At 47.0% G+C, this 57,671-nt stretch carries 53 protein-coding genes and 2 pseudogenes (1 of these 55 running past the window's edge); 41 read left to right on the forward strand and 14 right to left on the reverse strand.

The window, feature by feature from the left end; translation table 11 throughout:
• Positions 1–185 precede the first annotated feature (185 nt).
• Positions 186–1,091, reverse strand: a complete 906-nt coding sequence (locus tag KGF70_RS06900; RefSeq protein ID WP_216768129.1) for a proline iminopeptidase-family hydrolase — start codon at positions 1,089–1,091, stop codon at positions 186–188.
• 358 nt (positions 1,092–1,449) lie between these two features.
• Here KGF70_RS06900 and KGF70_RS06905 point away from each other — a divergent pair, with 358 nt between their 5' ends.
• Positions 1,450–2,751, forward strand: coding sequence for an ATP/GTP-binding protein (locus KGF70_RS06905; protein ID WP_050340401.1), 1,302 nt, complete (start codon positions 1,450–1,452; stop codon positions 2,749–2,751).
• Between the two features lie 2 nt (positions 2,752–2,753).
• The gene (locus KGF70_RS06910; RefSeq protein WP_050340403.1) at positions 2,754–3,362 is read left to right on the forward strand and encodes an RloB family protein; all 609 of its coding nucleotides are present in this window, start codon (positions 2,754–2,756) and stop codon (positions 3,360–3,362) included.
• 156 nt (positions 3,363–3,518) lie between these two features.
• On the opposite strand, the gene KGF70_RS06915 is transcribed toward KGF70_RS06910, so the two are convergent.
• The gene (locus tag KGF70_RS06915; protein ID WP_122211072.1) at positions 3,519–4,415 is read right to left on the reverse strand and encodes a helix-turn-helix domain-containing protein; all 897 of its coding nucleotides are present in this window, start codon (positions 4,413–4,415) and stop codon (positions 3,519–3,521) included.
• A 99-nt stretch (positions 4,416–4,514) separates the two neighbouring features.
• Between KGF70_RS06915 and KGF70_RS06920 the strand changes: the two genes are divergently transcribed.
• Positions 4,515–5,738 carry an MFS transporter gene (locus KGF70_RS06920; RefSeq protein ID WP_216786425.1) on the forward strand — a complete coding sequence of 408 codons (1,224 nt, stop codon included), beginning with the start codon at positions 4,515–4,517 and terminating at the stop codon, positions 5,736–5,738.
• Between the two features lie 224 nt (positions 5,739–5,962).
• Here KGF70_RS06920 and KGF70_RS06925 read toward each other — a convergent pair whose 3' ends face one another.
• On the reverse strand, positions 5,963–8,470 hold the full coding sequence (locus KGF70_RS06925; protein WP_216768127.1) for an excinuclease ABC subunit UvrA: 2,508 nt from the start codon (positions 8,468–8,470) through the stop codon (positions 5,963–5,965).
• Positions 8,471–8,617: 147 nt separating this feature from the next.
• Between KGF70_RS06925 and KGF70_RS06930 the strand changes: the two genes are divergently transcribed.
• The 14 genes and pseudogenes from KGF70_RS06930 to KGF70_RS06990 all read left to right on the forward strand — a co-directional run bounded on the left by KGF70_RS06930 (position 8,618) and on the right by KGF70_RS06990 (position 26,138).
• Positions 8,618–10,063, forward strand: a complete 1,446-nt coding sequence (locus KGF70_RS06930; RefSeq protein ID WP_253954760.1) for a DUF2207 domain-containing protein — start codon at positions 8,618–8,620, stop codon at positions 10,061–10,063.
• Positions 10,053–10,451 (forward strand): hypothetical protein, encoded by a 399-nt coding sequence (locus KGF70_RS17225; protein WP_367889991.1) that lies wholly within the window; start codon positions 10,053–10,055, stop codon positions 10,449–10,451. The genes KGF70_RS06930 and KGF70_RS17225 overlap by 11 nt, the downstream gene beginning before the upstream one ends.
• A 79-nt stretch (positions 10,452–10,530) precedes the next feature.
• Positions 10,531–11,325, forward strand: coding sequence for a Cof-type HAD-IIB family hydrolase (locus KGF70_RS06935; protein WP_216768126.1), 795 nt, complete (start codon positions 10,531–10,533; stop codon positions 11,323–11,325).
• A 329-nt stretch (positions 11,326–11,654) separates the two neighbouring features.
• Positions 11,655–13,277, forward strand: a complete 1,623-nt coding sequence (locus KGF70_RS06940) for an ABC-F family ATP-binding cassette domain-containing protein (protein ID WP_216768125.1) — start codon at positions 11,655–11,657, stop codon at positions 13,275–13,277.
• Positions 13,278–13,490: 213 nt separating this feature from the next.
• A pseudogene (locus tag KGF70_RS17755) lies at positions 13,491–14,691 on the forward strand (CPBP family intramembrane glutamic endopeptidase).
• Positions 14,692–15,167: 476 nt separating this feature from the next.
• Positions 15,168–15,998 (forward strand): phosphotransferase, encoded by an 831-nt coding sequence (locus KGF70_RS06950; protein ID WP_216768124.1) that lies wholly within the window; start codon positions 15,168–15,170, stop codon positions 15,996–15,998.
• A 76-nt stretch (positions 15,999–16,074) separates the two neighbouring features.
• On the forward strand, positions 16,075–16,602 hold the full coding sequence (locus tag KGF70_RS06955; protein WP_105961592.1) for a GNAT family N-acetyltransferase: 528 nt from the start codon (positions 16,075–16,077) through the stop codon (positions 16,600–16,602).
• A gap of 226 nt (positions 16,603–16,828) precedes the next feature.
• Positions 16,829–17,368 carry a GNAT family N-acetyltransferase gene (locus tag KGF70_RS06960; protein ID WP_216768123.1) on the forward strand — a complete coding sequence of 180 codons (540 nt, stop codon included), beginning with the start codon at positions 16,829–16,831 and terminating at the stop codon, positions 17,366–17,368.
• Positions 17,369–17,448: 80 nt separating this feature from the next.
• On the forward strand, positions 17,449–18,378 hold the full coding sequence (locus KGF70_RS06965) for a DNA/RNA non-specific endonuclease (RefSeq protein ID WP_003639595.1): 930 nt from the start codon (positions 17,449–17,451) through the stop codon (positions 18,376–18,378).
• Positions 18,379–18,973: 595 nt separating this feature from the next.
• Positions 18,974–19,303, forward strand: a complete 330-nt coding sequence (locus tag KGF70_RS06970) for a helix-turn-helix transcriptional regulator (RefSeq protein ID WP_003639594.1) — start codon at positions 18,974–18,976, stop codon at positions 19,301–19,303.
• Positions 19,304–19,401: 98 nt separating this feature from the next.
• Positions 19,402–19,956, forward strand: a complete 555-nt coding sequence (locus KGF70_RS06975; RefSeq protein WP_050340275.1) for a TetR/AcrR family transcriptional regulator — start codon at positions 19,402–19,404, stop codon at positions 19,954–19,956.
• Positions 19,957–19,986: 30 nt separating this feature from the next.
• The gene (locus tag KGF70_RS06980) at positions 19,987–24,318 is read left to right on the forward strand and encodes a YhgE/Pip family protein (RefSeq protein WP_253954766.1); all 4,332 of its coding nucleotides are present in this window, start codon (positions 19,987–19,989) and stop codon (positions 24,316–24,318) included.
• Between the two features lie 342 nt (positions 24,319–24,660).
• Positions 24,661–25,449, forward strand: coding sequence for an alpha/beta fold hydrolase (locus KGF70_RS06985; protein ID WP_216768121.1), 789 nt, complete (start codon positions 24,661–24,663; stop codon positions 25,447–25,449).
• Between the two features lie 362 nt (positions 25,450–25,811).
• Positions 25,812–26,138, forward strand: a complete 327-nt coding sequence (locus KGF70_RS06990; RefSeq protein WP_216768120.1) for a bacteriocin immunity protein — start codon at positions 25,812–25,814, stop codon at positions 26,136–26,138.
• 112 nt (positions 26,139–26,250) lie between these two features.
• On the opposite strand, the gene KGF70_RS06995 is transcribed toward KGF70_RS06990, so the two are convergent.
• Positions 26,251–27,645: an MFS transporter gene (locus KGF70_RS06995; protein ID WP_216768119.1), complete on the reverse strand. Its 1,395-nt coding sequence runs from the start codon at positions 27,643–27,645 to the stop codon at positions 26,251–26,253.
• Between the two features lie 419 nt (positions 27,646–28,064).
• Here KGF70_RS06995 and KGF70_RS07000 point away from each other — a divergent pair.
• From KGF70_RS07000 to KGF70_RS07020, 5 genes and pseudogenes are all read left to right on the forward strand, one after another.
• Positions 28,065–29,447 (forward strand): annotated as a pseudogene (locus KGF70_RS07000) (ABC transporter ATP-binding protein); the annotation flags it as partial.
• A 430-nt stretch (positions 29,448–29,877) separates the two neighbouring features.
• Complete coding sequence (locus tag KGF70_RS07005; protein ID WP_216768118.1) at positions 29,878–30,906, forward strand: aldo/keto reductase; 1,029 nt, start codon at positions 29,878–29,880, stop codon at positions 30,904–30,906.
• A gap of 275 nt (positions 30,907–31,181) precedes the next feature.
• Positions 31,182–32,048 carry a DUF3737 family protein gene (locus KGF70_RS07010; RefSeq protein WP_216768117.1) on the forward strand — a complete coding sequence of 289 codons (867 nt, stop codon included), beginning with the start codon at positions 31,182–31,184 and terminating at the stop codon, positions 32,046–32,048.
• Positions 32,038–33,210: a MalY/PatB family protein gene (locus tag KGF70_RS07015; RefSeq protein ID WP_216768130.1), complete on the forward strand. Its 1,173-nt coding sequence runs from the start codon at positions 32,038–32,040 to the stop codon at positions 33,208–33,210. Before KGF70_RS07010 ends, KGF70_RS07015 begins: the two co-directional genes overlap by 11 nt.
• A 139-nt stretch (positions 33,211–33,349) precedes the next feature.
• On the forward strand, positions 33,350–33,943 hold the full coding sequence (locus KGF70_RS07020; protein WP_216768116.1) for an NADPH-dependent F420 reductase: 594 nt from the start codon (positions 33,350–33,352) through the stop codon (positions 33,941–33,943).
• Between the two features lie 268 nt (positions 33,944–34,211).
• Here KGF70_RS07020 and KGF70_RS07025 read toward each other — a convergent pair whose 3' ends face one another.
• Positions 34,212–34,889 (reverse strand): Rgg/GadR/MutR family transcriptional regulator, encoded by a 678-nt coding sequence (locus KGF70_RS07025; RefSeq protein WP_216768115.1) that lies wholly within the window; start codon positions 34,887–34,889, stop codon positions 34,212–34,214.
• Between the two features lie 744 nt (positions 34,890–35,633).
• On the opposite strand from KGF70_RS07025, the gene KGF70_RS07030 reads away from it, so the two are divergent.
• Both KGF70_RS07030 and KGF70_RS07035 read left to right on the forward strand, forming a co-directional pair.
• The gene (locus tag KGF70_RS07030; RefSeq protein ID WP_216768114.1) at positions 35,634–36,524 is read left to right on the forward strand and encodes an ABC transporter ATP-binding protein; all 891 of its coding nucleotides are present in this window, start codon (positions 35,634–35,636) and stop codon (positions 36,522–36,524) included.
• Positions 36,521–37,267: a hypothetical protein gene (locus tag KGF70_RS07035; RefSeq protein ID WP_216768113.1), complete on the forward strand. Its 747-nt coding sequence runs from the start codon at positions 36,521–36,523 to the stop codon at positions 37,265–37,267. Before KGF70_RS07030 ends, KGF70_RS07035 begins: the two co-directional genes overlap by 4 nt.
• A gap of 207 nt (positions 37,268–37,474) precedes the next feature.
• Here the strand turns inward: KGF70_RS07035 and KGF70_RS07040 are convergent, their stop codons facing one another.
• A complete protein-coding gene (locus KGF70_RS07040) occupies positions 37,475–38,158 on the reverse strand; it encodes a YjjG family noncanonical pyrimidine nucleotidase (protein ID WP_216768112.1) in 684 nt (227 codons plus the stop codon).
• A gap of 96 nt (positions 38,159–38,254) precedes the next feature.
• On the opposite strand from KGF70_RS07040, the gene KGF70_RS07045 reads away from it, so the two are divergent.
• From KGF70_RS07045 to KGF70_RS07080, 8 genes are all read left to right on the forward strand, one after another.
• Positions 38,255–38,824: a sugar O-acetyltransferase gene (locus tag KGF70_RS07045; protein WP_101872965.1), complete on the forward strand. Its 570-nt coding sequence runs from the start codon at positions 38,255–38,257 to the stop codon at positions 38,822–38,824.
• Between the two features lie 71 nt (positions 38,825–38,895).
• The gene (locus KGF70_RS07050) at positions 38,896–39,339 is read left to right on the forward strand and encodes a universal stress protein (RefSeq protein WP_216768111.1); all 444 of its coding nucleotides are present in this window, start codon (positions 38,896–38,898) and stop codon (positions 39,337–39,339) included.
• 133 nt (positions 39,340–39,472) lie between these two features.
• Positions 39,473–39,691: an antitoxin MazE gene (locus KGF70_RS07055; protein WP_216768110.1), complete on the forward strand. Its 219-nt coding sequence runs from the start codon at positions 39,473–39,475 to the stop codon at positions 39,689–39,691.
• Positions 39,692–39,898: 207 nt separating this feature from the next.
• Complete coding sequence (locus tag KGF70_RS07060) at positions 39,899–40,537, forward strand: histidine phosphatase family protein (RefSeq protein ID WP_050340294.1); 639 nt, start codon at positions 39,899–39,901, stop codon at positions 40,535–40,537.
• A 94-nt stretch (positions 40,538–40,631) separates the two neighbouring features.
• Entirely contained in the window at positions 40,632–40,940 is a 309-nt protein-coding gene (locus KGF70_RS07065) for a hypothetical protein (RefSeq protein ID WP_021337502.1), read from the forward strand.
• A 22-nt stretch (positions 40,941–40,962) separates the two neighbouring features.
• Positions 40,963–41,217, forward strand: a complete 255-nt coding sequence (locus KGF70_RS07070) for a hypothetical protein (RefSeq protein WP_088770823.1) — start codon at positions 40,963–40,965, stop codon at positions 41,215–41,217.
• Positions 41,214–41,699 carry a GNAT family N-acetyltransferase gene (locus KGF70_RS07075; protein WP_216768109.1) on the forward strand — a complete coding sequence of 162 codons (486 nt, stop codon included), beginning with the start codon at positions 41,214–41,216 and terminating at the stop codon, positions 41,697–41,699. Before KGF70_RS07070 ends, KGF70_RS07075 begins: the two co-directional genes overlap by 4 nt.
• Positions 41,683–42,153, forward strand: a complete 471-nt coding sequence (locus KGF70_RS07080; RefSeq protein ID WP_216768108.1) for a hypothetical protein — start codon at positions 41,683–41,685, stop codon at positions 42,151–42,153. The genes KGF70_RS07075 and KGF70_RS07080 overlap by 17 nt, the downstream gene beginning before the upstream one ends.
• Positions 42,154–42,381: 228 nt before the next feature.
• Here the strand turns inward: KGF70_RS07080 and lepB (KGF70_RS07085) are convergent, their stop codons facing one another.
• Positions 42,382–43,005, reverse strand: coding sequence for a signal peptidase I (lepB, locus tag KGF70_RS07085; RefSeq protein WP_159256566.1), 624 nt, complete (start codon positions 43,003–43,005; stop codon positions 42,382–42,384).
• An 84-nt stretch (positions 43,006–43,089) separates the two neighbouring features.
• Positions 43,090–43,707, reverse strand: a complete 618-nt coding sequence (gene lepB / locus KGF70_RS07090; protein ID WP_216768107.1) for a signal peptidase I — start codon at positions 43,705–43,707, stop codon at positions 43,090–43,092.
• A 199-nt stretch (positions 43,708–43,906) separates the two neighbouring features.
• On the opposite strand from lepB (KGF70_RS07090), the gene KGF70_RS07095 reads away from it, so the two are divergent.
• Positions 43,907–44,530 (forward strand): sugar O-acetyltransferase, encoded by a 624-nt coding sequence (locus KGF70_RS07095; protein WP_050340299.1) that lies wholly within the window; start codon positions 43,907–43,909, stop codon positions 44,528–44,530.
• 92 nt (positions 44,531–44,622) lie between these two features.
• Here the strand turns inward: KGF70_RS07095 and KGF70_RS07100 are convergent, their stop codons facing one another.
• Entirely contained in the window at positions 44,623–44,916 is a 294-nt protein-coding gene (locus KGF70_RS07100; protein WP_216768106.1) for a type II toxin-antitoxin system prevent-host-death family antitoxin, read from the reverse strand.
• A 316-nt stretch (positions 44,917–45,232) separates the two neighbouring features.
• Here KGF70_RS07100 and nth point away from each other — a divergent pair, with 316 nt between their 5' ends.
• Complete coding sequence (gene nth / locus KGF70_RS07105; protein WP_050340301.1) at positions 45,233–45,883, forward strand: endonuclease III; 651 nt, start codon at positions 45,233–45,235, stop codon at positions 45,881–45,883.
• Positions 45,884–46,156: 273 nt separating this feature from the next.
• Here nth and KGF70_RS07110 read toward each other — a convergent pair whose 3' ends face one another.
• Complete coding sequence (locus KGF70_RS07110) at positions 46,157–46,297, reverse strand: hypothetical protein (protein WP_162937037.1); 141 nt, start codon at positions 46,295–46,297, stop codon at positions 46,157–46,159.
• 365 nt (positions 46,298–46,662) lie between these two features.
• On the opposite strand from KGF70_RS07110, the gene KGF70_RS07115 reads away from it, so the two are divergent.
• The 4 genes from KGF70_RS07115 (at position 46,663) to KGF70_RS07130 (ending at position 51,684) form a co-directional block, all read left to right on the forward strand.
• A complete protein-coding gene (locus KGF70_RS07115) occupies positions 46,663–47,364 on the forward strand; it encodes an ABC transporter ATP-binding protein (protein ID WP_216768105.1) in 702 nt (233 codons plus the stop codon).
• A gap of 9 nt (positions 47,365–47,373) precedes the next feature.
• Positions 47,374–49,950: an ABC transporter permease gene (locus KGF70_RS07120; protein ID WP_216768104.1), complete on the forward strand. Its 2,577-nt coding sequence runs from the start codon at positions 47,374–47,376 to the stop codon at positions 49,948–49,950.
• A gap of 81 nt (positions 49,951–50,031) precedes the next feature.
• Positions 50,032–51,294, forward strand: coding sequence for an ArgE/DapE family deacylase (locus KGF70_RS07125; RefSeq protein WP_216768103.1), 1,263 nt, complete (start codon positions 50,032–50,034; stop codon positions 51,292–51,294).
• A 201-nt stretch (positions 51,295–51,495) separates the two neighbouring features.
• Positions 51,496–51,684 carry a hypothetical protein gene (locus KGF70_RS07130; RefSeq protein ID WP_003639551.1) on the forward strand — a complete coding sequence of 63 codons (189 nt, stop codon included), beginning with the start codon at positions 51,496–51,498 and terminating at the stop codon, positions 51,682–51,684.
• A gap of 224 nt (positions 51,685–51,908) precedes the next feature.
• Here the strand turns inward: KGF70_RS07130 and KGF70_RS07135 are convergent, their stop codons facing one another.
• Positions 51,909–52,343 (reverse strand): MerR family transcriptional regulator, encoded by a 435-nt coding sequence (locus KGF70_RS07135; protein ID WP_021337521.1) that lies wholly within the window; start codon positions 52,341–52,343, stop codon positions 51,909–51,911.
• A 181-nt stretch (positions 52,344–52,524) separates the two neighbouring features.
• Here KGF70_RS07135 and KGF70_RS07140 point away from each other — a divergent pair, with 181 nt between their 5' ends.
• From KGF70_RS07140 to KGF70_RS07150, 3 genes are all read left to right on the forward strand, one after another.
• Positions 52,525–52,926 (forward strand): cupin domain-containing protein, encoded by a 402-nt coding sequence (locus KGF70_RS07140; RefSeq protein ID WP_216768102.1) that lies wholly within the window; start codon positions 52,525–52,527, stop codon positions 52,924–52,926.
• A gap of 64 nt (positions 52,927–52,990) precedes the next feature.
• Positions 52,991–53,311 (forward strand): carboxymuconolactone decarboxylase family protein, encoded by a 321-nt coding sequence (locus KGF70_RS07145; RefSeq protein ID WP_216768101.1) that lies wholly within the window; start codon positions 52,991–52,993, stop codon positions 53,309–53,311.
• Between the two features lie 12 nt (positions 53,312–53,323).
• Positions 53,324–54,067 (forward strand): SDR family oxidoreductase, encoded by a 744-nt coding sequence (locus tag KGF70_RS07150; RefSeq protein WP_216768100.1) that lies wholly within the window; start codon positions 53,324–53,326, stop codon positions 54,065–54,067.
• A gap of 275 nt (positions 54,068–54,342) precedes the next feature.
• Here KGF70_RS07150 and KGF70_RS07155 read toward each other — a convergent pair whose 3' ends face one another.
• The 3 genes from KGF70_RS07155 to KGF70_RS07165 all read right to left on the reverse strand — a co-directional run.
• Positions 54,343–54,855, reverse strand: coding sequence for a hypothetical protein (locus tag KGF70_RS07155; protein WP_216768099.1), 513 nt, complete (start codon positions 54,853–54,855; stop codon positions 54,343–54,345).
• A gap of 661 nt (positions 54,856–55,516) precedes the next feature.
• The gene (locus KGF70_RS07160; RefSeq protein WP_216768098.1) at positions 55,517–56,038 is read right to left on the reverse strand and encodes a hypothetical protein; all 522 of its coding nucleotides are present in this window, start codon (positions 56,036–56,038) and stop codon (positions 55,517–55,519) included.
• 456 nt (positions 56,039–56,494) lie between these two features.
• Positions 56,495–57,671, reverse strand: partial view of an ABC transporter permease gene (locus KGF70_RS07165; protein WP_216768097.1) — the 3' portion only. Its footprint extends 41 nt past the window's final position; 1,177 of the gene's 1,218 nt are visible here — the last part of the coding sequence; its start codon lies off the right edge, out of view — the gene reads right to left on this strand; it ends in the stop codon at positions 56,495–56,497.

The following is a 57,671-nucleotide window of genomic DNA, read 5'->3' on the forward strand; positions in this document are numbered from 1 at the left end:
CCATAAAAATCAGACCGTAGATGACTAAGTCTTTAACGGAGAGTGTGCGCTTTAACTCCTGTGTGTAGCCAAAGTCATCGAGATTGGTATGACGTTTAGATGTTGATTTTGAAACGTGTTTTAGTTCCATAGGCAGGTACTCCTTTGAATAACGAGTAATCAGAAACTATTTTTAATAGCTGTGTTTAGTGTGTAGAATCTGTCAGTTGGTCTGAAAAGTAGTTTCGTAAATAGGTGAAAAAGACGTCGGGATTATCGACCATATGATTGTGCCCACTGTCGGGTGTTACGACTAACTTGGCATTTGGCATCCGTCGTTGCATTCGTTCGGCAGTCGCTAATGGCATCGTCTCGTGGTCCGCAAACATTAATAATGTGGGTAGTTGAATTGTTGCCAATTGTTCGGAAAAGTCCCAGTCATCAAGAACACCATAGACGACAAACTCATTATCACCCTGAAAATGGTTATAAACTGGTTTAGCCTGAATATCGACCTGATGTTGCATTGGACTGGGTTGGCGGCGATTGATGTATTGGTGGTAGAGATGAGTGATTAATTGACGATAATGGGGATTATCCCATTCTTGCCGTTTCTCAACGGTTAGCATAAATGCATTTTCGGCTGGAGAGAATTCGGCTTCTCGGATCGCCTTCATGCGCTTCAAATAATCAGCGATATTATCAATCATGCTGATTATGATCAGCCCGTCGAGATTAGCTTGGTGACTAGCGGCGTATGTCATTGCTAACATACCACCCCACGAGTGACCGGCAAGATAGCAATGGTCATACCCGAGTAGTTGACGGACTTCATCAACCTCACTTAGGTAATAGTCCTCGTTAAGAAACTTGTTACGGATAGCTGAATCTTCCCAGTCAGGCGTATCAGAATACCAAGAACCTAGTTGGTCGTACATGGTGACTTCAATATCTAATGCGGCTAATTCAGGACCAAAACGTTCGAAAACTTCATGGGTATCACCGGGACCGCCATGTAAGCAGAGTAATTTAGTCTTGCCGCCTAGATTACTAGTATGGGTCCAAATGTGATAACCGTTACTGAGCGTTAAAATCCGTGTCATGTTTTTCATGCGAGAACCTCCTGAGATAATTGGTTAGCGTCTACAATACACTGGAATTTAACTATTTTCAAATCATTTTTTAATCTAAGCAATCTATTTAATCGTAATTTTCACTGAGCGTTTGATTCAGCGATAATGATGGTTACTGTAGGCCTGCAGCTCGGTGTTGTGTTGGAATCGACAGTTAACGAACTGATTTAAGTGTGAAAACTAATGTTAATCACGATAAATTGTGATTAGAACTGATTTTTGTTTTTTGTTAAGAGGTTTAAACCATTTTATTCACGTAAAAACGACATAATGTGGTATGGTGTTAGTTATAAACGACTGATTGTGCAACCAAGACTAGGAAAAGGAGGCGGATTTGATGTTAATCGATTTTAGCATGCAGAATTATAAATCATTTAAAGCCGAAACCGTGTTGTCAGCCGAAGCAGGCGAGCGATTACGCAAATTTCAAGCAACGCATACGGTCGTCATGAACGGTAAACGGCTCTTGAAGAATTTGTTGATTTTTGGTCCCAACGGTTCAGGAAAATCCAATTTGCTGGCTGGCTTGAAGCAAATGCAGACCATCGTCTTGAATGATCCAGGTAAGGTGACTGACTTACTAACGGCTGACCGGTTTGTGCTTGCACCGGAGACACAACTGTCTGATACAACGTTTTCCGTGACCTTTTCGGTGGGTCAGCGGATTTATGGTTATCAGTTCTCGTATAATGCCAAACAAATTAGCTATGAATGTCTGACAATCACTGAAAAACGACGTCCCAAAGTTTATTTTGAGCGTTCGGCGCAAGGGTTCAAGACTAGCGTGCCAGCGCTAAATGAAGTTGCAAAGCGCACTAAAAAGAACAGCCTGGTCTTATATACCGCAATGCAAAACAACGATTGTGTCGCGACCGAAGTATTTACCTGGTTTGCTGAAGACTTATTGTTTGTCGGTGACTATCAGCCCACACCCGTCGTTAGTGAACTAGTCGGTCTAGCCAAGAATGAACAGGTTAAAAACCAGTTGCTTAATTTTCTGCATTTTGCCGATTTCAATATCGTTGATTTAGAAGTTAATGAGCAGCCGACGATGCCTGACAGTCATTTGGCGGCCTTTTCCGCTAACCCGTCGTATCCATCATATTCTTCATATCAAATGATGAATAAATTATTCGCGGTGCATAAAGTTTATGATGAAGCTGGCAACATGATTGGGACCAAAAGTTTGGCGATGGAAAGCGAGTCTCGTGGCACGCAAAAAATCTTGATGATTGCGTTAGCTTTTATCAACGCCGAGTTGAATGGTAATCATAAAACATTGTTGTTTGATGAATTTGATGATTCGTTACATTTAGAATTATCACAAGCCATGATTCGGATATTCAATTCGGCCGCCAGTCAGAACCAATTCATCTTGACCACCCATGAACTCCAATTACTTGATTCTGAATTACGCACTGACCAAATCTATTTAGTTGAAAAGGACTTTAAGGGTGAAAGTCAGCTGACATCACTTTTTGATTTTAAAGATACTCGGCATACGACTCGTGGTGGTATTAGCTATATGAAACGTTATGTCGAGGGGCGGTTTGGGGCAACACCAATCATTGAACCTGATAAAATGCTGGACGCACTGATTGATACTGAACAAAATATGACGAAATTGAGTGGTCATTAGTTATGGGGAGAAAGCGGCAGAACAAGCCATTAAAAGAAATTATCGGTATTTATTGTGAAGGGACATCAGAAGTTGAATATTTTAAAATGCTTCGACGTAAGTATCGCGGTTCCAATGTGCAGGCACATCAGGTCGGTTTAAAAATCGAATCTATGGATAGCATGAAAGGAACTAAGCTAATTACTGAAATTGTTGATAAAACGAGGCCACTAAAGAAAAAGAGACAAGTTAATGCTGTCTTTGCGGTTTTTGACCGGGATGATCTGACACATACTGATATTCAACGTGCACAAAAACTAGCGCGTGCCAATGAAATTGAAATCATTTTCTCTAGTACAAACTTTGAAGCATGGATTTTATTACATTTTATCTATTTCAGCAAAGCCTACACTAAACTTGAACTGAATCGTAAACTATCAGCACCCGGTCGGTTTAATCAAGATTATGCGCGTTTTAAGGGTGCTGAATACGATAAATTCCTCGTAGATCGCGTTTCTACTGCCATTAGTAATGCTAGGCGTCTTGCAATTACCCAGACGAATTTGGTGACTGATGACCCTTTTGTTAATATTCAGGAACATATCAAAAGAATTTTTGGGCGAGAAGATTGATGGTATTGAACTAATTTTTGATGGGACTTTAGTGATTATGGGGAAATTTGTAAGAAAATATTTTAATAGACAACTGATCAATCTAAATAACGACGTCCCGCCAACACTACGAACAGCAGTGTTAGTGAGACGTCGTTTTGATTATTCATCTCTATTTTAAGTGTGTTCCTCGCGATAGGCCCGTGCCTGTTGTGTTCGGACACGCCGAATTGCGAATATAGTGTTGTCGATTCGCGGCTGGTGACGCGCTTCGAGGGCAAAGATTTCATCTAGTAGCGTATTACCGGCCTGCCAGTCGCCAAAGTATAACGCCCAAATTCCGAGCCAAAATTGCTGGTCGAGACGGCCATCCCAATTGAGTTGCTGGCTGGAAATGGCCGTGAGCTTGGCTCGTAGTTCACGGGCTGCGTCAAAATCATGAAAGTTCAGTTGGACTTGAAAGCAGGCGCCATAATAGGCAATTAAATCATTTAGAACGTGGAATGGGTCACCCCAAGTCGTTTGATAGCGAGTGCAATTAGTCACCATTTTAGTGGTGAGTGGTGTTAATGCCGGCAGCCCTTCGACAGTGGCGACGATTGGTACCAGTAACTGGATTAATTTCAATTCCTGACGGGTCCAAGTCTTAGCTTGCCGCAAATGGTCAAACGCTGGGCGAGTGGCCGAAGTGAGGGGAATTGAGCGATGATCATAGGTCTGTAATAGAATGCTGGCGTAACTCGCGACTAGCTGTTCGTAAGCGCGGTCGCTATGTTGATGGTCACGTATCCAGTCGGCCATCGCAGGAAAGTTTTGGGCGCGATAGGCCTGCTGAATCGTCGCCAAAGCCTGTTCATAAGGCGACAGCTGATAATTCTGGTGAATAAACCGTAACTCGTCAGCTGAGATGGCCAGGTTATCTAAAATCGCAAATAACTTGCTAGCACCGATGTCATTTGCACCGGATTCAAACCGGGAGGCAAACGAACGTGAGATGATGCCGCTATAGACTTCCTGCTGTGTAAGACCCTTTGTTAACCGAATCTGATGAATCGTTTCGCCAATTGTCGCCATCGCAATCTCCTTTATGTGGCATATATGCAACCTACTTGTTGATTGTACCATGCTGCAGCAGGGTAAGCTAAGGCTATTAATTTAATGGCGGTGATCAACATGCTTCAATTATTACGAAATCGGACGTTGCAAACAATTCTGAGCGCCAATTTTTTCACGACGCTGGGCGTGAGCCTGTTCAATATTATCCTGCTGACCTATGCGAAAGGATTCTCAAATCCTCACTGGTTCGTCTCCGTCGTCTCGGTCGCAACGGTGGTGCCATATGTCTTCGGTGGACTGACGGGGCGGTTTGCTGACCAGACGCAAAAGAAAACGAATTGGCTGATCAGCACCAAACTGGTTCAAGCGGGGCTGTACTTGATTTTGGCACGTATCATCAATCAGGAGACGGCTTGGGTATTTTACATCGTAGTCGTGATTAATTTTGTTTCCGACGTGCTCGGTCGCTATGGTGGTAATCTACTGACAATTGTGATTCAAGCGCGCATTGCGCCTGCCAGCCGGCAACAAGTGATGGGCGTTAATTCCAGTGTGGGGACGCTAATTGAACCCTTGGGGCAGACGCTGGGGGTCCTGATTATTGCCCAAAGCCACAACTATGCACTTGCTGGGATAATCAATGCGCTGACTTTCATTCTGGCAGCAGGCTGTTTATTGATTGGTCGCACGACGATCAAAACGACCGAAACGATGGTCACGTCACCGCAGCAGTTGCCCGTCTGGCCGGTAATCCAGCGTGTCATGCGCAACGTGACTGGGATGGACGCGGTGAGTTATCTCGCTAATTTAATGATTTTAAACGTGGCCACGATGAGTCTCGATGCCATTTTGAATTTGAAATTCATCAGTCTAGCACCCCAACTGCACGTCAGCTATTCGGTGGCGATTCTGTTAGTCAACATCGTGTTGATTGCCGGCAACGTGCTGGGCGGTGTGACCAAAACGACCTGGTTTGACCGTTGCTCATTATATCAATTGTTGTTGGTCGCAATCCTGGCGCCAGCGCTGACTTATACCATTTTGTTGTGGTGGCCGCGGCTCACTTTGATTTTAGTCGGAATGTTTGCGGTGGGCTTTATTAGTGGCAAACTAGACCCGAAGATGTTTGCGATTATGATGCGGGAGGTTGAACCGGAATTGACCGGATCATTTTTCGGCACAATTAGTTCGATCGTTACGCTGGCGGCACCGGTTGGCAGTGTCGGAATCGTCTTGTTATACAACTTGGTTGGGACCAACGCCCCCTGTCTGCTGGCGATTGGTCTGTGCTTGGTAGCATTCGTTTGGGCGATTTATGCACATCGATCCGCGTCAATTTAGGTTTATTCAGTTCAACTGAATAATTGCCCGGTAAAGTCAATAAGCGTGCCATCTCGAACTTATGACAATTTTCGAGATGGCACGCTTATTATTATTGAACTGCTTTTTCAGTATTAAATTGTCGTTAATTGCCAGTATAGCCTAACCGCGACAACAATCGTGAAACCAATTGAGCTGCCAGGCAGGGGCATCACTTCAATGCCCGCTACATCCACGCCGTTAAGTTACTTCCGAAACAACGCCAGATGGGCCTTCAAGTATTTTCCAGTCACACTATCGGAATTTTCACTGACTGCAACTGGTGTCCCAGTGGCGACAATGTTTCCGCCATTGATACCACCAGCGGGGCCCATGTCGATCACGTAATCGGCGTTGGCGATGACGTCCAGGTCATGCTCGATGGCAATGACCGTGGCGCCCTGTTGAATCAGTTGGTCGAAGACTTTGACCAGTTGTTGAATATCCAAGGGGTGCAGGCCCACGGAAGGTTCGTCGAAGACAAACAGAGTTCCTGCCTGACGTTTGCCAATCCTGGAGGTCAGCTTAAGTCGCTGAGCTTCACCACCAGAGAGTGCTGGCGTACTTTCACCTAACAACAGGTAGCCGAGTCCCATGTCATGCAGAATCTGGAGCGTGTTTTCGATGGCGGTCTGGTTTTCAAAGACGGGGAGCGCTTCGTCCACGGACATATCGAGGATGTCGGCAATCGAATAGTCATGCCATTTTACCGTCAACGTTTGCTTATTGTAGCGTTTGCCGTGACATTGTGGACAAACTTCGGTGATGTCTGGCAAGTACTGGACGTCGAGCGAAATCTGGCCGGTTCCGCCACAGGTTGGGCAAGCGCCGGCAGCCACGTTGTAGGAGAATTGACTGGCCGTCCAGCCGTGGTCTTGCGCTGCCGGGGTGGCCGCAAATAGCTTGCGTAACTGGTCCAAAATATTGGTATACGTCGCAACGGTTGAGCGGACGTTTTTCCCAACCGGGACCGAGTCGACCGTGACAACGTGGCGAATATGATTGGCATCAAACGCCTTGACGTGCGCGGGTAAGGGGCGCTTCTGCGCGCTGGCAGTCAATGCAGGAATCAAACTATCCAAGACCAGCGTGGTTTTGCCGGCACCACTCATCCCCGTGACAGTCGTGAAACGGTTCTTAGGAATCCGCGCCGTGATGTCCTGGATGTTAAAGTGATGGGCGACCTCAATTGAAAGCGCGCCTTTTTGCCAGAGGGCCTCGTCCGTAAGTACCGGCCGCTCGCGCAGTTGCACGCTACCATTGAGGAATGGCGCGATCAAGGAATTCGAATCTTGTTTGATAGCGGCCACGGTACCCTGACCAACAACCGTACCACCGTGTTTGCCGGCGCCTGGACCGATTTCGATGACATCGTCGGCCGCACTAATAATACTGGTGTCATGGTCCACGACAACGACTGAGTTACCTTGGGCGACTAAGCCGCGGAATGCTTTGATCAAGCCGTCGACGTTGGCGGGATGCAGCCCGACGGAAGGCTCATCGAGGACGTACAAAACGCCGGTTGTCGCACTTCGCAAGGTCCGCCCGAGCTGAATCCGTTGCAATTCACCAGTTGAGAGGGTCGCGCCGGGCCGACTGAGTGTCAGGTAATCCAGACCCAGTTCTTCCATCGGCTGCAGACTCAGCAGCAATTCATCGACTAGCGATTGCCCCAGATGGTGCATTTTAGCGGGTAGCCAGGGGACGATCGTGCCTGCGAACTGGTGCAGGTCAGCAACGGTCATGTCGCTGACTGTTGCGATATTTTCACCATTCAATTCTTGCTTCAGGAGTTGGGGATTGAACCGGGAGCCGTGGCAGTCCGGACAGGTATCGAACTTGTAGAAACGATTCAGTCGGGTGATGGCGCGTTCGTTTTTGGTCGTTGCCATACTGTCTTCGACGGCGGCAAAGGCGTTCTCATACACCGCGTTGTCCATATGAAAAATTTTCCCCTTAGAACTCGGGATATTAATGGCGACCGTTTGCTTCGGGCCGTGTAAGACGCGTTCCTTATCGCTGGCACTGAGGTCCTTGTAGGGGATATCGATGGGAATCCCAATCTCGCGGGCAACGATCGGCATAAAATTACGGCCGGGGAGGTGCCATGAAGCGACGGCGCCTTCCTCAATCGTCTGGTTCTCATCAGCGATAATCAGCGATGGATCGATTTGACGCACTTGGCCTAAGCCACCGCACGTTGGGCAGGCCCCCGCTGAATTAAAGGCAAAGTCTTCAGCGCCCGGTGCGCGAAATTCAACGCCACAGGTCGGACAGGTGACATAGCCGTCATTTTCGGCGACATCCAGCGTTGGCGGCATCCGGTGCCCATTGGGACAAAAGGTTGAACTAAGTCGTGAGAAGGCCAAACGGAGAATGTTCAGGCTTTCTGACATCGTGCCGACCGTTGAACGCACGCCTGGCACCTGGGGCCGTTGGCGTAACGCTAGTGCGGATGGCAGGTATTGTACGGAATCGACACTGGCTTTGCCGACTTGATTGATTCGCCGGCGCGTAAAGGTCGAAAGCGCATTTAAGTAACGGCGGGCCCCCTCTGCATAGAGCACGCCCATTGCGAGTGATGACTTACCGGAGCCACTCCGGCCGGTGATCGCAACGAATTCATTCAGTGGAATATCAATATCGAGATTTTTTAAATTATTGACGTGTGCGCCCCGCACTTGAATGTGGGTCGGTAACGTTGTTTGTGGCATCGTGCACGTCTCCCTTCATGTCACTTTCCATGCTACAACAAAAGTCCGATTTTGCCTAAAAAAGCGCCGCAATTGTCAGCTGCCCGGACTGGCAGCGAGTATGATACACTTAGGCTAATCATTAAATGGGGATATGGGGTGAAGTGTATGTGGAAAAAGGGACGAGTCAACTGGTTGGCCCTGCTGGGATTTCTGGTGGGACTTTGCTTGTGGGCGAGCTTAGCCTTGCCGGCGTCGGCGGATTACGATATCAATCAGTATCAAGTTAACGTGGCGATTCAACGCGATGGCAGTGCAAACGTGACACAGACGGTCAATTATCAATTTGATGATAACTATCACGGGGTCTTCAATGTTCAGGATTTACGGGGCATTCAGGGCGCCAAGCTGCAAAAGGTCACCACGCAACTAAACGGTGGCATGGTGATTCCGGCTAGTGCTGGTAATCTTGAGAACGATAATACTTACGAACTAACGCAAAATGCCAAGCAGATGCGGGTCAAACTCTATCGGTCGGTACAAGACGGGGACCGCTTGCGGGTGGTTTATCGCTACCAACTGCAAGGCGTCGTCACAAACTATGCCGATACGGCGGAATTGAACTGGAAAGTCATTGGTAGCGGCTGGGACGTGCCATTAGAAAATGTCAAAATCGTGATTCAGTTGCCGGCTAAAAACGTGCAGGCCTTGCAAGCATGGACACATGGTCCGTTGAGCGGACAGACGACGGTCAATCGCCAGGCTGGGCGAGTCACGATGACGCTGAAACACAATCCGGCCAACCAGTTTGTTGAAAGTCACCTGCTATTTCCAACGACGGTCACCAGCGCCAATGCACGGACGGAAACGACCAAGCGCAAGGCGGCCGTGCAGCAGCAAGAAGCCAAGTTGGCGCAGGAAGCTAATGCTAAACGGCGGCGTAATCGGCTGATTAGACAGGTGGCTTTTGGTGTCGCGGTCGTTGCGTGGTTAGTGGCGATAGCCGGTTATAGTTGGTGGTTTGTGCGCCACCCGGCCAAGCGTCATCAGCAGCTGATTCCAATCAATCACTCGTTTGAGGTGCCACCGGTGACGCCGGCTGTTGCGGAATCACTATGGGCACAAAAATCACCGAATACGGATGCCTTGACGGCTGAAATTTTACGTGCAGCGGCTGAGCGGGAACTTACGATTGAGACGCTTGAAGGTAAGCGGCGCCCAGATGTGCAGTTGACCCAGTTAAAACCAGTTACGAACTCATTTCTAGCGCATTGTTTTGACAAAGTCGCAGTCGACGGTCACTTCAAACTGACCGACCTTAAAAAGTATGGCAAACGAGATAAAGCTGGACGGCTCGGCAAGTGGTTCAGCAAGTGGCAACGTGAAATCAATCAGACGGTTGCTAACTTTCAAGATGAAAATAACTATCAGATTCGGAATCGCTGGTTGACAGCGGCAGTCGTGGTCACAATTTTGGGTGGGCTGGCGACAGTTGCCGGCGGATTTGTCAGTGCCACTGCCGCGATGATCATGGCCGGGGTTGCGGTGCTAGCGGCCCATTATTTTCTGGGTCAGCTGGCTCGTTCAGCGCAAACGCATCGCCATCAATACTGATGAAGGGTTGGCATTGCGCAACCAGGTCAACGGCTTGCGGCGGATGATGAAAGACATCGGTCATTTCAATACAGCCGAAGTCGGTGACTTGATTTTATGGGAGCAATTGTTACCTTATGCGGCTGCCTTTGGACTGGCCAACCAGGTCACCAAGCAGTTAGCCATTGATTTTGGTACGGAAGCGTTGGCGACTGGGATGCTGATCTACTACCCACTGTTTTACGGTTACGGCGGGGTGGACTTTGACCTGTCTGGTGCCATCAACGACAGCTTTAGTGGCGCCCTGGATGCTTCCGGTAGTGCGAGTTCGCCATCCGGTGGTTCTGGCGGCTTCTCTGGCGGGAGTTCCGGTGGCTTTGGTGGCGGTTCTGGCGGTGGCGCGTTTTAATGAAAAAAGCCTTGTACTTTGCGGCTAATACCGGTAATCTAAGGGTTAGAAAAGGCTTACACGAAATGGATGATTAGTGATGACGATAAAATTGGTAGCAACGGATATGGATGGGACATTTTTGAACGACCGCGGGGAGTATGACCAGAAGCGGTTTGCAAAGGATTACGCGGCTTTACGGCAACGTGGGATCCAGTTTGTGATTGCCAGCGGACATCAGGCGGCTGAACTCGCGACGACTTTTAGCGACTATCCGGATATGTGGATGATTGGTGGTAACGGTGCAGAATTATGGCAACGGGCAGCTGGGCTAACAGCGACGACGTTTAGTCCAACCGCGACGCAGCAAATTTTAACGGCGCTATCGGCGTATGACGACTTACAGATTGCGCTCTGTGGCACTGAGACGGTCCACGTGCTCAAGTATGCGGACCCCCAGTTCGTTGCCAATATGCAGCAATACTACTATCGGGTCGCGATTTGCGATGACCTGATGGCAGTGACGGATCCCGTGGTGAAGTTCGATATTATCTGTCCACCGGCGCTGACGGATCAGCTCGTCTATGAGTTGACGCCCAAACTGGCCGGAATTGCGGTGCCAGCATCGGGCGGCCAGGGGAGCTTAGACTTGATTCAACCTGGTATGCATAAGGGCCGAGCGCTCAAACAATTGGGTGCCCAACTGGGCATCACGGCGGATGAGATGTTGGTCTTCGGTGATGGGACGAATGACTTAGAGATGTTCCATTACGCGGGGCACGCGGTGGCGATACACAACGCGCCAGCCAACGTGCGTGCTAATGCGACAGCGGTCACTGGAACCAACATTGATAATGGGGTGCTGGATTATATTGAGAAACACTTGTTGTCCTGATGATGGCACCCTCATTTAAAACGGTTGGCAGTGCTCGTCGAAGTGGCATCCGGAAGCTGTAAACGGGCCGCTTGTTGGTGGCTGAGTGGGCGCGCCAGTCGCGTCGACGAGGACCACTGGTTTTTCGTGCAATGTCGGACTTAGTAAGGTCAACGATGTAAATTCATGCTGATTTTCAGAAAACTAGCCGTGGTTTTAATTGCCAAAGCAGTTGTAAGCATGCTAGAATTGTATTCATATAATTAACGACGCAGAGGTCTGGAAGGTTCACTTAATTCCGACCTCTTTTCTATCGGACAATTTCAATCATAAAAAGAAGAGGTAATGCAATGCTCACAGTAAGTAATGTTAGTATGCAGTTTTCAACACGTAAGCTTTATGAAGCTGTTAATTTAAAATTCACGCCGGGAAACTGCTACGGCGTTATTGGCGCAAATGGCGCGGGTAAGTCCACATTTTTGAAAATTTTGGAAGGTAAACTTCAGCCGACGACCGGGACTGTCTCAATGGGCCCCAACGAACGGATGTCTAGCTTGAACCAAAACCACTTTGCCTTTGAAGATGAAGAAGTCTTATCAACGGTGATCCGTGGTCATGAAAAGTTGTATGAGATCATGACGGAAAAGGATGCCCTATATGCCAAGCCGGATTTTAGCGATGGAGATGGGATTCGGGCGGCTGAATTAGAAGGCGAATTTGCCGAAATGGACGGTTGGAACGCGGAATCTGAAGCCGACCAACTCTTGCAGAACCTCGGTATCGATGAATCGATGCAACATTTGAAGATGAGCGAGTTAACGGAACCTCAAAAAGTGAAGGTGTTGTTGGGACAAGCCTTGTTCGGCAACCCGGATGTGCTCCTATTAGACGAACCGACCAATGGGTTAGACGTGCAGTCGATCAGTTGGCTGGAAGACTTCTTAGCCGGCTATCAGAACACCGTTATCGTGGTTTCCCATGACCGTCACTTCTTGAACCAAGTTTGTACCCACATGTGTGACGTTGATTTTGGTAAAATCACGTTGTTTGTCGGGAACTATGATTTTTGGATGGAATCCAGTCAGTTGGCCGCTAAGCTGCAGGCAAACGCCAACGCGAAGAAGGCTGACCAGATCAAGGAGTTGCAAGAATTCGTGGCGCGGTTTAGTGCGAATGCCTCGAAATCCAAACAAGCAACTTCCCGTAAGAAGCAGTTGGAGAAAATCACGCTGGATGATATCAAACCATCGTCACGGAAATACCCATTCATTAAATTCACGCCAGAACGTGAGATTGGCAATGACTTGGTCCGGGTCGAGAACGTTTCAAAATCAATTGAAGGCGTTAAGATTCTTGACAATATTAGTTTTACCTTACGACCAAATGAAAAGACAGCCTTAATCAGCCGCAACGACTTGGCGACGACCACGCTGATGCAAATTATTGCGGGCGCCATGGAACCAGATAGCGGGACCGTCACTTGGGGCCAAACGACGTCCCGGACTTACTTGCCAAAGGATATCAATGAAGAATACGCCGGTAACGATATGCCGATTATCGACTGGCTGCGACAGTTCGCTTCCAAAGAAGAGAGTGACAATACGTTCTTGCGCGGCTTCTTAGGGAAGATGTTATTCTCAGGGACCGATGTGGAACGCAACGTCAGCGTGCTCTCCGGTGGTGAAAAAGTGCGGGGAATGTTGTCCAAGATGATGTTAAGTCGGGCTAACGTCTTGTTACTCGACGATCCCACTAACCACTTGGACTTGGAATCAATCACCGCACTGAACGACAGCTTGATCGACTTCAAGGGTGCCATCATCTTCACGTCCCATGACCACGAATTTATCCAAACGATTGCTGACCACATTGTTGAAGTCAGCGCGAAGGGTGTCGTTGACCGCGGCGACACGACTTACGATGAATACTTGGCCCATGAGACGACTCAGGGTCGGGTCCAAGACCTGTACTAAACTAGGGGCCAAACGGTAGCGTTGATGTGGCGCGGACTAAAGATTAAAGTCTGAAAGCTGAGCTGAGTCACAGTCGCGCACCAGTTTAAGACGGCGGCGAGCGGTCTATCATTAAATTGATCGATCAATGCGCACAATTTTATTAAACAAAATGACATGAGACAATCCCGCAATCTGTTATGATTAATGCATATCAGATTGGGGGATTTTTTAATGGCGCCAGAAATTGAACAATTATTACGCCGCTGGTACGTCGGCCAGTTGCTCATCTTGTTTGTGGCGGGCTTGGTGCAATTATTTGTCACCAACAACGGCTTTTTCTTTCCCGTTGGTGGAATGGTCCTGCTGGTCTGGGGGCTGTTTGCCTGGTGGCCGGTGGCTGAGGATGACCAAGGGCACTGGTGGCGATTGCGCCACGTGAACTATTACGTCCAAACGGTTTTGCAATTTACATTATTTCCAGTGTTGCTGGCAAATCTGCTGGCTCTACTGAGTCAGGTCTCCTGGTTAGACGAACAGGGCCTGATTGCCGTGGGCTTGGCCTATTTGCTGGTGATGTTTGTTCCGGTCGCATTTGTGGTCACACGTCCAATTGAATCCGTGATTGGACGAATTGCGGTGCTGATCACCGCAATCTTTAGCGGCGTCGTTAGTGCACATTCAACGTTTTTACTGTTACCGATTCTAAAAGCACCGGCAGTCTTTGAGATGGTCAGTGATACGGGTATTTTAGGGGCCTTTGGATTTGTCATCACGGATTTGGGTGTTGATGCGCGCTTGGGGCCTCAAAAGACCAACGGCGCGATTTAATCGGTATGCTCAGGCCGGCCTGATTGGCTTGATCGTGATAGTCGGGGCCGCTTTTAGTCTCTGGAATGCGTTTAGTGCTGGTGGGTCGTGGGCAACGACGTTCATTCATTGGGACTTTCGGCTACGCTCGGCAACTTGGCAGATGTTTCTGAGTGGTTTAGAGCCCGGTATTGCGGAAGAATGGCTGTATCGGTTTGCCGTCTTGACCCTATTGTTGCAGGCCTTCCGTCACCGTAAACATCAACTGGACTGGGCAGTCTGGCTGAGTGGTGGCTTATTTGGGCTGTGGCATATCACCAATGTCTTTGCCGGCCAACCACTTTCAGCGACCATCGAGCAGATGATTTTTGCGGCTACGCTGGGGTGGTTCTTAGCCATCGCTTATTTGTATTCCGGTAGCATTTTGTTGCCAATGGCGATTCATGCTGCGATTGATGTCCTAAGTATGATGGCCTCTGGCAGCCAAACGATGGTGAAACCGGACGCGTTTGAATGGCAGACGATTGGGTTCACCGTCATTATCTTTGTTGGCCTGACCATCTATTTCTTGACCGGGTCCCGCCGGCAGGTCATGCAGGAGCGCGTTAATCAACGGTTGATGTGAGTGCCGGTTAAGCTGGTCATTCGGAATTCGGCAGTTGCGGTTTGTTCGTGAAAACGGGGCAAGTACTTCTTGACCAAATGTGGAAAGACTTGTTAGACCTAATTTTGGCTGGTTTAGACCAGCTGTAACATTTTTGTAATCTTCGTGTTATCCAAACGCAATGCAAGCTCGCTATACTGAGGACAGAGTTATGGGAAACATACATACGCTTTGTCAGCGGGTTCAGGTTGGGAGCCGGATCGATTTACTTTGTCAGGACATTATGAATAAGCAATTATTGATAATGATAAGTAGCTCAGTTAGTTGAATCACAACGTGTGACAAGCATTAATACCTCTCGGGATGGGCTGGGTCCATGACGAGGCACATACACAATGGCAAGCATGAGTTTGCAGGTCGATCATAGTTAAGGGACGGTTGGTTACCGGCCCTTTTTTTGTACGACGAAATTTTGAGGACGGATTTAGGAGGACAAGATGGAATCACAACATGAAACGCTGGTACGGCTGTTACAGGCAGACTTGGTTCCAATTGCGCATGTCTCATTCAATCAGATGTATACCGGTTATAGTTGTCGCTACGGTACTGTGATTTTTGTTAAAGTTTTTGGCCCAGACCGCGAACGTAAATTTAGAACTGAGCAGCAAGTGACCGCACAGCTCACAAACCGAGTCTTAGCTGGTTTTCAATTGGCAAGTCACGAGTGGGTATTGGTGTTACGTGATTGGCAACTAACGCCTGTACCGAAAACGTTGACTCCGGCGCTCGTTTACCAAATGGGCCGGCTAGTCTCTCAGTTTCATCGTGCAGTCCAGCTTCCGACAATCCAAAATCTGATGCCAGTTCTGGATTTCGATGGGATGGTGGCTCGAGTCGATCGGTTAGAGACTAGTCCTCATTACAGTGAACTAGTGACTCTATTACAGTACTTCCTTGACCACCAGACGATGCTTAGAAGGGCACTAGCACAGCAACCAGTTGTGACCTTACATGGGGATATGGGTACTCGTAACTTTCGCTACCATCGCGGTCAGCTAGTCCTGATTGATTTTGAACGTGCTCGGCGCGGATACGCGCTCGAAGATTGTTTAAAATTCTTTTTTGAGGATCTTCAGCAACGTTCTGTTCTGATCCAAGCGTTTTGGGCAGGTTATGGCGCAGATTTGCAAATGCCGCCATTAGTGAAGCAGTGGTTACTGTTACAGTGTAGTACTGGAATATTCACGTACGTCAACCAGATTGCCGACCCCAGTTTTGAAGCTGTCGGAGTTGAGATGCTGGCACAGGTTACCTTACCAAATCACTAAGGCTGGAACGAATTAGTTTACATTAGCAAGTAAATTATTATAATTAACCCATCAATAATAATTTGGGGATGAAATTTTGGCACAGTTTGAAACGGAACGGTTGATATTACGACCAATGACAACTGCGGATCATGATGTGTTGGCGGACATGATTTTTGATCCACAGGTCGTTGCCTATCTACGTTATCGACGGGTTCAGAGCGTGGACGCGTTCGAGCAAGTATTCACGGATCACTTTTTGGCGGACAGGACTCGAGTCTTCGGTATCGAGCGGCGTCGTGATCATCAATTGATTGGTTTTTATGAATTCCATGATGCCGAGGCTGGCGGCGAATTGACCTATGCGTTGCGACCGGATGCGTGGGGTCAAGGCTACGTCGCCGAAGCCGGCAATCGCTTGATGGGATACGGCTTTGAAACGCTGAATTATCAGACTATCGAGGCTCATTATGCGAGTGTTAACCCTAATTCTGGTCGGGTGATGGCCAAGATGGGCATGCAGGATGCCGGTGAATTGCACACTTTCACGAGTGACCGTGGTGAACTCATTCACGTCATGCGGTATGTTTTGACCAAACAGGCCTGGCAACGGCTTAGCGCTTAAGCGATAGCCTAGCGATACTAATTGAATCATGATTGAAATACAGCGACTAGTGACTTCGGGCAGAAGCAACGGTGGCTGTTTTTTGTGCTTCGGATAAGTTGCGGTGCAATACTAGCTCAATTAAGAAAGTGATGATTGTCGTTGCCTACTAATTAGCGTATTCTTAGAAAAACACCAGATTTAAAATTGACGTGCAACGGATAAAAATACTTAAGGACGTGAGCAAATGGCGGCAACAATTACGATTCGACCGGTACAACCAACGGAACTGACTACTTTATGGCAACTCGGATTCAGCGACCCCGAGGCGGCCTGGACGCAATGGAATGGCCCTTATTTTCATGACCAGTTACCGACCCAGCACGATTTTGAAACGATTATTGGGCCACGAGACTGGCTGATTCGGCAACATAATTGGGTAATTACGCGTGATGATCAAATCGTGGGTAGCGTCAATTGGCACTTTGTGGATGGTGATTTGCAGCGGTGGTTGGAAGTTGGTATAACGATTTATGACCAAGCACATTGGGGTGAACATATTGGTCGAATTGCATTGACACAATGGCTGACGCACTTGTTTGCTGAAGTCACAACGCTCCCACACATTGGTCTAACGACTTGGTCCGGTAATCTGCGCATGATGCACGTTGCAGAAGCGATTGGGTTGAAGCAAGAGGCACGAATCCCGCAAGTGCGCTTTTGGCAAGGCCGGTATTATGATTCGGTTAAGTACGGGATATTACGTACGGATTGGCAGGCTAAATAATTAAAGAAAACATTTGTTCCCCTATCAAAAGTACGGTATGATATTAGTGTACTTAAAAAAGATAGGGTGGAAGAGAAATTATGATTAAATTAATGCGGCGCGTTGGCATAGCGGGTCTCTTAAGTTTGACGCTCTTACTCGGGGGCTGTCAATTAACGACGGGTACGAGTTCGACGTCATCGAGTGAATCGACGGCAACTTCTTCACAGACGACGGGGAACGGCAATACGCAACAAACCTATCAACAACTCGCCAAAATGACGTATAAATCAGGCGGGGCGGCGGCCATTAAGGTCAATAGTGGCAAGAGTACCTTGGCGGCAAGTCAGTGGAAGAAGTCCAAAATTGATTATGGTAATTTGGATTCTTTGAATAGAACGACGACGGATACGGCTTATTTGAGTAAGGCTAATTTAGGTCGTTCAGAAGGCCGGACTGCTCAGACTTGGAGTCCAACGGGATGGCATAATCAGCCAATTACGGTGAACGGCAAGCGGGTTTATCCACAAAATCGTGGCCATTTGATCGCGTACACGTTATCCTTCAATTTGACTTCTGACGGTCAATATCGTTCTGGTGAGGATGGCAGTCTGGATAATCCGAAGAACCTGGCAACCCAGACGGCTTACTCCAATCAGAAAACGATGCAGATTTACGAGGATCAAGTTCGGACGGCACTGGAACAAGGTAAGAAAGTCATTTACCGCGTGACGACTGTCTTTCGGGGCAATGAACTGATGCCACGTGGTTATTGGTCACAGGCGATTTCAACGGACGGTAGCGTCAACTTCAATGTTTATATCTGGAACGTTGAACCGGGTGTTAGCTTCGATTACGCGACCGGCCGGGGCAAGGCCGATAGCAGCATGCAAGTTGCGGGCGCCGATAAGGTCAACAGTAGCCAGAACACGAACGCGAGTCGGTATTCGCAATCAACGACTACGACGAAGCAGGTCGAGCGTGAGTTAGTAAAGTATGGTTATAAATACGTCAAAAAAGCGCTGAACTAGGCGTGGAGACGGACTTCAAGCCCTGTGTGACGGGCATTGTGCTTTTTGAATACAACCCATCAATACAACAGTTTTCACGATGTGTTGTGTTTTGCGACAATCTGATTAAACTAGGACTGGCAAAGTTTGGGTGAGCGGTTATACTGTAGTTATTCGAGTTACTTAACCGCCGTTAATTTGCTGATGTATCTGTCATTATTAACAAGTAACGCGATGTCTCAAATCATGGGGCCTTCCCAAACACCTGTGATTTTCCATACAACGGCCCCGGCTCCCAACCGGGCGTTGCTATCAATCGTTATGATTGCTAGTACTAATTACCCTTGGAAACGTCTGACTGCGTGGTCAGGCGTTTTTTTGTGGCAATTTAATCGAAAGTAAATGATATTGCATCGGCACTGACTGTTCGTGAAATAACGGTGAGTGCGCCTTTGCTAGCAGACGAGTGTTCATTTAATTTGTCCCAAATTGCGACAGATTTTTAAGTTTGTCGCGTTTGTCGACAAACGGAATTTAGGTGTTGCAAACGGATTCAAATAGTTTTATCATTGATACATTCGAACATTAGAATATAAGAATATAGGAGGCTACTAGCATGGTTAGTAGTGAAGAAGCACTACAAGAATTTCGGGAAACGATTCCGATTTTTGAAGTTTTAGCGGATGAACGTCGTCAGCAGATTATGATTGAGCTGTCACAGCACGCGAAGGGCATGACTGTTGGTGAGCTGACTGAGCGGATGCACATTTCTCAGCCGGCAGTGTCACATCAGCTGAAGACTTTGAGAGAGCGACACTTTGTCGCCGTCGAACACCAGGGGACTCGTAATTATTATCGGGTGACGTTTGACGCGCCATTGACGCAGGTTGAGCATTTGATTCATACGCTCAAAGCGGATCTAGAATTGAAACCGTACTTGCACTAAACTGAATGAACGCCAGCAATCGTTGCACGGGGATGCAGCGGTGTTTTTATGGCAACTATATTCTTATATTCGAATATAAGAATTTAAAAAACGGGGTGATGGGTATTTCAATTCGTACGGAGCTGGATTTACAGCGAGCGATGTACCAATTGTTGGAGCAACGTTCAATCTCACAAATAACGGTTGAGCAAATATGTAAGCAGGCATTTATACATCGCAGTAGTTTTTATCGATACTATACCGATAAATTTGATTTACTTCGGCAGATGGTCATGCACACGTTAGACGAGTTACTGGCAGTTGAACGGACAGATACGATGGGTTCCACCATTATGTCCGCGTTTATCGGCACCCACACGCAGGTGCTCCGCCACTTATTGGTGACGAACAACGAAGGCGACAATACGCGTTCACAGCAGGTGATCAACGACTGTTTTGTCACAGTCGCTCAGTCCGGGGCTGATGATCGGGTGTTCGCCATGATTCGCGACTCCCAACATCCAGATCTGACGGCGTACCTTGTCAGCGGTGTGATAACGAGCATTGTTCAGTGGCTCAATAACGGTCATCGCGATGGTCAGGCGGCCAGCACGCAAGCGATGATTCAAGAGACGCTTGCAACGGTATTCTCGCTCGAGCAACATATGCATTAATTATTTGAAGGAAGGTTTCAGGTTGTGAAAATGATACGCGACGAATGGCGGTCAATTCGTCATAGCAAAATACTATGGATTTCAGTTTCAGTCATGATTTTGATCCCATTCCTATACAGCATCTTCTTCTTGAAGTCAGTATGGGATCCATATGGGGATACGCAAAACTTACCAGTTGCAGTCGTTAACCAAGATAAGTCAGTGAACTATCAAGGCCAAAAATTTGCAGTTGGTAAGCAAATGGTAACCAATTTAAAGAAAAACGACGATTTGGAATGGCACTTCGTTTCAGCCAAACAGGCACAACAAGGGCTCAAAAATCGGAAGTATTATACGGTCGTCACGATTCCAAGTGACTTCTCAAAGAATGCAACGACCATGACGGATACGCATCCGAAAAAGATGAACTTGCATTATGAGACTAACGAATCACTCAACTACATTGCGAAAGTTATTACCGATACCGGCGTTTCGCGTGTCAACAAGAGTATTCGCGCCGAAGTCACTAAGGCTTACGCGTTAGCCATTTTTAAGAAGATTCGAACCGCTGGCGACGGCTATCAAAAAGCAGCTGATGGTGCAACCAAGCTCAAAGATGGTGGCGTTGAACTCCAAGACGGTTTGACGACGTATACCACCGGGGTCCATACGTTGAAAGACGGGACCACCGAGCTGAATACGAAGGTCCAACAACTACCCGCTGGAATCGCAAAGTTAGCAGATGGCGGTAGTGCGTTGAAGACCGGTCTGGATACTTTGAATAGTAAGACTGGGACACTAGCTAGTGGCGTTAGTCAGTTGAAAGATGGTTCTGGGCAAGTGACTAATGGGCTTGGAACGCTGAATGGTAAGACTGGGGCATTGGCTAGTGGCGTGAGTCAGTTAGCAAATGGCTCTGGACAAGTTACTGCTGGGCTGTATACGCTGAATGGTAAGACCGGGGAGCTGGCCAGTGGTGTCAGTCAGTTGAAAGATGGTTCTGGACAGGTGACAAATGGCCTGTATACGCTGGATGGTAAAACTGGCAAGTTGGCCAGTGGTGTCAGTCAGTTGGCAAGTGGCTCTGGACAAGTTACAAATGGTCTATCTACACTAAATGGTAAGACCGGCGAATTGACTAGTGGTGTCAGTCAGCTGAAAGATGGTTCTGGGCAAGTCACAAGCGGTCTAGCTACTCTGACCAATTCGGCAGGCATGTTGATCGATGGATCTGGAAAGATTACAACTGGATTGACTGTATTGCAAGGAAAAGTGGTTCCAATGGTCAGTGGTGTTGATCAACTGACTAATGGTTCGACAAAAGTTTCTGATGGCTTGCAACAACTTGGGGCAAAGCTGCCAACATTGCAGATTGGGTCACAATCGATTACTGAAGGTCTGTTGAAGCTAGGCAATAATGCCGGAACGTTAGCAGATGGCGTCAAATTATTGACAGATGGTTCAGGCGAGGTCACCACTGGATTAGAAAAGTTAAACGGTCAAACGGGTACAATTAGCAAAGCAACTAAGGATTTAGCAAACGGCTCAAAACAGGTTAAGGTCGGAGTTGCCACATATACTGATGGTGTTTATCAGTTAACGACAGGTTTAACTAAATTAAATGGTCAAACTGGAAAATTGACTAATAGTGTTTCGCAACTTTCAGATGGCTCAACAGCATTATCCACCGGTGTCGCAGATTATACAAAAGGTGTTGCAGCTGCTAATAATGGTGCGAGCCAGTTGAAGTCAAATACCAGTGACTTAAGCAGTTCGGTTAACGCGTTATCAACCGGTGCTCAGACAGTAAATTCGAGTGTTAGTGACCTACAAACAAATAGTGCTAAGATTTCTGATGGGTTGAATCAGTTATCAGAAGCGGCCACTGATTCCGCAACCAAAACGAAGATTGAAGCCTTAAAGACTGAAATGACACAGTTTGAGCAGGCGCTGGCAGCAAGTCAAAAAGAAATTGACGCTACTAACAAAAACAGTAGTAATAGCGATGCATTAAATACTGCATTGAAGTCGTTATCAACGAATGTGGATGCTTTAAACACTTCCAATTCGACCACGCAAACTGATATTACGTCACAAATAAACAGCAAAATCGACGGTCTCAAGTCATCACAAAACCTGACTGATGCCCAAGTTGCTGCGATTAAAGCGAGTCTAAAAGATGTTGGGCAGAGCACGACGACTAATGATAATGCACAACAAGTTCAGAACGTGAAGAGTAGTCTATCAAAGGTAGAATCATTAGTTGCGGAGAATAGCTCAGCAACCAGTAATTCTAATGCAGACTTAGTAACCGAATATGGGAAAATCGAAGCTGGGATGAACGCCATCATCTCAGACATTAATTCCACGACTTCGGGAATTAGTCAGTTTGCTAATGGCTCTCAACAACTAACCGATGGATTGAAGACATTGCAAACTGGTACAGCTGGGTTAAGCGGTGGATTGGCACAATTGAATGAGAAAGTTCCCGAATTAGTGAGCGGCATTGAATCGTTGTCAACCGGTACAAGTGCATTGACCACACAGTCTGCTAAGCTGAACCAGGGCGCAAGCAACCTGACTGCTGGCCTTTCCAAACTTAATGGCACTGTTCCAACCATTACTGGGTCAATTAGCCAATTAAGTAACGGTGGAGAACAACTGAATGACCGCTCAACTGATTTGAATAAAGGAACGACGCAACTGGCAACCGGTGCTTCAGCGCTAAACGGTCAAATTCCAACACTGGTTTCAGGCGTTGAACAATTATTCAGTGGTTCTCAAACCGTTACAGGTGGCTTGAAGACCGTCAACGGTAACGTTCCCGCGATGATCACTGGTATCAATCAATTGAAAGCTGGTTCTCAAGCAGTTACTGATGGTATCGGCACAACCCAGGAAGCAGTCGGTAAACTACAAGTCGGTTCTAACCAAATCACGACTGGCTTGGTAACGATGAATGGTCAGGTTCCTCAGTTAGTAAGTGGTGTCCAACAATTGAAAGATGGTTCTGGTAAGGTGACGACTAGTTTGGTCGCTCTAGACAAGGGTGGGCAAAAGCTTTATATTGGTTCAGACCAAGTTACAAATGGTCTAATTGTACTAAATGGCCAAGTGCCAGTTCTTACGAGTGCAGTGCAACAACTCTTTGCTGGTTCAAATAAAGTTACAAACGGTCTAGTCACATTAAATGGTCAAGTACCCGTTTTAGTAAACGGCGTACAACGACTCTTAGCTGGTTCAGACCAAGTTACAAATGGTCTGATTGTGCTAAATGGCCAAGTGCCAGTTCTTACGAGTGCAGTGCAACAACTCTTTGCTGGTTCAAGTCAAGTTACAAATGGCTTAGTCACATTAAATGGTCAAGTACCCGTTCTAGTAAGTGGTGTGCAACAACTTTACGCGGGTTCAAGCCAAGTCACAAACGGTTTAGTCACATTAAACGGTCAAGTACCCGTTCTAGTAAGTGGTGTGCAACAACTTGATACCGGTGCCGGTCAGTTAAATAGTGGCTTGCAAACATTGCAAGGTAGCACTGGGCAATTGACGAGTGGCGTTAGTCAACTAAATGACGGTGCCACCCAGCTTGATAACAACTCCGCCAAACTCTTATCAGGGACGAAGCAGCTCAAGGATGGTAACAAGACGCTCGCCACTTCCTTACAAGAGGGGGCGGATCAAGTTAACGCAACGCCATTAAAGAACGCGAATGCGAAAATGATGGCAGCGCCAACCAAGACGTCTTACAAAGACTATACGCACGTACCAAATTATGGTCACGCGTTAGCACCTTACGTTCTGTCATTGGCGCTCTATGTTGGGGCAATCGTCTTCAACTTCGCTTATCCAATTCGGCGGATTGCGGATGATGATGGTACGCCAACGCAATGGTTCTGGAGTAAAGTGGCCGTTGGTGGTCCCGTGGCACTTGCCATGGCGGTCATCGAAGCGACGGTATTACTTGTCGCTGGTTTGAAACCAATCAGTGTGCCAGAATACTACTTGACTGCGATCATGATTGCATTTGCGTCAATGTTCCTAGTCATGTTCTTATCGATGTTATTCGATAACCCAGGACGGTTTGTCGCGATGGTTATCTTGATGCTACAACTTGGTGGTTCTGGTGGGACCTTCCCAATGGAAATCACTAACAAGTTCTTCAACGTTATTCACCCATACTTGCCATTAACGTACTCAATTCAAGCGTTCCGGCAAGCATTGACAGGTGGTTGGGGCAATGGCATTTTCTGGTCATCAATCATTGTCTTAGCAGGGATTACGATCGTGTCGCTAGGATTACTGTGGGCTTCCATGGTCTTCCTCAAACAACACGATATGCAAGAACCCGCTGAGGCTGAAATTCAGATGAAAGCTGGTAAGTAATTACTGGTGATTTAAAATTATCGCGCTTCCAAGACGAAAAACCGCGTCTTGGGGGCGTGATTTTTTGTTATTAGGAAGCCTTTAATCTAACTTTTGTAGCTACTTTTTGGCTACTTTTAAAGAAATTTGATTGTAGTTAAAAGCAGCTGTATCCCGCTCATTTGTTAATCACTATAAAAAACGGTTGTGACTTGAGACTAGCCTAATGTTAAGATTACAAGATGGATATTTTGAGGCGGATAAATGAGTAATTTAAATAAGCAATAATGACTAACGCGTTGAAACGTGATCTTTGAACTCGTGAAAGTTGATAGTCTGATTGCTGTGGAGGTGTAATAGAATATGTCTGAGTATGATCAACTAAAATTTCAAAGCTTTGGGTCAGGACGGTGTGTGCTCGTTTTCTTACATGGCTTTCCGCTGAATTCGAAATCGTTAATAAATAATTTTGAGCCTTATTTTGGTGAATCACAACAATTTACAAGAGTATATATAGATCTGCCTGGAATGGGCAAATCTCGCAATGTTTTATCAGATGACTCTGATCAAACTGTAGAAATGATTGTAAAGTTATTACAGGTTTTATTTTCGAATCGCCAATTAATTGTTATTGGAAATTCATACGGGTGTTATTTGGGTATCGGACTTTTAAAGAGCAGCTTGAACATAAGCGGGTTATTTTTGATTGCTCCAATGTTAATCCCTGATAAAGATCGTCGAAATGTCGAACATTTGGAGCACGCGTTGGTCACATTTCGAGAGGATTCAGATGAATATCAAGCTTTTTCGAGCACTAACTGTTTTTTGACGAAAGAGAAGTTCAACCTCTTCAAAGACGTTATTGACACGCCAATGCGTGAGAACCAAAGTAGATATCTTGCGCGTTTCGAAAAAAATAGTTATGCGTTTGTGAAAAATAATATTGAAATTACAGGGGATGTCCCAATCTGTATAATTGCTGAATTGTATGACAATATTGTGGGATATAAGGATTCAAAAAAATATGCACAGCAACATGAGAACGTCAATATTAAGGTAATCAATAATGCTGGTCATAATATACTGATTGATAGACCCGAATGCGTCGTGTCTTCTTTTAGGGACTTCTTACGGAATATACCAAGTCGTTAATATGAATTTACATTGTGTAAGGAAGTCAAACGGAGCGTTTATTCTCACTTTGAGGATGGCTAAATTGAGCCGGGAGAGTGTATAACAATTGAAGAAGGCAACCAGTTGCTTCAAACCCCCATATTGACAGGTTAATTATGCGTTCTAATATTCAAAAGTCGTTATTCTCGTCCACCAACTCTTTTTTCACCCCAAAGTAATTGCTATTTGAAAATTGCGCGGTACGATTTCAATATCAATTACTTCGAGATGACGGATAACAAATCCAAGTTACGAAGAGGCCAAATTGCCAGAGGTTGGCCTAGTCGTAACGATGGGGGAATCAGAATCGGATTGAACTTAACAGAAACGTGGTGGGGCTTATGGATGAAGAGGCAGAATATTTTTTCCAGTTGATTGATCAGGCTTATGCCGAAAATCTAGAGAATCAGCCTAGTGGATATAAAAAGTGTTTGCTCATGGCAGCAACGGATTTAAGCAATGGCAAAAGCGTCATCAAGGTTGCCACTGATATCTATCTGACTTGTCAAAAGGATTGTATCGTTCCGATGGGATTGCCACCGAAAAACCGAATGCTGCATGGCTTTATCCACGACAAGCTAAAATCACTCAGTCAAAAAGAGCTGCGCAACTTGAATATTGGACATGGTTTGATTGCCACTCATTTTACATTTGGGCCGTTTCTATAGCCTTTTCGATAAGACTCAATCAATCAAAACTCATACGACACAAAAGCCCAGGTCAGCGAATGACCTGGGCTTTTGTGTCGTATTATTAGTAATTTTATCTGACCGGTTCGTGTTAATGTTGGGCTGCTTCCAACCGCTTGACGCGCAAGACGCTGGCTAAAATGGCGATAGCCAAGATGAATAACAGGATGAAATCCAACTTGCTACCCATCATCGTACTAGTGACCGTCGTATGATGAATTTCATAGCCGGAAATTACGGCGGACATAATACTGGTCCCGATTGAGCCAGCATACTGTTGCATCATACTGAACATAGAGTTCTGGTCTGACTTTTGCGGTAACGGCACGCGGGTACTTCCATCTGAAATTGCGGTCCCAAAGCCGGTGTTAAAGCCGATTCGGAGCAGCGCATAAATTGAGGCAATCAAGACGACGGTGAAGTGGTCGGTGGTCAACCAGAATAGGATGAGAGCGACACTGGCCATGATTGTACTGAAGGTCAACAGCATCGTCGGACCTTGCTTGTCATAAATCTTACCCGCAATTGGACCGGTGATGGCCCCCACGATGGCACCGGGCAACATCATCAAGCCAGCCATCATCGCCGAGGCGCCGAGCACCGTTTGGGCGAATAGTGGTAAGACAAATGATAAGCCGATGTTGATAAATTGCAGGCCAAAGTAGTTGAACAGGCGGAGACGTAATACGGGTAGTTTTAGAATCGAATAATCGATCAGCTTACGACGCCCCTTGAGTGCGTAAGTGACCATAATGGCAATCATCACAATACTCCAGAGGCACCAGGCGCCAAAGTTCAGGGACAACCAACCGTGCGTTCCGGCGTTGTTGAATGTAAATAACAGACTAGTGAACGTCACGGCTAAGAGGAAGGCACCCAGAAAGTCGAACTTCTTGTCACCAACGCCGAGCGCCTCACCGGAAATGTTGACGGCGCCAAGAATGGCCAGCAACGCTAAAATCGGAACGATGCCCACGAAAATAGCGCGCCATGACCAGATACTTGTCAGGACACCACCGTATGTCGGTCCTAACGCCGGGGCTAGCGACACGATCACACTCGCCATCCCCGTGTAAGTTCCGAGCTTGCTCCGCGGGACGTTAGTAAAAATCAGCTGGAACATTAATGGAATCGAGATCCCCGTCGCAATTGCTTGTAAGAGCCGACCGGTCAATAACACCGGAAAGCTGGGGGCAATCCAGCAGAGAATCCCGCCGAGAAGACAAACGAGGGCGGCAAATAAGAAGAGGGGCTTCGGGTTGAAGCGTTTCAACACATACGCAGTGGTACTCATGACGATCGTAGTCAATAATAAGTAGCCGGTCGTCAACCACTGAACGGTATCGAGCGAGACGCCCATCGTTTTGATCAACGTGGGAAACGTCACGTTCATGGAAGTTTCCACGAGGATGCCGACAAATGAGAGCAGGCCAACGGATAGGATGGCGAGCTTCGTTTTTAAAGTAACGGTACTTGGTTCAGACACAATTAAACACTCCTTAATCGATAATTGGCGTATTTTGGACAGCTCACCAAGCCCAATCGGACATGTAGTCAAGCCTGTTAAGTAAGTACTCACGCGACTTGACCAGTCATGCCGGTGATGGCCGATGGGCGCGATATTCGGTCGAAATGTCCGCATAGCTGCCGCTGACCATCACCGAATGGCGCCCAATGATCCACCGCCTGCGAGTGCCGTCAATGTGCTGCGCGACGGTGGAATTTGACCATATAAAAGGACGATCGCCTGGACCGTCCCGTTAACGTTACTAGTTTAAGCTTATTTTCACAGCGGCGCAATCACTTTGCCCTGATATTGGAACTTATCATTAAAGCGATTTGGTTAAGTATGGTATTATAAAATGTTGTTTCATTAAATTTTGATTAAAATTCAGGAGGTGCGGTGTGAGCATATTTATCAAACTAGGCTGGTATTTCCGGCGCGAATGGAAGTTGTATTCAGCGGGCGTGCTCGGGCTAGTCTTAACAGCAATTATTGGCATTATTCCACCGCGAATTATCGGGGATGTGGTGGATGGCATCAACCAACACCACTTAACAGCGCGGTCCTTAATGATTTATCTGGGCATCATTGGGGCGGCCGCCATTGGTCAATACTTAGCACGCTATCTTTGGCGCAACGCCATCTGGGGTGGTGCGGCCGGTCTGGAACGGACGCTGCGGGAACGCCTCTTTTGGCATTTTATGAAGATGGATGCGACCTTTTATCAGAAGTATCGCACCGGAGATCTCATGGCGCATGCGACTAATGACTTAACGGCGGTCGAACGGGTCGCTGGTGGCGGGATTCTCCAATTTGCGGACTCCATCATTACGGGTGGGACGACGTTGATTGCGATGATGACGCTGATCGACTGGCGTTTGACCCTGATTGCGGTCGTTCCCTTCCCATTATTAGCGGTCGTGTCACGTTATTTAGGTAAAAAAATCCACGTGGCGTTTCGTGCCTCCCAAGCGGCCTTTTCGCGTTTGAACAATAAGGCTCAGGAAAGTATTAGTGGGATTAAAGTCATCAAGGCGTTAGGACAGGAACAAGCCGACGTAGCCGATTTTAATCAACAAATTGACGAGACGATTAAAATCAACCGCCACGTCAACGTGCTCGACTCCTTGTTCGATCCCGCGATTACGATGATTATCGCGCTATCGTATGGTGCGACGATTATTCTCGGCGGTATGTACGTGACCCATGGCATTATTACGATTGGGAATCTCGTCTCGTTCGTCACCTATCTAGGGATGATGGTCTGGCCGATGTTTGCGGTCGGAATGCTCTTCAATACGATGGAACGGGGAAACGCCTCGTATGATCGAGTCATGGAATTATTGAATCAGCAGAGTGCGATCGTGGATGCCAAACGCGGCATTGAACAGCGGCCCCACGGTGATATTCAGTATCAAATCACCCAGTTCAACTATCCTAATGACGCCGGGACTAGTTTGCGTGACGTCAACTTTAAGTTGAAGGCGGGCCAAACACTCGGAATCGTCGGACGGGTCGGCGCTGGCAAATCAACTATCATGAAATTGATTTTGCGGGAGTTTGACCAGTATGATGGTCAGATTACCTATGGCGGGCATGATATTAAGCAATACGCGCTAGATAGTTACTTGCCAGCCATCGGGTACGTGCCGCAAGACAGCTTTTTGTTCTCGAACACGATTCGTGAGAATATCCGGTTCGCGGACCCGAGTGTCAGTCAGGACGTGGTCGAAGCGGTCGCTGCTAAGAGTGATTTGAATGGTCAGATTGCGAACATGCCGGCTGTTGATGACTCACCACCAACGCCCAAAACAGTTGAAGGTCAAGGTCAAGTTGAAGTAGGTCGTTGATAGCAATGACTAGATATGGATTGGCTGGATTTGACGTAAGGGACGGAATTTCCTCTGAAGCTAGACGACATCATCCCGTTCCTTCGAATAGATGCTAGTCAGACCCGCAAGTCCGGTGAATCATCATAAACGAAGGCCCCGCTCAGAAGCTAAAACTTCTGAGTGGGGCCTTCGTTGGTGATTGCGTTCTGAATTGCGACTGCCCGCGCTAATCGTTTGGCTTCGGATTAATTATTAAAATGACTAGATTCACGTGGACTATGCAGATTAGTAATACTTGACTATTTGAACAAAGCATTTTACGTCGACCGATAACCGCGGTTAAATAGACTTATCAGTAGACGTTGAAGGGAGTTTATCGCAGATGGAATATCGACAATTGGGCACGTCAGACTTACAGGTTTCGTCGATTGCACTCGGTTGCATGGGCTTTGGTACGGGAACTGGGGATGCTATCAACCAGCGCTCGTGGGCAGTCGGGCAACAACAAGCCGACCAAGTCTTACAACGAGCGGTTGACTTAGGAATCAACTTTTTTGACACCGCGCCGGTTTATCAAGTAGGTGCGAGTGAACGTGTCTTAGGGCGGGGGCTGCAACAATTTCCCCGTGATCAAGTGATTCTCGCAACCAAGTTCACTAATCGAACGACGCAAGAAATCAATGACCATGTTAGCGGCCGTGAACACATCTTGCGTTCGCTAGACCAGAGTTTGGCCAACCTGCAGACGGATTACGTTGACCTATACGTCTACCATATCTGGGACTGGCTCACACCGATGGCCGACATCATGGCTGGGTTAAACGAGGCCGTTAAGTCCGGTAAGGTCCGCTATCTGGGCATCTCAAATGCGTATGCCTGGCAGATTGCACAGATCAACGCGTTTGCGGCGCAGTATGACTACCCGCAATTCGTTTCTATTCAGAGTCACTATAATTTAATTTATCGCGAAGATGAGCGCGAACTATTTACCTACGCCCAAGAAAATCAGCTGGCAACCACGCCGTATAGTCCGCTGGCGAGTGGCCGCTTAGCGCACCCGTTTGGCACTGAAACGACGCGACGGCGTCAAGATGCGTTCTCTGAGACGAAGTATGGCGCGACAATCGATATTGATAAACCTGTGATTACGCGCGTTGAAGAACTGGCACAGCGGCATCACGTCTCGATGGCCGCAATTAATCTGGGCTGGCTTCAACAGCGTGTCACGGCCCCTATTATTGGTGCGACTAAACCGCACCATTTGGACGCAGTGGCAGAAGCAGCGGACCTCCAGTTGACGCCAGCTGAAGTGCGTTACTTAGAAGAACCGTATCAACCTCACGATTTGGAAGGCGTGATGGCGAAAAATCGTTCGCGGGAACATAATTGGAATCAGTATTCGGGTCAGTAGCGCTGGGCGTTGCTGATGGAGACCTTGAGCGGTCGTCTGGGACGACGTTTCGGTGGTACTGTTTTGCCAAAATGCACGTGACGATGGCACAAGTTGCTTGACTTAAAGTTAACTTGAAGTCTTAGACTGATTAATAGGTGCTGCAAGTACCGTTGTCATTGCGTTACCCAATGACGTGTGGTAATAGAACGAGCTGACCTGACTACTTGACCTCTGAGGCTGGTTAATAAGTTAGACAAGTGACACTGATTGATAACAAAGGAGCGCTAGTTTAAGTGAAAACAATTAATCAAGACTATTTGACGGGTGAACGGGCGTTATTCAAAGCTCGCGACCTCGAAATTAACAATACGACGTTCGCGGACGGTGAATCGCCGTTAAAGGAAAGTCGCAATATTCAGCTGAATCAACCCATTTTTAAGTGGAAATATCCATTGTGGTATAGCGAGCACGTGACGGTCGACCGCGGATTATTTGAAACGATGTCCCGTTCTGGCATCTGGTATACCAAGGACATCACGATTACGAACAGTACGCTACAGGCGCCTAAGCTCTTTCGGCGGGCCAGCCAAATCAAGTTAGCGCACGTTCATTTCTCTGATGCGGAAGAAACCTTGTGGAACTGTCAGGATATCACCTTGACGGATGTGCAAGCAGTCGGGGATTACTTCGGTATGAATAGTCAGAATATTCGAGTCGACGGCTTCAATTTGGTCGGTAACTATGCGTTTGACGGCGCTAAGAATGTTGAAATCCACAACGCCACGTTGATGACCAAGGATGCGCTCTGGAACTGCGAAAATGTGACGGTTTATGATTCACAAATTATCGGTGAATATCTGGGCTGGAACTCTAAGAATGTTCGCTTCGTCAACTGTACGATTGAAAGCGACCAGGGCCTATGCTACATGGATAACGTCAAGATGGAGAACTGTACGTTGCTCAATACCGACTTAGCGTTTGAATATTGTCGGGATATCGATGCGGACATCGTTTCCAGCATTGATAGCGTGAAGAATCCAATTAGTGGCCGTATTCATGCGCAAGCCATCGGTCAAATCATCATGGACGATGCCGAAATCGACCCGCATCAGACGCTGATTAGCGTTGAACAAGAAAGCCGTGCACCGCATGCCGTTTGATTTTGAGACTGTACTTGATCGGCGCCACACCAATTCGGTCAAGTGGGACGTCGCTGATAACGAACTCCCAATGTGGGTAGCGGACATGGATTTTCAGACTGCGCCAGCGATTCAAGCGGCGTTGACTAAACGTGCGCAATTCGGCGTCTTCGGTTACGAAGAAGTCCCCACGGCCTATTATCAGGCCGTTGCTGACTGGTGGGCCACTGAACACCATTTCCGGCCCCAAGTCGACTGGTTGATGTTCTGTACCGGCGTCGTGCTGGCAATTTCATCGATCGTTCGTAAGATGACGGCGGTCGGGGACAACGTGTTGGTGCAGGCTCCCGTTTATAATATTTTTTATCATTCGATTGAAAATAACGGCCGACACACTCTGAGCAGTGACCTCGTTAGCCAGGATGACCAGTATGCGATTGATTGGGCTGATTTGACGGCGAAGCTAGCTGATCCACTGACGACAATGATGATTATCTGTAATCCGCAAAATCCGATCGGTATCGTGTGGTCACGGGAGACCCTGCAACGAATTGGGGAACTTTGCCTGAAGTATCATGTGCTGGTCGTCGCGGATGAGATTCATTGTGACTTAACGCTCAACGGCAATGATTACACGCCGTTTGCATCGCTGACTGAGCCAGTTGCACATAACAGTATCAGCTGTGTGTCACCAAGCAAGACGTTCAACGTGACGGCATTGCACGCGGCGACCTTGATTATTCCGGACGACCACGTGCGAGCGTTAGTGAGTCGCGGCATTAATAACGATGAGCTGGCAGAGCCGAATTCGTATGCGATTCCCGCTAGCATTGCGGCGTACACCGAGGGGCACGACTGGCTGCATGCGTTGCGAACGAAACTAGCGGCTAATCAGCGCCAAGTCCAGACGTTCTTGACGACTGAATTACCGCAAGTCCGGTTAATTGAAGCGCAGGCCACCTACCTATTATGGTTGGATGTCAGTCAGGTAACGACGGACAGTACGGCCTTAGCGACGTTTATTCGCCAGGAAACGGGACTCTTTTTATCCGCTGGGGGCGTCTACCGCGGGGATGGCGACCGTTTCTTACGGTTAAACGTGGCTTGCCCGACAAGTACGTTGACGGATGGTATCCAGCGGCTAAAAGCCGGCATAACCGCGTATCAACGGACACAGGCCTAAATCTAATCGGCGCGTATCGGGTGCATTTCTATCAGGATTTCGCTATCATTGAGATAAGCTGATTTGACTGCATGTGGCAGAATCAACGACGTCATTGTGTTGCGTCAAATCAAAATTGAAGGAACGGGTGGTGAAATCCATGGAAATTGGAATTGTCGGTGCCGGAACCGTGGGCAGCGTGTTAGCTAAAACGTTCGCGCGGGGTGATCACCAAGTCAAATTAAGCCGACACAGTGGTGCTGCTAGTTTGGCCCCACGGCGCGCAGAATTTCCGGCTAACGTTGCTTTTGTAGAAGTGGCAGCCGCGTTGCAACAACCGGTAGTGATACTCGCCGTACCATTTGAGCAAGCACCAACGGTATTAGGACAGGTTGCTGACTATGATCAGCGCATCGTTATCGATGCAACCAACCAGTTTACGGCTGATTTCAAGAAAATCAAGACGGCACCGTTTACCGGGAGCGAAGTGGTAGCGCGGGCTGCTAATAATGCCCGTGTGATCAAGGCGTTTAACACGCTGCCACCAGAATTTATGGACGGCCATGTCGATGGTCCTGGCAAGCGAGTCTTGTTCTATGCGGGTGATGAAGTGGCTGCCAAGAAGGAATTCGCGGCGCTCGTGCGGCCATTGAACTTTCGACCGGTCAATCTCGGCAAACTCCGCCATGGCGGTAGTGTGATGCAAGTCGGTGGCGGCCTCGGTAATACGCATTTTGTTCAGATTGATGAATAGGGCTTGGATGTTGATGAGAATCAGCTAACGCCCAGTTGGATTGTTAAAACGGCATGATTCCAGTTTGTGGGAATCGTGCCGTTTTTGGCGTCTGATTTTTTGGTGACGGGTGCTGAGGCGCGATTATATCCAGCGGGATGTTGAGTGAAATTGATGGCTATCATGATTTTATACCGTAGAAATCAGACCACGTCTCGTAAAAAAACAAACGGTTCCTTCACCAGAACAACCGTCATATATCTGGATGAAGGAGCCGTTCATCAACATTTTATTGACGGACTTTCTGCAAGTATCGTTCAAAAATAACCGCTAAGCCATCACTACCTAACTCGCGAAAAAGATTGATGATCCGTTGACATTCCGCATCACTTGTCGTTTCCCCGGTCACCAACAGCATGGCGTTTTCAAAAAACTCTAAGCAGGCTTTTTCAAACAGTAAATCGTCAGTCAGCCTATTTTGGTGTAACTTATTCAAAATAAAAGTGGCCCGTTCAAACTCTTCACGTTCTATGAAGAGAATCAAAACGTTGGTCAGCATTCGAAATGACTCGTTGCCATATTTTCGCAGTGTGGAATATATACTTAGATTGTGCAAAGACTTTGAGAGTGTGACATCGATGAATTCGGTTGAAAAAATGAACATACAATTGTTAAAAAGGACGGTTTCGTAGTGCGTCCATGTTTCAACATTGGTGAGGTAATCACGAAGTAGTGCCTCACAAGGGCCGCTGGCATGATTGCTTAATTTATGCTTTAAAACATTAATCAGACAGTACATATGAAGATAGGATTGGTTAATCTGTTTGAGTTCTAGGTATTTGGCAATCATTTTATCCAGCGATTTTAAATCACCCTTGTCAAAAAAAGTTTTGACTTTGTTCATATCAGCAAAAATTTTGTCTTGGCGAAAGTTGTTCTTGATGAAATAGAACTCGTCGAAATTCACGTGGAGTTGATCCAAAATGAATTTGAACGTATTAATGGAAGTGTTGACCTGTCCGTGAACAATTCGATAATAGTTTTGCCGACTGAGCGTTGTCCCACAGAGCGTTTTCAATGAAATGTTTTTATTCCGTCTAATGAATTCTAAAGTCTCACCAAGTTCCATTCGGGGGCCTCCTAAATACTGACGATGTCACATATCTGTGTCAGATGTTAAACATACACAACCTCATGGTCAGTTTTCTGAAAATTATTGTATGCTATCAGTATATCACTGGCGAAGAATGGTTGACGACTGATTTGTACGATGTGCAACGATTTTAGACGATGAGTTGATCGCGAATAACGTCGCTGATTGTGAAGATAGCGGCAGTGCCAAGTCGCATGTGCAAAGTACATTGTCCAACAAATGTCGTTATGGTGCGCATTCGGGTATAACAATTCCCATAAAGACAAATTAGGTAGCACTGCTGAAAGGCCGAAAAATCGGCGCATTCAGAATTATGAAAATTTAGGTCACCAGATTAATTTTGAAAACTGAGGAGGAACCTGATGATTTACGAAATCCTAGTCCCATTAATTCTAATTTACCTGATTTATATCGGTTACTTTTTGTACGATTTAACGCATGTAATCAAGACAACCAAATATGTGCCTAAGCTAGTGTGGGGGCTTGTCATTTGCCTTTCAGTACCGCTCGGCGGGTTACTTTATTATGTGTTAGGACGTCAACTAGAAGGTGAAAAGCGTGAAAAAAATCGTTGAAACCACAGATTTAACAGTCAAATTCAAAGATTTTCTGGCGCTCAATCATATCAACGTTTCAATTGAACAATCTACTGGTGTGATTGGCTTAATTGGACCGAATGGGGCTGGAAAAACGACACTTCTCAATACATTTATTGGGCAGATTGGCCTTTTTGAAGGGACTGTCGTTGCTGAAACGGCACACATTGCCTATTGTCCAGATACGCCCGAATTCGATCCATATCTGAGTGCGTTTGAAATTATGCAACAATCTTTGCGATTGGCTGGAAAAGACGTCAATGCCGCTAAAATTACGCAGACTTTAGAACAGGTGGGACTGTTTGAACATCGTTACCGAATAGCCGGGAATTTCTCGCGTGGTATGAAGCAACGATTGGGAATTGCGGCTGCATTGGTGTTAGAACCACAGTTGTTATTGTTGGATGAGCCAACCAGTGCACTGGATCCGTTTGGACGAGCCGACATTTTAAAAATCATCACAGAAGTTTCTCGCAGACTAACAGTTATCATCTCAAGTCATATCTTGAGCGACATTCAAAAAATCGCAACGTCTCTAATTGTGTTGAACAAGGGACAGTTGATTTATGAAGGGCCAGCAGCAGATTTCATAACGGTGAATGATCACATGGCAACATTAGCGCTTCGAGACATTGAAGCTGGTGAGGCAACACTCAATTATCTCAGTCATAAGGGGGCTGAGGTTCAGTGGGATGGTCAAAGTCAGCAGGTCATTTTTCCAGACGACCAACTATCTAAAATTTTACAACTGATGATACCAATGGCCACTCAGATCAGATACCTAGGCAGGCACGAAATGACGTTGGAAAGGTCGTTTGAAGATGCGGTGTTGCAACGGGAGGGGAAAGAATGAAGTTGGAGGTCTTAAGATGGTATCGCAGTAAAAGTTTCGTTGTTGCGTTCATTATTTGTGCGGTGTCTGGAATAATCGCACCGTTATCTGCGTATTTTGCTGATGAAATTCTCAAACAGTTTGGTGGTGATTCCGCCAAAATCATTATGTCGGCCCCAACTTGGCCAGTGGTTCTATTAGCCTATTTTAAAAATGTTGAACAATTGGTGTTATTTATATTGGTATTCTTAGTGGCGTCAAAATGTTATCTCGGAAAGAATAAATCGCTGGTGTTATTTTACACGACTCGTGCACAGTCGGCTGGACAGATTTTTATGCCGAGAGTGATGATGGGGGGTGCCGTCACTGCCGTATCAATGGCAATCGGTGGGGCATGTGCATTTTATATGACGTTTGTATTATTTGATGGCAAAATCGACGTTGGGAATGCCTTGGCCCTTCTAGTTTTGAACATGGTCGTTATCGTGGCCTTGGTTATTGTCGGTGCAGTGATTGGTATTTGGTGGTCATCGCCATTTTTGTCAGCAATTACGATTGAAGTGTTGGTCTTAGTCGCCGGGATATTGAATGGTACCAATGGCTTCAAGTCTTGGTCGCCGACCTTGTTGTTAATGCCGCGAAACCTGGTTAACCATGCGATTGATACTTACTTTGTGGTCAGAATGGGGATTGTACTGATCGTCATTATGCTGCTGGCAGTTGCAAGTATTAAGTTCAAGCCTCTAAGGCAAAAATTGATTTAGGTTTAGCAGTACCTGTATTTCTAAAATCAGCTAACGCCTGCATATCGGGGATAGTGACCAACTGAATCTCAGCATAAAAAAGCCCTCAGAAACCGGCAATATGGATTTCTGAAGGCATGTTTGAGATTCACCGTCAGTAATGACTAGGTTCATGAGCCAAAATGACGATGGCCGGTCAATAGTCGCACTGACAATCGTTAACGGTGGTTAAGCGGTTAATAACAGTTTTTGTAGCTGTGTAAAGTTATCCACAGTATAAGTTGGTTTAATGGCTGACTCATTGGGCAAGTGCTGTGGGTTATACCACACGCTCGGCAGTTGAACGTTGGCTGCACCTGCAATATCAGAGCGCAGGCTATCACCGACCATGACCGTATTGGTGGTCGTCATTTCAGGATACTGTGCGTGAATCGCCTGGAAAAAGTGGGGGGTTGGTTTGGCATAGCCGACACTCTCAGAGATGAAGATGTGGTCAAAATAAGGGGTCATGTGGGCCCCTGCCAAACGACTGAGCTGAGTATGCTTGATGCCATTGGTGCCCACTAGCAAGGTCATGCCGGCATCCTTCAGCGTGTGCAACAGGTCACGTGCGCCCGGAATCACTTGGTAACTATGGGCCAGCAATTGGTCATATTCTTGTTGGACGCTCGGACCATCGACGATAATGCCAAGGGTCGCTAAGAAGACTTCAAAACGCTGGTCTAGTAAGGTATCTCGCGGTCCGCCTTGTTCGATTTGACGCCAGATGGTTTCGTTGTAGGCTTGATAATCGTCTTCGGCTTGTGGAATATTAGGCACACCGTGATTCTGAAAGACGGCTGTCAAACTGGCCGTTTCGGCGCGGTCAAAATCAAGAATGGTATTGTCGAGATCAAAAATTGCGTACTGCATGGAACCACTACTTTCAATAGGTTTATTGAAACCATCATACAGCAAATTTTGGCAGTGTGGTATGCTTAAGTTATCATAATTTAAAGGAAGTTAAACATGGAAATCGATAATGATTCAGCGTACCAACAAATGATTAATGGCGAACTGTACTTGGAATCACCGCTCCTCCAGCAGCTGCGGCGAAACGTTCGAACCAAGCTAATGCAATATAACCAGATTGCCGATAATGATGAACGTAATACCAAAGTCAAAAGTCTGTTACGCTCAGCCGGTGACCGTTTCTTTGTCGAACCAACGTTTGAATTTAGCTACGGTGTCAACATTCGCATTGGGAACCATTTTTACGCCAATCATGGCGTCACATTATGTGATGAAGGCCTAATCACGATTGGCAATGATTGCAAGTTTGGCCCCAAAGTAGGCTTGTACACGCCAGCCCATCCACTAGATCCGACTGTGCGGCGGACGGAAGCTGAACGGACGGCGCCGATTACGATTGGCAACGATGTTTGGATCGGCGGTAGCGCGGTGATTTTACCGGGCGTCACGCTAGGCAATAACGTGATCGTCGGTGCTGGCGCGGTCGTGACGCACTCATTTCCAGACAACGTCATCGTCGTGGGTAACCCGGCGCGTGTCCTAAAAGAAAACACCCCGCAGTCATAATTGACAATTACAATTAAATTGATGAAAATAAGGGTGTAGTCAGATTATCAGAGAATGGGGAGTGGAGTCAGATGTCAGAGATGAGTCCTAAGGAATTCAAGCACATCTTAGTTGGTGTTGATGATTCAGATGATGCCCAGTTAGCGTTCCGGTACGCCATTAACCGGGCCAAAAGTGACGGGGCCAAGTTGTCCATCGTTTCAATTTTGGAACAGTATAATATGAACGTTTACGAAGCCATGAGCAAGGATTTTGTTCACGGCCAGCGTAAGGATCTAGAAGAACACGTCATGCAGTATCAGAAGTTAGCACGTGATTTCGGTGTGACGGATGTCAACGCGGTCGTCGATGAAGGTGACCCAGGCGAGACCATCGTGAAAACGGTGATTCCAGCCTTGAAGCCGGACTTGTTAGTGATTGGTTCGGTTGCCAAGCACGGTGTCCGCAAGTATTTCGGGTCGCAAGCGGCCTACATGGCAAAGCACGCACCGATTTCGGTACTAGTCATTCGGTAGGTCAGATTAATTTAGCATTGTTCAAAAGGGCTGGTGGAGACCGGCCCTTTTGTTTTAATCGTATTGTCGTTAGTGCCTTCAGGTTCCTCTGCAGTGGTAACATGGGGGCCTGACCAGAAAGGGTGGTCGCGTGATGGAAGTAAAGATTCGTCAGATGAGTCATGATGTGGGCGTTGTGCTGCCGGTAGCGTTGGGACTAACAGTGGGTGACCGGTACGAGCGCCATCAGATGGATGATACGCTAGTTTTGACACCAGTTCATCAGGAGCTGTTCGCTAACCCGGCTGACTGGGTTGGCTTTCGCGATAGTATTTCCCAGGAAGATCGGGAGTGTGACCGGTTTGAGAATTGATGCGTGAAGAATTGATTGTTTAACCGCCACATAAAGGGCACGACCGCATCCGTCGTGCCCTTTATGTGTTGCGTAGTCTATCGATGCGCCAGCCAGCACAACTTTCTACTCAAATTCACACCAAACTAGTCACAAAGACCCGTTTGTCCGCCCCCGCTTTTATGCTAAAATAGTTGAATAATCTAAAAAACTAACGGAGAATTCACCATGAAATCTATCACCTTATACTTAGTCGTTGCGGGGGCAACGTACTTTAATCAACTTGACCGGTTCCAGGGTTGGAGTGGCACACCGCTAACTGTCGCTGGCGTCCAAGCGAGTGCGGCCGTTGGACAGCAGCTCGCCGATACACCATTTGAGGCGGCCTTTGCGAGTGATACCAGTCGGGCTGTTCAGACGGCGCAACTGATTTTAAATGCTCAGCCGCAAGCGGTTAAGTTACAGACATTGTCGGCATTACGTGCGCCATTTTATGGTGGGTTTGAAGGCACAGAACGGGCAGCCGTGTGGTCTGGTTTTGCGACCAAACTAGGCTATCCGAGTGTACCAGACTTTGCGGCCGACCAAACGCCGAGTGAATTGCAGACACTGCTGCACGATCATGATGCAGATGGGTTGGCAGAAAGCGGGACTGAATTTTGGACCCGCTACCAAGGGGGCTTACAAGAAGTCGTGGCAGCGACGCGTGACCAGGGAACAGCGCTACTGGTCGTGGATCCCGCAACGATGCGGATGATTCACTACCTCGCAACGGGCAGTATGGCGACCCGTGAAGAAATTGCCCCGAGTGCAGTTGCCGTGGTGACTTATACAGGGGATAAGTTTACATTGCAAGCCAGCCACTAAGTTGTCCACTGTGGATAACGCGTGACTTGCGATTTACGGGAAAATGCGCTAGGGTGAAAATTGAGTTTTAAATAATTAACTAGGAGTTTTTCGGATGCAAGTTAATATTATTACAAGTGTGGTTGCAGGACAGGAAACAGCCAAAGCGGCGAACGTTCAGGCGTTCATGGATGCATTGTCAGAACAATTAGGGAAGGACTTCACGGTAACGCTCGACACGGATTATGGTCAGAGCTTGACGGACCATCGTGCGGACGTCTACTTAGTCTATTTTGGGTCGCAAGCCAACTTATCCCCAGAACAACGTTCACAAATGATCATCTTCTATTCTGATGAGGATGTGGATAACTTAAACACGGGACGTTTTGTGGATATGTTGCAGCAACTTAACAAACAAGCTTAATCACAAGTGAGGAAGTGGCACGATGCAACTATTGATTTTAGGGGTCGTGGCGATTGTCGTATTTATCTTAGAAGAATATGTCTTTACAGCCAGTCGCCATTTCTGGGTCGGCGGGATTGCGCCAGTTTTGTGGACTATTTTGCTGGCTTATTTGGTGTTGGTCAACGCGATGGACTTGACGGTGCGCGAGTATGCACTGGCAATCATTGCGGTCATTATTCCGTACGTCTGCTGGGGTAATGGCTATCAGCGGCATCAACAACGCCGCCGCTCATGAGCATTCGGCCGATTGCTACCTCGCAGATTCCACGGGCGTTATTATTGGCGGCGGACCCGTCGTGGGACCAGATTAGGACGTACTTATCGACAGCGACTTGTTATGGCTATCAACAGGATGGCCAGATTATTGGCGCCATTCTGTTAACAGACGAGCGGCCAGGAATTCGTGAAATCAAATCGATAGCGGTCGCCCCAACCTATCAACATCAGGGGATCGCTAAGGCACTGTTAAACGCGGCAATCGCTGTTTGTCGACAAGATCCGACTTGTCGTGAACTGCAAATTGGCACCGGTAATTCGTCACTACGGCAGCTAGCGATTTATCAACGTGCCGGCTTTGAACTAGTCGATATTTGGGTCGACTACTTTGTGGATAACTATCCAGCACCAATCTATGAGAATGGTATCCAGTGCAAAAGTATGGTGCGTTTGCGCCAATCAATGATTGAGGAGGTGACAACCCATGTGGAAAGCGAGTAATTTGTTAATTAGTTGGTTTTACGGTGCAATTGCCGTCTTTATGTTGATGTTTTTCACCGCGCGCCAAGAAGTCAATCACATCGTGTTGGAATTCAATCCGTTGGTGATTTATAGCATTATTTGTGCGTTGGTCCTATTTCCAATCGTGAAATATCGCTGGCCGCGTGTGTTTCAAGTCTGGCGCAAAACGCCCAAAGAACCTGAATCGACGCGCCCGGACGATGACCAGATCATACAGGATTCTGGCCGGCCATGGTCAGTTGCCGCCAAGCGCACTAAGCCGAAACCAGTACCGACTGCACTGACGCCGCAAGTTGAGGCGAAGAGTGACTTCATGGATGGATTCATCAACTTCTTCAAAAATATCGTGATGGCGCTGATTTTAGTGCCATTGAGCCCTTTTGTTTGTGGGTATTTTTGGTTGCACGACCGGCGTGCTAAGAATCAATCTTAGGCAGACTGCTTCGGTTATGAACAAGTGGGGGATAAGTCGGAAAACAATTCGAAAGTTATCCCCTGTGGACAAATTAAAACTAATGATGGTCGTAAGTATGTGTATAACGCTTACGGCTTTTTTGGTGCCATGATAATTTTGTGGCGATACATGAATGATGTGTGTTTGGAAATAATCGAGAACAAAAAACAAGCCGCAATTGGCGACTTGTTTGTCATATCCTTGAAACTAAGGTTGATAATTATTAATGTATTGTTTGCGATTTTGCCAAGGCCAGGCTTTGACGACCCCAATCACTTTTGATTGCGGCACGAAGCCCCAACTACGACCGTCATTAGAGACGCTGCGGTGATCACCTAGCACGAAATAAGAACCCTTAGGCACGCGATTATTAGTCACCTTGACCTGCCAAGCGGGTTGATCGTGACTCAGGCTGTTTAATGTCCAGCCGGTGAATTGGCTGTGAGAATTTGCCATGTATGAGCCGGTCGTTAATTGATACCGGCTTGGCTGATAGGATTGTTTGACCAGCTTGTTATTCACGTAAAGCTTACCAGCATGTGTATAACGGACGGTGTCACCGCCAACTGCGACGACTCGTTTCACATACACGGCATTCCGGTCCTTTTCGGTGGCGTCAACGCCGTATGCATGAAAGACGATGACACTGCCACGCTTGACCTTGCTCGTCTTGACAGCGACCACGTGTTCATTATTCTGCAGGTTAGGCTGCATTGAATCGCCGTCGACCTTGACCATTGTGAACCAGAATTGGCGAATCAGTAATGCGATGACCAGCCCGATGATGATTGGAATCAACCAGCTTAAGTAGCGGGTTACTTTGGTTATCATAAATAACTTCCTAACATTCTAAGATACTTCTAATATAACAAAAAACAAGCCGCAATTGGCGACTTGTTTGTCATATCCTTAAAACTAAGGTTGATAATTATTGATGTATTGCTTGCGGTTTTGCCAAGGCCAGGCTTTGACGACCCCAATCATCTTGCTCTCAGGCACGAGCCCCCAGTAACGGCTATCGTTGGAGACGCTGCGGTGGTCACCCATGACAAAGTAGTAACCCTTAGGAACTTTGTTGTTGGTGATCGATTTAGCCCACCCTTGGTCATGGCTCAGACTGTTGAGCGTCCAGCCAGTGAATTGACTGTGACTATTCGACATGAACGAACCGGTCGTCTGTTGATAATTGTTCTTTAAATAAGTCTGTTTGACGAGTTTGTTGTTGACGTATAACTTACCAGAACTGGTATAGCGCACTGTGTCGCCGGGCATCCCAATCACCCGCTTGACGTAGACGGCTTTCTTATCAGTCTGGTTCGGGTCGAGTCCATAAGCATCAAAGACCACGACGGAACCAGCCTTAATCTTACTCGTCTTGAAGGCAACAACGCGTTCGTTATTTTGCAAGTTAGGCTGCATCGAAGTCCCATCGACTTTGACCATCGTGAACCAGAACTGACGAATCAGTAGGGCGATGATCAGCCCAATGGCAATCGGCACCACCCAACTCATGATATTTTTAAATGTTTTCAATGATTAAAACTCCCTTAATGGTGTGTATACCCTTTATTATAAACGATATTGAAAATTTAGCAGTATAAAAAAGCTTTAAAAGTTATCTCAACTGCTTAAAATGGGCGTTGCTGCTTTCAAAATTGACCAATCAGGGATGATAACTCGTGCTATGATAGGCTGTGGATAATCATACTGAAGCGATAAGGGAGCGGGACAAGTGAAATCACAAAAAGAACGGATGTTGGCGGGCGAACTCTATGTTGCTAACGATGCTGAATTGAGCCGTGAGAATCATCGGGCCAAACGACTGGTGCGGGAATTCAACCAAACCACGGAAGAACAGCCGGAAGAACGGCAACGATTATTGACGGCCATGTTTCACAAAATCGGGGCTGGCGGCTACATTGAACCGCCGTTTCATACCGATTACGGCACGAATACAACGATTGGTCAGCATTTTTACGCCAATTATGACGCGATTTTCGTTGATGTTAATCGCATCACGATTGGGGACAACGTCTTTATGGGGCCACGCGTTGGGCTGTATACGGCCGGTCATCCGATCGATGCGGCGATTCGTGCGGAAGAATTGGAATACGGCTGGCCGATTACAATCGGTAATGACGTTTGGATTGGGGGTAACGTGGTCATCAATCCGGGCGTCACGATTGGAAGTAACGTCGTGATTGGTTCCGGTTCGGTGGTCACGCATGACATTCCAGATAACGTGGTGGCAGTCGGCAATCCGTGCCACGTTTTACGCGAAATTACCGCCGCTGACCACGACTATTGGGCCAAACAGCGCGCGGCTTACTTTGCGGACCGTGACGATGAAAACTAGTCGATAGGTAAAGTTAAACGGGCTAATTCAGGTCGAAAGACGACTGGATTAGCCCGTTTTTAATGCTTGAAGTGGTCGAAAAATGATGACCATTATTGTTTATTGGTAGGGTTTAAACGTTCCCAATAAGCTTGCGGATTATCAACTGCCGGATCGTTGGCTAAAAGCTGCATGTCAATCAATTTATCACGGGCAACGGCATATGCCAGTGAATCTTTATTAGCACTGACCGCGGTGAGCAGCGTGGTGAGTTGCTCCTGAGAGATAACGGCCACTGTACGCTGATTTGAGCGAGTAACTAGCACAGATTGATTTTTATCGGTTACTTGGTCAAGATAGGCTTTCAAATGAGTGCGAAAGTCATTTTGTGTCGTGGTAATTGGCATGGTGCGCGCCTCCTTGTTGATAATTGGTTAGTATCGCTGTTGTCGGATATTGGATGTAAACCGGTACGACGTCGCTGGTTTGATGTCTTTGAGTAGACATCGAGGTGCGGCCGCTTTAACTTAATATCTCAGTAAACCCAAATTGATTGAGCGTCTGGGTCTTAGTTTTAGTAGTCATGTTGAATTTTAGCCCTAATGTCTGGATGTGTGAAATGATAACACCCGGTTCACCTCACCCGCTAAACCAATAGACAGAACCCCGCAACAGCCGTAAAATATAACTTAATCAATCAATCAGAAAGAGGCGGCAAGACCAATGCTAAAAGATGACCAAATTGTGTGGGCGATTCATCAGATGGAAGACGAAATTGGACCAGTGGGTCGGTCGCTGGATTCAAGGACGCCATTTCAGTATTTGATTTCAGTGATTTTGAGCGCGCAGGCGACTGATGTTTCCGTAAATAAAGTGACGCCGGTGCTATTCGAGAAGTATCCGGAGCCAAAAGACTTGATGATGGCGGACCTCGCTGATGTTGAGGCCATCATTAAATCGGTTGGGTTGTTCCACAATAAGGCCCGTAATATTATTAAAACGGCCCGGATCGTGCATGAAGACTTGAATGACGTCGTACCAACTGACCGGAAAGGGATCATGGCGCTCCCGGGGGCTGGTCGTAAAACCGCCAACGTGGTCCTGAGCGACGTCTTTGAACAGCCAACTTTTGCCGTCGACACGCACGTTTCAGCAATCTCCAAGCGCCTACACTTTGTGGACCAAGCCGCCACGCCATTGCAGGTTGAGCAAAAAATCGTCAGCGTCATGGCACCGGAAGAATTACATCAAGCGCACCACACCATGATTGAGTTTGGACGTAAATATTCGATGAAGTTGACGCCGGATAAAGAAGTTTGTCAGTTGATTATCGACTGTGACCAGTTGAATGAGGAAAATGAGGCCATCGTTTAATCACCGGATAGCTGCCAAGTTCGCTGAGCTGCATAGCAAGCGTTGCGGCAGTTTAGTGAAAATGACATAAGCCAACCAAGTCAGATGAGCATTAACCCTTGCTTGTCAGACTTGGTTGGCTTTATTTTTAATCAATATCCGTTTTGGGTGAGGGACAGGTGTTATCCGTGGTAGTGAGAGCCGGTGTAGAACGGACCTACAACTGCAGGCTGACACTAATTCGTCTTGTTTCTGGCGGTTGCTGCCTTTAACACTATCCCAGTAAACGCTGAGTCAACGGTGTTTGCGCTGTTCACGTTTCCGGTCGGCATCATGTTTTTCGATGCGCCGGAAAAATAGGCTATTGAGAAAATAGGTAAAGCCTGCCATGAAGATAATCAACATTAGGACCGTCGCAACGGCTTCTGCAATCATGAAATGCCTCCTTTGTCGTGGCCCGGTATGGGCTTGTGTCGGTGATTGGAATCGTTGTTGTTATTGTACGGGTAACCGCGGGGTGATGCAAGTTACGGTTGAAAACTTGCGCGGAAATCGCAAAAGTACGGTATCATAAAACGTAAAGGTTACGTTGATTTGGATAAGCTAAACGGGCGACAGTCGAGACCTGAATTGAAAGCGTCCTCAGAAGCACGTGACCAATCTAGGAAAAATGCGAAGACTAGCAACGCATGCAATCTAATCGGTACGTCCAGCAACGTAAAACAACCTTGACCTAACCAGCATTGCAGGTCAATCAATAGGATAGTGGCAAGCAATTACATATAGATGGAGGAATTTTAATGGCATATATTGATGTACGACAGATGAGCCGGATGTTTTTGACCGGCACACAGGTGACCCACGCGAATACTGACATTTCGTTTAAAGTGGAACAGGGTTCAGTGGTCGTCATTTTGGGCCCAAGTGGGGCTGGTAAATCAACCTTGCTGAATATTTTAGGTGGGATGGATAGTCCGTCGGAAGGCGAGGTCTTGATTGATGGTGTGGATATTGCAAAAATGAATGCTCGTCAGTTGACGACTTATCGCCGGCAGTCAGTCGGGTTCGTCTTTCAATTCTACAACTTAGTCCCTAATCTGACGGCTCGCGAAAATGTGGAATTGGCGTCACAAATTACGAAGAATGCGCGCGATGTGGATGAAACGTTGGCACTGGTTGGCCTGACGAAGTGGGCGGACAACTTCCCCGCACAATTATCAGGTGGGGAACAGCAGCGGGTCGCGATTGCGCGGGCTGTCGCAAAAAATCCAAAGTTATTACTCTGTGATGAACCCACGGGGGCCTTGGATTATAAGACCGGGAAGCAAGTCTTGCAAGTCATCCAAAATGCGGCCAAGGAGACGGAAACGACCGTTATTATCGTCACGCATAACAGCGCCATTGCTAAGATGGGTGACCAAGTGATTCGAATTAATGATGCGCACGTCCAATCAATTGAGCATAACGCGCACCCGACACCGCTTGCCGAGATTGAATGGTAGGTGAGGGTGATGACAGCAGCTTACTTTAAAACGATCATGCGTGAAATCTGGTCCTCCAAGGCCCGGTTTGCGTCGATTCTACTCATTATCTTCCTCGGGGTAGCCTTTTATACTGGGATTCGAGCGACAGGTCCTGATATGTCGCAAGCCGCTAATGACTACTATAAGCAACAAAAGCTCGCGACGAATAGTGTGCAGTCGACGCTGGGGCTGACGAAATCAGATACGCAAGTGTTGGCCAAACATCGCGCGCAGCTGACTTATCAAGCGGCCAAATATGTCGATGTGAATCAGTTGACCAACAGTCAGGTCATCCGTGTCATGGCATTACCGAAGACCCAACGTTTGAATCAGTTGCGGGTTGTTAGTGGTCGTTTACCGCGACACGCCAACGAAATCGTCTTGGACGCACAGGCCAAACGATTACAGCCTAAGTTGAAGATTGGGTCGACGTATCGAATCAGTTCGACGACGAAACGTAACCAACAATTTACCCGCCGGACGTTCAAAGTGGTCGGCTTTGTGAACTCACCGACCTATGTCGAGAATACGGACCGGGGCGTGACAAATGTGGGGAAGGGGACGTTGGACTACTTAGTCTACGTCCGGCCACAAGTGTTGAAGTCTAGTGTGATTACGAGAATTGATGTTCAGTTCAAAAACTTACGTGGCGTAACGCCGTATACGGCGAAATATCGGCGTTTGAATCGGCAGAATACGGCGGCGCTCAAACGCTGGCTCAAGCCGCAAGCCAAAAAGCGGCAACAACAACTGCAAGCGCAAGCAACTGCTAAAATTAAACCGTTACAACAAGCGACGAAGCAGTTAGAAAGTCAGGTGCCGGCTGGAACCGCGCAACTGGTCAAGCTCCAGACTCAGCTGAAGCAGGCGCAGGCCAAGGTCGCGGCCATCAAAGCACCGACCTATCTGTACACGGATCGCTCGGATAATCCCGGCTATACGGAATATCATGAAAATACGCAGCGTGTCGTCGCCCTATCGACCGTTTTCCCACTCTTCTTTATTGCCATTGCGGCGCTGATTTGTTTGACGACGATGACGCGGATGGTCGAGGAGCTCCGTTTGCAGATGGGAACGTTGAAGGCATTAGGTTACTCGAACACCGCCGTTGGGAGCGAGTTCATGGTCTACGGGGGCTTAGCCGCACTGATTGGGACCGCGCTAGGTGTTGCCTTTGGGGTCAACTTCTTCCCACGGTTTATCGCCCAAGCGTATGGCAGTATGTATAACTTGCCAGCCATTCACGTTCAGTATATCTGGCTGGATATTGTGATTGCACTCGTAATCGCTTTGCTTTGCACGCTCGGAACGGCCCTAGTCGTCTTGCGAGTTGATTTGCGGGCATTACCGGCAAGTTTGTTGCAACCACGAGCACCCAAAGCGGGTAAAACGCTGCTACTAGAACGCTGGCGGTGGTTATGGCGGCGGCTGAGTTTTAACCATAAAATTACGATTCGGAACCTATTCCGTTACAAACAGCGGCTACTGATGACCGTTCTCGGTATTGCCGGCTGTATGGCGATGATGATTACCGGGTTTGGGTTAAAAGACTCGATTGGCGATATTAGTGTCAAGCAATTCAATCAGTTGTGGCACTATGATGCGATCGTGACGCGCAGTGGGCAAGAAACCGCGCAGCAACGACGCGCCATTAGCAAAGGATCCACGTATCGTGCCAGCATGAAGTTGCAGGCCAAGCAGGTGACGGTCAAACAAGCGGGCGTCGCCGAACAGACGGCGACCCTCGGCATTCCAGCGGCGCAACAGCACTTGTCCAAGTTCGTCGTTTTACGGCATCGTCAGAGTCACCAAGCAATTCAGCTGGGGACTCACGGTGCGGTGATTGATGAAAAACTGGCCAAGTTGTATGGCGTTCAAGCTGGCGACCAGTTGACGATCAAAGTCGCGGGGCAACCGGCGAAAAAGATTCGCGTCAGTGCGATTGCTGAAAATTATGTCAATCATTTTATCTACATGAGTCCGACGTATTATCGGCAGGTCTTCAAGCAGGCACCAGTGTATAACACGAATTACGTGCAGTTCAAGAACGCGTCGACCAAGCAACAGAACGCCTACGCTGACCGCTTGTTGAAGCAAACGGGCATTCAAAATGTGACGTTGATGAGCACTGAGAAAGCCACGAACTTTAAGATGCTCGATAGCATGAACTTAGTCGTCTTGATTTTCGTCGTTTCTGCTGGGGCCTTAGCGCTAGTCGTCTTGTATAATTTGACGAACATCAACGTTTCTGAACGTATTCGGGAATTGTCGACGATCAAAGTGCTTGGATTCTATGACGGTGAAGTCACGATGTATATTTTCCGCGAGAACCTGATTCTAACGGTACTGGGAATGTTAGTCGGCTGCTTCTTGGGCAATTGGTTACATGCTTATATCCTGCAGACGGCGGAAACCAACGCGCTGATGTTCTCGCCGACGATTCATCCGCTCAGCTACATCTATTCGGCACTGTTGACGCTAGCCTTCAGTCTACTCGTCATGGCCATGATGCATTGGAAGCTCAAACGGGTCAATATGCTGGATGCGCTAAAATCGGTTGATTAGGTGTTCCTGATGACGGTCGTCCTGAATGGAAGTGGTATAATTAAATTGATTGGAACAGTTTAATTTATCTATGATTAGGGGATGAACGGCATGGCGGAAACAGCGCAGATAGAAGCGGCTGTAAAGGCATTAAGCGATATTGTTAAAATGAATACGGTGAATGACCATGAGCAATTAGTTGCCGATTATTTGGTGGCGTTGCTCAAGCAACATGGCATCGAAGCCAAGACCATCACGTACGCACCGGGACGGGTCAACTTGGTTGCCGAAATCGGGGATGGCAACGGGCCGGTGATTGGTTTGGATGGCCACGAAGATACGGTGGCGTTAGGTGACGCTGATAAGTGGCATACCGATCCCTTGGCCGCAACCATTAAGGATAACCGGTTGTATGGCCGTGGGGTGACGGACATGAAGGCCGGTCTGATGGCAGAAGTCTTTGCCATGATTAGCCTGCATGACCAACAAGTACCGCTTCACGGGACGGTGCGCTTGTTAGCCACGGTCGGTGAAGAAGTCGACCACTTAGGCGCTGAACAACTGACTGAACTGGGCTATGCCGATGACTTACAAACCTTGATTTGTGCAGAACCGAGTGGCGCTGACAAACAATTGTTGTTGACCAAGTCGATCCAAGCGATGTTAGGTGTCGACGGGACGACTGCGCAACGGATGGCTGATGCTAATCCAACGACCGAACAACATTTTATTGAACTTGCCCACAAGGGATCATTGACCTATACCATCAAGGCACACGGGGTCGCTGCGCACAGTTCAATGCCAACGATTGGTCAAAATGCAATCGACATGTTGATGACTTATTATCAGAAACAGACGGCGTACTTTGACAGCTTCAAGGATGTGGTCAATCCTGTCTTGGGCCCGACAATCCCAGTTGTGACGTTGATCAGTGGTGGGGAACAAGTCAACACGGTACCCGCTAGCGCTGAAATGTCGGTCAAAATTCGGACGATTCCGGAATTACGTAACGACAAGCTGATCAAGGATTTGGAAGCCATCATCGCGGAATGCAACGCTGCTGGTGCGAACTTGACGATGGACATCGCCAGTTCCTTTTATCCCGTTCATACGCCGGAAGACAGCCAGCTCGTTCAATTGGCCAAGCAGGTCGGTGAACAAGTCTTGCAACAACGGCTCCCATACTTTGGGGCACCCGGTGGGACGGATGCATCATCGTACATTGTTAAGAGTCCGGATATGCAAGTGATCGTCTTTGGCCCAGGTAACATTACCGCACACCAAGTCGACGAATACGTTGATTTGGATATGTACGGCCGGTTTATTGAAATTTATCAACAAATGATTACCCGTTTACTCGCCTAGGTATTCGTTGGCGGTAAACGATGCAACATGATTACGAAGGGGGGCGCCAAATTGGTGGCTCCTTTCGTTATACATACGATTGATAGTGGCGTTAAGACAGTTGGGTGGCGGTGTTTACGGACTCAGGATGTCTCATCCAGAACCGAACGCCAGGCCACTGGTTTAGCGCCTGACTCACAGGTTTAGAAAGGTGTGGTGACAATGTTTGTTAAAAGTTTTCGAGAATTCCTGGCCACGTTTTTAATCATTATTGGTATTGGCCTGCTATATACCCGAACGACGACTGCTGGCTACGTTGGTTGTGGCCTCGCCATCGTGATTGGCCTGTTATTGCAACCGAAGATTTCAAAGTGGTATCTGGGGTTGTTGCGGCAAGGCCGGCATCGCTAAGGCATTCATCAAAGTAATGGCACAGTATTCACCAATCCGACTTGTAGTGATAGATGGACTGCTGAGTGTTTGTGGACTTGGCCAGGTGAGTGTTGGCATCACGATCAGGTCCAGCCCAACTGTATTTAATTGAAAATCAGACATTACAAATAGCCCCGCCATCGTTTCGAATTTTCGATAACGACGGCGGGGCTATTTGCGTTCAGTGATCATTGGGCTAGCAGTTATTCATGATGCCCAAAGCGTTGTAAGTAACTACTGAAATCTTCATGATCCTGCGTAATGCCGGCTTCTTTTTCCTCATACCAATTGATTTTGTCATTCAGAATTTGGAGATGGTGTTGCACTTCGTTGAACTGAACTAAGAAATCTTCCTTAACGTGTTTGAGTAACGCGAGGCGTTGTGGAATCGTCTCGTCGCCGGCCGCTCGCCAGGCAACGTACTGCTGCAATTCACTAATGCTCATTCCGGTGCCTTTCAGGTGTAACAAGAATTTGACCCAGTTGATATCCGCAGCTTCGTAATAGCGCCGGCCGTTTTCCAGCCGATGAGGTTCAATTAGCCCAGCTTTTTCGTAATAGCGTAAGGTGGGTGCGGTGAGTCCAACTGCCTTGGCAAAATCACCGATGGCATAGCGTTCAGGGGTAGTGGTGGTCATAGAATCAACTCCTTTGATTAATTTGATATCGTTATTATTTAAAGTAACTTTAGCACTAACCATACCACGAAAACTTATTTTAGCAAGTTTAAACTTTGCGGTTGACTTAAAGTACACTTTAAGTTGTAAGCTAGGTTCATCGATGAGGTATTAAGCAAGTTAAGACAAGGAGTGTTCTAATATGACAACAAACAACAGTGGTTTATTTGGTTTAGGCGAAAAGAACGTCGCCTACCAACAATATTTTATTGGGCAAAGTTATCTCAATGCGTTGGCAGGAGATGACCAGGTCGACGTCAACGTCTCAAACGTGACTTTTGAACCCGGATGCCGTAATAACTGGCATATCCACCACAATGGTTACCAAATTCTATTAGTGACGAGCGGCGAAGGCTGGTACCAAGAAGATGGCAAGCCGGCACAATTGCTGCACCCAGGTGATGTCGTTACGATCCATCCCGGTGTCAAACATTGGCATGGTGCCACTAAGGATAGTTGGTTCGCACACATCGCGATTACAAAAGGGACGAGTGAATGGCTCGAACCCTTCGATGATGCTGCATATGCCAAACTAGCAGACTAGCGGTGTCTTTGAGACAACGTTAACGGCTATATCAATCAATAGTTAAAACGAGGAGGAAGTCAATATGGCAGAAAAACAAACTGCAGGTCGCGATAACTTGGGTCAATTAGCCCCACAATTTGCCGCATTAAATGATGATGTCTTATTTGGTGAAGCCTGGTCACGGGAAAGTGCCCTTAGTTTACATGATCGGAGCATGATTACGATTGCGTGCCTCATGACCAGTGGTGATTTTCCACAATTAAAGGCGCATTTCAAGATGGGCAAGGATCACGGCATCTCAAAGGACGAAGCCGTTGAAATCGTGACTCACTTGGCCTTCTATGCTGGCTGGCCTAAAGCCTGGTCTGCAATGGCGCTGATTAAAGAAGTTTATGGTGAATAGGAGTAAGATTGAATGACAGTTAAAGATAAAGTTGTCGTTATTACGGGAGCGTCGTCCGGAATTGGGGCGGCGACTGCCAAACAGTTAGCCAGTCATGGTGCCAAAGTCGTGCTAGGGGCTCGGCGCGAAGACCGGTTGGCAGCCTTGGTTGATGAAATCAAAGCTGCCGGGGGTCAAGCGGCCTACCTAGTGACCGACGTGACGAAGGCCGCTGAAGTCCAAGCACTAGTTGACTTGGCCCAAACCAAATTCGGTGGCCTGGATGTCATTTTCAACAATGCCGGTATCATGCCGACGTCGCCTATCAGCGCGCTACACACGGATGGATGGGACCAGATGATCGATATTAATATCAAAGGCGTTTTGAATGGCGTGGCAGCGGTCATGCCGATTTTTACCGCTCAGAAGTCTGGTCAAATCATTACGACGTCTTCGGTTGCCGGAATTAAATCCTTCACGGGGGCCGGCGTATACGGTGCCACGAAGTTTGCGGTTCGTAATTTGATGGAAGTCATCCGAATGGAAAGTGCCCAGGAAGGAACTAATATTCGAACGGTCAGCTTGTATCCAGCCGCAATCAATACGGAACTCTTGCACACGATTACGGATAAGACGGCTAAGCAGAACATGACCGCTTTCTATCAACAAGTTGGCATTAGTCCGGAAGCAGTCGCAAATGTCGTTAACTTTGCCATTGATCAGCCAGAAGATGTCAATGTCAATGAATTTACGATCTACCCAACCAAGCAGGCGTAATTTGCAGCGTTGGCTGATAATTAAAATTTTATCATTATGAATTGTTGGGGATAAACTACCATTTAGCCCGACAAAAAAACGATCAAGTGACCGCTACACAAATTATTTTGTGTAGCGATCACTTGGTCGTTTTTGGGCTGGATAAGGTCAAATGGCAATATGGGTAAAGTTAAGAATTCACGTCCAAATTAACCAGCACAATAGGTGGTAATTTGGGCATAAACCCAACAATTGAATATACGATTCACGGGCGGATGACGATACAGCATAGGTTGCTAAATGCCAAAATAAATGGTTCCAACCGCGATCAGAATACTCAGTATCATCCCAATAACCAACGCGCTTTTGAAGATGAGTCCGCGTAACCAAAAAATCTTTTCTGAGGCTAATTCGAATTCTGGATGAGAATGCGCTGGTTGTTCCCAGTAGTTGCGAATGAGGTCAATTGCTCGACTGAACCGCCACGTTAGAAGGTAGAACACACATATCAATACAGCTAGCGGAACCTGGTAATCATAAGTGGCGGTAGAAAGCTGCGAAACTGTGCAGATAAAGGGGACACAGACCGTGACATAACCTAATATGAAATATTTTCGTGCAGTATGGTCATGTTTAAGTGGCTCATGTAAATACTTTCTGCGCGCGATAATCTTGCGCTTGATATTAAAAATACTGCCAGTTGGTTTAATGCTGTGCAGAAAAATCAGTATAACGAGCATAATGACCAAATCGAACAAAGCGGTTACGATGGCGAGGGTAATCATAGTGGAAATCACTTGCGAGGACACGTTTCAACCTCCTTTTCGCGGTAATAATAACATGCCAGAAATTGGTATAAACAAATAGTCTAAAGGTATTCAGCCCACAATGGTATTGAGAATGTGAAGTAAAATCATCAAAAAATCAAAATGAAATACAGCTGGCAACAAGGAAAGCAGGACTAGACAAACAGCGCGGATTAGCCTCAGAATCAGTAGTTTGTTGAAAATCTTGTGGGGCAATACTTCAAAATCCAAATTTCTAGGTCGGGACCAATACAAATATTCATAATAAGGTGTCACGATACCTGGAAAAATGTACAAAGCTGAAGCCAATGCGCATGAGTATAGTGTTAGGATAAAATGTCGATTTAATAGCGCGAAAAAACCTGCCCATATGATTATCAGAAAAAGTGTAGTTGAAATCAGACACACTTTTATTTGAGCACGATACGCCTTTGTTGGACCAACAATTAATTTACTTCGTACACCTTGCTTTGATATTGGCTTTGAGACATAGGCGAATGCCTTAGGTATCAACAGTGATAGGCAGACGCTGATGATTAATATGATCAAAATAATCATCCAGATAGATAATAAGGTCAACTGTAACGGAGACATGTTCAGCTCCTTCTCGAAGTAACATACCAGGCGAATTCAATTATTTTTGAATATCTGAATGCGGTCAAAGTTAATTTGGCAGGACATAGTTCATGAAATAAACGGCATAAGAAACCCCTATAATTAGTTGTGAAAAGTCGGATGTCAGGATAATCACCAAACGTAATTTAAAAGCCCAATTAGGAATTAATGACACGCCTGGGATTTCCAGGTCGTGGTTTTTCCAATAATTACGAACTTCGATTATGAATTGGTTGGCATAGCATTGTAAGAGAAACACTATTGACGCTACCACTATTGATTCAATTGGATAACCAAGGGAAGTGATGCAAAATTGAGCTATAAAACCAAAGGCAGCAATGCAGCCCAAAATAATGTAGCGATTACGAAGCCGTCGAATCTTTTTGTCACGTTTGAGAGGCACTCTGAGATATCTTTTACGTGCTTGGCGTTTTATTTTTAAATTAAAAGGCCCACCAGCAACCCGAGTACTGCGAAAGCAAACTAGTAATATGCTACTACTAATCATGAAGTAAGCAAAAGCACCAAAAAAAGTATAATTTAATGTTTCAGCTGAAGCGTTGATCAGCACAATTAACCTCCTTTCATAATCCGACTGATAATCCGCCTAAAATAATTCCTATCAAAACCATAAGTACTCCAGACAACGTGCCAAGGTCATAAGCTGCAATTGGCGTGAGTTGGAAGTCATCAATATAAAATAGTCATACCTGCAATTATACATTATGAACCTATTCCCATAGCAAAAATTGACGATTATTTGTCTTTTCTATGAATTATTTATTCCCAACACTTTCCGCACCCAGTGTCTTGATTCGAATCTTTGCTTCTTACTTCGCACCAATGGGAGACAAGCAACGCGGTGTGAGTAGCGGAAATTGGCCAATAACAGCTTTGACAGTCACCGCACGCAGACAAATCTGGTTACTAAAAAACACGTTTCAGCTCGACGATTTGCCATGCTGAAACGTGTATTAACAGGTTCATATTAAAAATAACCAGGTTATCAGTAACGGAATGATGACAACTACTTCAAACTCAATCCGCGTTTTAGATTGCCCCAGAAGCCGAGTTCGTCGGTCTGTAGCATTAAACCGCCATAGATCCGGCCGATATACAGCATACTACCGACAATCGTGGCAATCAGAATCAAGAGTGAAATCACTGCGGCAGGCATGGTTGCCATCCCGTTGATCAGCCGCAACGGCATGAAGTATGACGAGAAGAACGGAATATACGAGAAAATCTTAACGAAGAGATTATCCGGCGTATTCTGAAAAGCGAGTGCCATGAAGAAGGCCAACATACTGAGATAGATAACCGGCTGCGCAGCTTTACTGGCATCCGCGACCCGCGTCACCAAGGCACCACAGAAGGCGGAAGCAATCGTATATAGGAGGACCGCCAGTAAGGCAAATAGGAGGTTGATTGACACCAGGTTATGGATGACCTGATTGATCAAGTCGGTATTCTGTTCCCAGAAATCCGCGGTCAGCGCACTGCGTTGGGCAAACTGAATGACGGCAAAGCCTCCAATTAGATAGACGAGCAACTGGGTGACGATGACGAGCAAAACACCATAAATCTTACCATTAAAGTATTTACGTGGCGTGGTACTTGAGAAGATGACTTCCATAATTTTAGTTCCCTTATCCGCGGCAACTTCTTGGGCCGTAATGGCGGAGTAGGTGGTCAAAATCAAGTAGACGAAGAAGACCACGATGTAGAAGGAGACCGTTTTTGCCGTTTTATCGGATGCGGCGTGGCGTTGCAATTCCTGTGTGAACTTGGGTTGTATCGCCAGCGCCTTGACTTGGCTCGACGTCAGCTTAGCTTGTTGCAGGTTACGCTGCCCCTGAATCGTGGCTAAAAATTGCTGAATTTTGGCTTTATCGCCACTGCTGACTGCATTCGGTCCAGTAAACTTGGCTCGTAATTGCTGCTTATCCGTTGAGACCACGAGGTAGCCGGCAATGTCGTTGCGCTTGGTAGCCGCCTTAGCACTCGCTAACGTCTGATATTTTTTAGTCGTCGCAATCTGACTCTGTTTGATGAAGCTTGTGCGCAGGGCCTTATCGGTGCTAATGACGGCAATGTCGCTTTTGCTGGCGCTCGGAGCTGCAAAGTAAGAGAAGGCGAAGACGAAGCCAAAGAAGACAAATGGCATAAAGACCAGCGAAATAAAGCTCCAAGATTTGATTTGA

The sequence above is a fragment of the Lactiplantibacillus sp. 7.2.4 genome (genome assembly GCF_018991185.1).
Classification (GTDB): domain Bacteria; phylum Bacillota; class Bacilli; order Lactobacillales; family Lactobacillaceae; genus Lactiplantibacillus; species Lactiplantibacillus pentosus.

Coding starts and splice junctions, on each gene's coding strand:
- KGF70_RS06900 (WP_216768129.1), bottom strand. CDS start 1,091: ATGAAAAACATGACACGGATTTTAACGCTCAGTAACGGTTATCACATT.
- KGF70_RS06905 (WP_050340401.1), top strand. CDS start 1,450: ATGTTAATCGATTTTAGCATGCAGAATTATAAATCATTTAAAGCCGAA.
- KGF70_RS06910 (WP_050340403.1), top strand. CDS start 2,754: ATGGGGAGAAAGCGGCAGAACAAGCCATTAAAAGAAATTATCGGTATT.
- KGF70_RS06915 (WP_122211072.1), bottom strand. CDS start 4,415: ATGGCGACAATTGGCGAAACGATTCATCAGATTCGGTTAACAAAGGGT.
- KGF70_RS06920 (WP_216786425.1), top strand. CDS start 4,515: ATGCTTCAATTATTACGAAATCGGACGTTGCAAACAATTCTGAGCGCC.
- KGF70_RS06925 (WP_216768127.1), bottom strand. CDS start 8,470: ATGCCACAAACAACGTTACCGACCCACATTCAAGTGCGGGGCGCACAC.
- KGF70_RS06930 (WP_253954760.1), top strand. CDS start 8,618: ATGTGGAAAAAGGGACGAGTCAACTGGTTGGCCCTGCTGGGATTTCTG.
- KGF70_RS06935 (WP_216768126.1), top strand. CDS start 10,531: ATGACGATAAAATTGGTAGCAACGGATATGGATGGGACATTTTTGAAC.
- KGF70_RS06940 (WP_216768125.1), top strand. CDS start 11,655: ATGCTCACAGTAAGTAATGTTAGTATGCAGTTTTCAACACGTAAGCTT.
- KGF70_RS06950 (WP_216768124.1), top strand. CDS start 15,168: ATGGAATCACAACATGAAACGCTGGTACGGCTGTTACAGGCAGACTTG.
- KGF70_RS06960 (WP_216768123.1), top strand. CDS start 16,829: ATGGCGGCAACAATTACGATTCGACCGGTACAACCAACGGAACTGACT.
- KGF70_RS06965 (WP_003639595.1), top strand. CDS start 17,449: ATGATTAAATTAATGCGGCGCGTTGGCATAGCGGGTCTCTTAAGTTTG.
- KGF70_RS06970 (WP_003639594.1), top strand. CDS start 18,974: ATGGTTAGTAGTGAAGAAGCACTACAAGAATTTCGGGAAACGATTCCG.
- KGF70_RS06975 (WP_050340275.1), top strand. CDS start 19,402: ATGGGTATTTCAATTCGTACGGAGCTGGATTTACAGCGAGCGATGTAC.
- KGF70_RS06980 (WP_253954766.1), top strand. CDS start 19,987: ATGATACGCGACGAATGGCGGTCAATTCGTCATAGCAAAATACTATGG.
- KGF70_RS06985 (WP_216768121.1), top strand. CDS start 24,661: ATGTCTGAGTATGATCAACTAAAATTTCAAAGCTTTGGGTCAGGACGG.
- KGF70_RS06990 (WP_216768120.1), top strand. CDS start 25,812: ATGGATGAAGAGGCAGAATATTTTTTCCAGTTGATTGATCAGGCTTAT.
- KGF70_RS07005 (WP_216768118.1), top strand. CDS start 29,878: ATGGAATATCGACAATTGGGCACGTCAGACTTACAGGTTTCGTCGATT.
- KGF70_RS07015 (WP_216768130.1), top strand. CDS start 32,038: ATGCCGTTTGATTTTGAGACTGTACTTGATCGGCGCCACACCAATTCG.
- KGF70_RS07020 (WP_216768116.1), top strand. CDS start 33,350: ATGGAAATTGGAATTGTCGGTGCCGGAACCGTGGGCAGCGTGTTAGCT.
- KGF70_RS07035 (WP_216768113.1), top strand. CDS start 36,521: ATGAAGTTGGAGGTCTTAAGATGGTATCGCAGTAAAAGTTTCGTTGTT.
- KGF70_RS07040 (WP_216768112.1), bottom strand. CDS start 38,158: ATGCAGTACGCAATTTTTGATCTCGACAATACCATTCTTGATTTTGAC.
- KGF70_RS07045 (WP_101872965.1), top strand. CDS start 38,255: ATGGAAATCGATAATGATTCAGCGTACCAACAAATGATTAATGGCGAA.
- KGF70_RS07050 (WP_216768111.1), top strand. CDS start 38,896: ATGTCAGAGATGAGTCCTAAGGAATTCAAGCACATCTTAGTTGGTGTT.
- KGF70_RS07055 (WP_216768110.1), top strand. CDS start 39,473: ATGGAAGTAAAGATTCGTCAGATGAGTCATGATGTGGGCGTTGTGCTG.
- KGF70_RS07060 (WP_050340294.1), top strand. CDS start 39,899: ATGAAATCTATCACCTTATACTTAGTCGTTGCGGGGGCAACGTACTTT.
- KGF70_RS07065 (WP_021337502.1), top strand. CDS start 40,632: ATGCAAGTTAATATTATTACAAGTGTGGTTGCAGGACAGGAAACAGCC.
- KGF70_RS07070 (WP_088770823.1), top strand. CDS start 40,963: ATGCAACTATTGATTTTAGGGGTCGTGGCGATTGTCGTATTTATCTTA.
- KGF70_RS07075 (WP_216768109.1), top strand. CDS start 41,214: ATGAGCATTCGGCCGATTGCTACCTCGCAGATTCCACGGGCGTTATTA.
- KGF70_RS07080 (WP_216768108.1), top strand. CDS start 41,683: ATGTGGAAAGCGAGTAATTTGTTAATTAGTTGGTTTTACGGTGCAATT.
- lepB (WP_159256566.1), bottom strand. CDS start 43,005: ATGATAACCAAAGTAACCCGCTACTTAAGCTGGTTGATTCCAATCATC.
- KGF70_RS07100 (WP_216768106.1), bottom strand. CDS start 44,916: ATGCCAATTACCACGACACAAAATGACTTTCGCACTCATTTGAAAGCC.
- nth (WP_050340301.1), top strand. CDS start 45,233: ATGCTAAAAGATGACCAAATTGTGTGGGCGATTCATCAGATGGAAGAC.
- KGF70_RS07110 (WP_162937037.1), bottom strand. CDS start 46,297: ATGATTGCAGAAGCCGTTGCGACGGTCCTAATGTTGATTATCTTCATG.
- KGF70_RS07115 (WP_216768105.1), top strand. CDS start 46,663: ATGGCATATATTGATGTACGACAGATGAGCCGGATGTTTTTGACCGGC.
- KGF70_RS07120 (WP_216768104.1), top strand. CDS start 47,374: ATGACAGCAGCTTACTTTAAAACGATCATGCGTGAAATCTGGTCCTCC.
- KGF70_RS07125 (WP_216768103.1), top strand. CDS start 50,032: ATGAACGGCATGGCGGAAACAGCGCAGATAGAAGCGGCTGTAAAGGCA.
- KGF70_RS07130 (WP_003639551.1), top strand. CDS start 51,496: ATGTTTGTTAAAAGTTTTCGAGAATTCCTGGCCACGTTTTTAATCATT.
- KGF70_RS07135 (WP_021337521.1), bottom strand. CDS start 52,343: ATGACCACCACTACCCCTGAACGCTATGCCATCGGTGATTTTGCCAAG.
- KGF70_RS07140 (WP_216768102.1), top strand. CDS start 52,525: ATGACAACAAACAACAGTGGTTTATTTGGTTTAGGCGAAAAGAACGTC.
- KGF70_RS07145 (WP_216768101.1), top strand. CDS start 52,991: ATGGCAGAAAAACAAACTGCAGGTCGCGATAACTTGGGTCAATTAGCC.
- KGF70_RS07150 (WP_216768100.1), top strand. CDS start 53,324: ATGACAGTTAAAGATAAAGTTGTCGTTATTACGGGAGCGTCGTCCGGA.